Consider the following 57,671-nt stretch of genomic DNA (forward strand, 5'->3'; position numbering starts at 1 on the left):
AATACAGACTGCATGAGAGACGCAGCATGAGCAATATCTGGTTCCGCCCAGACACTGCCTTTGGGGTAAGCTCCATAATCTTCAGTTGTTGTCACCAGTTCATATTTAACCGGAAAACTATTGCCAACATTCATAAATTCCATATTAGATGAATAGGCTGTGGCGATTACTGGTTTGCCGTAGTACATGGCTTCCGACATTGTTAAACCGAATCCTTCAGCCCGATGCAGAGACACATAACAGTCACAACTATTAACCAAGCCGTGAATCTCTTCTTTTTGCAAATGTCCGTCTATAAACTGAAGAGATGACCAACCCTCAGCTAAATCAATCAGTTCCTGTCGCCGTTGCGGAAAAAGATGAGCATTAGCAAACTTGAGAACGAGTAAAACATCTTGATTAGATTTACCAAAAGCTCGTTTAAATGCCTCAACAGTGGCAAAGGGATTTTTCCGTTCAAAGGAACTGCCAAAGTCAAACATGAATAGAAAAATAAACTTATCTTTGGGTAAGTTGAGGTTTTCTCTTGTTAATAATGGTTGCGGGAAGGCGAGGCTAACAGGAATTTTGAGTACAGGAACTTGGGAGACGGCAGAAAACGCTTCTGCACAAAAGTTACTGGTAGTCCAAATTTCATCAAATAAATCAAATGCCCACTGCCACTCAGAGGGAAATACTGGCAGTTCCCATAACCAGACACCTATATTGTATTTCCCTTTGAAATATTCAGAACCAATGCCGGGAAAGTATCCTGCTAAAATCTGCTCAACCCAATTGGGGTTGGTTTGGATAATGTTGATTGGATATGGGTTGTCATCGGAAAAATTTTTGTAGCTGGTATCGGAGTTTGGTAGCCAATCTATTTTTAGATCCTTAACTGCAAAGGGAATTCTGGCTGCTTCTAAGGCTCTGAGATTCCCTCTAGCGGCTTCCGCTAGCCCAAAATCACCGGTTATATGACCGGTTAAATTAACACCCAAAGAATTATTTAGTTGATGATTTAACATTGGTCTTGTTTTTTGCTGGGTAGAAATGTCTCAATAGGATTGAAAAACGATTTAATCTATGAAGCCTTTTGAATGAGCAGCCCCAAGGATGTTGTGACATATTGTTCTAACTGAAGCTTTAAGTGTATTCCCGACCAGGGCGGTACGTCTATGTGACGATCGAATGGCCCGCTTCCAGTGTTGTAGTTGAGGACTATTTCGTGTCCTTGGCTTGTCAAATCTGCTGCGAGTCTGTCGATGTCCTGCCGTCGAAACAGTACAGTCTGTTGGTTGTCGATCGTTGCGTCATTAGAAAAAACGTTGAATTCGGTGGTATGTACTGCTATTCCGCCCGGACGCAGGCACTTGAGGCTGTTTTTGACGAATTGCAGCCCCAGTTCGATCGAGCCGAGGTGCTCGAAAGCGCAAGAGGAATAGACAAAATCGAAGCCGACCAAATCAGGATCTATCTTGTTCATATCTGCCACGCGGTAACTCACCTGGGATGCGAAGCGTTCGGGGGGGCAAATGCCGCGATCGTTCAGCGCTTCGAGCGTTGCTGCGTGTTGACCCGAACCAGTCCAGCCCTGCTTGGTCGCCTCTTCTAGATCAAGGTCTGTAGCGACTATCTCGCAGCCGCGCTGGGCCATTACCGCGACCAGGGGTTCCTTGCCGACACCAAAACCCAGCCCACGCCTGCCTGGTGACATCATTCCTGTCTCAGATAGGGCCTGGAGGATATAGCCGTACTCCCACAGCTTGCGGTGGAAGATAGGCGCGTGAGGCAGACGAGTCTCTTGACACCAGTAAACAAAGGCATCTGAGCGACACTGCGCCTCAGTAGCCATTTGCGAAACGGGATTAGTGAGGCTCGGCTCATCGTTGATAATAACTGGCTGCTGATTGATGCCAGTAGTTGCAGCGTTTTTTTTAATCATAAATAGCAGCGAGTCCTAACTTGAATGGAGTTCTGAGTTTTCTTTAGTTCTCTCTTTCCGCTTCTGTCTCAAATTCAATGCGGTTTGATAAAGTTCCATATCTTGGCTATTGATAGCTGCTAGCTTAGCTAGCAGATTCTTATCACTCAAGACATTGTTAACATAACCGTGATACCCGGGGTATCTATTTTTGTTATGCCAACCAATTTCTACCTCTGGCAAACCTAGCATCTCTCTCAGGTCACTTAGGTCATCGCGGAAAAATTCTTGGATGCCGACAAAGTAAAAATCACTTAGCTTCATTCCCAGAACGCACCTCGACATCAAGTTCTGGGTTGCTGGTAGCTCAGCAAATTCCAGCAGACTCGGCTTGGTTTGACTGACATATTTCTGAAATTCGTCCTCAGCAACGTCACTCCGCATACTAATAGAATCACAATACCAGGAAATTAAGCGAGTAATGGGATGCCTTAACCAAATTATCGAGGGAACGGAATGCAAAAAACATCCTTTGTACTTTACAGCAGGAAAATAGCCGTGAATTATTCTAGTTTCTCTATTAATCCCACCTTGTTGCACGATAGTAGCTAAAGACCTATTTTTGTATTCTTTAACTAATTTATCGCTACCATAAACTTGTTCTAAAATCTTGCCAAACGTTACGCCTGCTGTTTTTGGTATGTGTACGGAAATCAATTTTACTTCCGAAGCTAAGGGCAAAAGTCCTTCCTCCACAAGCTTCCACAAAGCCTCAAATTCCGGTGAATCCCGCATTTCACAGAGGAATTGCTGACGTGTGAAGGTGCCATCATCTAAAACTTGGATGTAGGTTTCTTTCCCTTCGCGGTCGGGATCGCGTTTTAGATAGGCGTGATAAGCTACTTCCAGAAAATCTCCATCATTGAGGTTCTCAGTTTCTTGCAAAAATTCTGCATCGTTGATTAGGGGGAGTTGAAATTGAGATTGCTCTAATTGCCTGCGAATCCCAATTTTCATAATATGTTGCAGGCGACTTCTAATTGTGCTGCCAACAGTCTGCGGACTCAGTATAGACTTAATCTCCCGAGCTGCTCTGGCTCCTACTTGCTCAGCTTCTTGATAATTGTGAAAAACATACTGCATTAAGGAGGCCGCATGGTCAATATCAGGCTCGGCCCAGACACTACCTTTTGGGTAAGGCCCATAATCTTCCGTAGTTGTAACTAGGTCATATTTCACCAAAAAACTATTCCCTACATTCATAAATTCAACATTTGAGGAGTATGCAGTAGCGATGGTAGGTTTTCCGTAAAACATCGCTTCCGCCATGGTCAAGCCAAAACCCTCTGAACGATGCAGCGACACATAACAATCACAACAGTTAACTAAGGAATGAATTTCTTCTTTCTTTAAATCTCCCTCTATAAACTTAATAGATGACCATTCTTTTGCCGAACTCAAAAGTTGCTCTTGTTGCTCTTTAAACTGTGGATGCGGTCGGAACTTAATCACCAATAGCACATCATTATTTAGTTTATCAAAAGCTCGTTGAAATGCCTCTACTGTAGCTATTGGATTTTTTCTTTCAAATATGCTTCCCAAGTCGAACATGAACAAAAAAATAAATTTATTTTTAGGTAATCCTAAAGCTTCTCTCCCCAATGATGATTCTGGCAGATAAATGCTAGGTGCTACTTTTAGAACTGGAATAGACGATACCTTAGCAATGCCTTCAGCCGTGTAATGGCTATAAGTCCATATTTCATCAAATAAATCAAAAGCACCTTGCCAAAAATAGGGAAATGTTGGCAGTTCCCAAGCCCAAAATCCTATATTGTATCTACCCTGAAAGTATTCAGAACCAATTTGCTCCATATGGACTGGATTAGGATTGGCATGAACGATGTTGATTGGATAGGGATTACTTTCAGAAAAATCTGTGTATGTATAATCTAAGTTGCGCTGCGAACTTTCTTTAATATCCTTGAGTGCGAAGGGAATCCCTGCTGCTTCTATTGCTCTAATGGTACCTCTCATGCCTTCGCCAAGACCAAATTCACCTGTCACGTGACCTACAAGATTGACACCAAAAGTATAACTTACTGTTTGATTGAACATAGTCAATTTGATCCTCCTGATAATTGTGAATAGATACAATTTAAGTTTGAAATTGAAAACCTACTGTTTTTATCCTCACCTTCAGGCACGAACGATTGATCGCTCTGTGAGGATAGTGTTCTAAGTTGATCGACGAACGTCAGATTGCGATGTGCGATCGCAGGTTGCTAGCAATCTCAGTCTAGTGCATCGGAATTACACTCTTGCCATTATGAAGACCGCGACGCATCAATTCCTTCCATTCCGCTGAGTTAATCAGGGAGTTGGTATCAAGATGATACCCCTTTTCTGAACTGAACTGGGCAAAACTCTCTAACCATTTTAATACTGTTTCTGTTGCGGAGAAAGGAGTACACTTTAATGATTCCTTTAGAAAGTGAGCCATAGCTTTCATATCACCATTGTGATGAGCGTGCCAAGCCTCCCACACCAACAGTTTGTAATCCAACTGGAGTCGTAAGTCAGAATCTCCAACCCTAGCTCCCTGAAACTTTAGTCTTTCCCCTTCAGCCTGATTCTGGTGTAGTAGAGACTGAGATTGCTGCAATTCAGCCTGAGTCTGGTGCAGTTGAGACTGAAATTGCTGCAATTCAGCCTGAGCCTGGTGCAGTTGAGACTGAAATAGTTGCCCTTCAACCTGAGCCTGGTGCAGTTGAGACTGAAATAGTTGCCCTTCAACCTGAGTCTGGTGCAGTTGAGATTGGGATTGCTCCAATTCTTCCTGAGTCTGGTGCAGTTGAGATTGGGATTGCTCCAATTCTTCCTGAGTCTGGTGCAGTTGAGATTGGGATTGCTCCAATTCAACCTGAGTCTGGTGCAGTTGAGCCTGAGATTGTTCCCATTCAGCCTGAGTCTGGTGCAGTTGAGACTGAGCTTGCTCCAATTCTTCCTGAGTCTGGTGCAGTTGAGACTGAGCTTGCTCCAACTCTTCCTGAGTCTGGTGCAGTTGAGACTGAGCTTGCTCCAACTCTTCCTGAGTCTGGTGCAGTTGAGACTGGGATAGTTCTAATTCCGCCTGAGTCTGGTGTAGTTGAGACTGGGATAGTTCCAACTCTTCCTGAGTCTGGTGTAGTTGAGACTGAGATAGTTCCAACTCTTCCTGAGTCTGGTGTAGTTGAGACTGAGATAGTTCCAACTCTTCCTGAGTCTGGTGTAGTTGAGACTGAGATAGTTCCAATTCCGCCTGAGTCTGGTGTTGTTGAGACTGAGATAGTTCCAATTCCGCCTGAGTCTGGTGCAGCTCCAACTGAGAGTGTACCAAGACTGCTTGAGTCTGGTGGTGTTGAGACTGAGATTGTGCCAATTCCGTCTGAGTCTGGTGTAGTTGAGACTGAGATTGCTCCAATTCCGTCTGAGTCTGGTGGTGTTGAGACTGAGATTGTGCCAATTCCGTCTGAGTCTGGTGTAGTTGAGACTGAGATTGCTCCAATTCCGTCTGAGTCTGGTGGTGTTGAGACTGAGATTGTGCCAATTCCGTCTGAGTCTGGTGCAGTTGCAACTGCGATTGTGCCAATTGACTCTGTGCATGATGCAATTGCGACTGAGATTGCTCCAATTCCGTCTGAGTCTGGTGCAGTTGCAACTGCGATTGTGCCAATTGACTCTGTTCTTGATGCAATTGCGACTGACACTGTTCACTAAGTTGCAGAAGCTGGTGGAACCCACCTACTTCATTCCTACGCTTTGCTCGCAAGTTCAGAGCCTGTTGATACAGTTCCATATCGAGACTATTGCTCTGTGCTAACTTCTTGACAATTTCGTTATCATCTAATATTTTTCGTACTTGAATATCATAATCAGGAAATGTATTAGCATTAGTAAAAAAAACGCTAAGATCACTCCACCCCATCATCGTTTTTAAGTCTTCTAAGTCTGACTGGAAAAACTCCTGAATTCCGACAAAGTAAAAATTACTCAACTGATTTTTCCCAATATAGTTAGCTACTATATTTCGCACCGCAGGAAGATTGGCAAACTCTACGATTCCCAAGACATCCATATTGCGTGGAATACCAACCTTTTCCATCCGCCAAAAAAAGTAATTTGATATTAATCGAATTACAGGGTTTCTCAACCAGATTACTTTTTTAGCATTATGAAAATAGCCTTTGTACTTGTCTAAGGCAAAGTGACCATGAATAACTTTAATGTTTGCGGGTAAAGCAGATGGTTTAATTTGACTTTCGGGAACATTCTCATTATCCCTGAAAACAGCTTCACTACCATAAACATGACTTAAAACTTGATAAAATGTTGTTCCTGCTGTTTTTGGTACATGAACCGATATTATTTCCACCTTCGCCTGAGTTTGATACTCTGGCTGGTTGTATTGCTCTAAATCTGTCTGAGTAGGGTGTAATTGCGCCTTGTATTGATCCAATTCCACCCGATTTTCATAGGGCCTATTGTAAAACAGAGGGGTAGGATCGATATTTAAGTCTAAATGAAAATCGTTGGAAACCTTACAAAGCTCTATAACAGCGATCGCATTGGCAAAGGGGAAAGGATGGTTATACTCTACATTACTAAGTTCTACCTCTTCTATTTCTTCCCAAAGCATTTTGACGCTATCCTTTGTTGGATCTCTATTAATTAATCTTAAGAAACTTGTACGGATGGCCTCTTGAGGAATTGCATATTTTTTTAATAGTGCCAGATACTGCGCGCTGAACTGAATGTACCATCCTCCATCCGTAAGGAGTCCAAAGGGAACTGTAATCAATGCTTTTCCCTCAATAGCCAGCAAATCGTATATCTTCGCGATTGCCTTCAGTGGAGCTTCCCGATCGCCAATTTCTGTAGACTCACCGTAAGCACCGCACGGATCAAGTCCCTGACCTATATGTTCTACGGTAGAGATTGAAACTATAGCATCATATTTTTCCTCGGATTCAAGTGTCATTAAATCTTCGTTATCCACACCTATATCTATTTCAAATTTGTCTATAATTCTTCTTTTAATAACCCCCATCTTTTCGCCGAGTGAGCTTTCATAGCGTGAAAGTACGTTCCCCACTTCTAGAACACGGTCTGAATTTGGGAGATCAATCAGAAAGTTAAACCCAATCGAAACTTCAACCGCTCTTTCCGACGGATTGTTATACGGTATGCGATTGTAATATAACTCTTTTCCTTTAAACAAAAATGTTTTTTTCCAGATGGTCATTTTAGTCCCTCCTTAACGGCAATTAGTTCAACGACAATAATACCTATATACCTCTATAAATTTTGTTGAAACAAATGTTTTTATGTAACATATTTCATCTACTATCATCTGCACGACTTGGTGCATTTTGTACTTCGTCTCCTCTCCTAATTTTTCCTTGTTATTGGCTAGATTGCTTCGACCGAAGGCAAGTTGCGTCAGTGTGGACAGACTGGTAGCGGTCGCAAAATGTTCCCCATGTCAAACGTAAATCCTCAATTCAGTATTTTACTGTGTTTGACTAGGGTCAGCTCAGTCCAGTGAGTTCTTGTCTTGCTCGCACACTTCAGTTACAATCAACTACGTTGCAAGTTTATCACAAGTGGCAGTTATTCAAAATGAATGCGGAAAAAACGGCTGTAACCCATATCCACGAAGGGGATCATTTTCTAGAGTCAGGCAATTTAGATGAAGCGATCGCGGCTTACCGCCATGCGATTGAGTTAAATCCTGACATTTCTTGGTCTTACCACCACTTAGGGGAAGCCCTGACTCAGCAAGGCAAGCTGGAGGAAGCGATTGCAGCTTACCGTCGCGCTATAGAACTCAACCCGGATTTCTCTTGGTCTTACCACCATTTAGGAGATGCTCTAGCTCAGCAACTGCAACCAGAGGAGGCCGCAGCCGCTTTCCGTAAAGCCATTGAACTCAATCCGCAACATTTTGGTTCTTACTGCGGGTTAGGCGAGAGCTTAGCTAAACTGGGTCAGCTAGATGAAGCGATCGCGAGTTACCGGCAAGCGAGCAATCTGAACCCAGAGGCGGACTGGGTTCACAATAAGTTGGGGGAGGTCCTGCAGCAGCGAACTAAATTGGACTTGGAGGGGGCGATCGCATCGTACTTTAGAGCCATTGAGCTAAATCCAGATCATACGGAATCTTACTATAAATTATTGGAACTTAAACCCGAGAGCTTTGAAGTTTACTGGCAGCTAGGAAAGACATTAGTAAAACTTGAGATGTGGGAAAAGGCGATTGACTGCTATCGTCTTGCTTGTGAACTAAATCCAAATTCTTATGAGTCTTATCAACAGTTAGGACAAACTTTATATCGTTGGACGCAGATCAATTTAGAACTTTTACGCTCCCATCCAGATACGGGAAAAATCCTGCTCCAAAAACGCCAGAAAGATGCGTGTGAAATGGCTCTGCCTCAAATCAACGATGAAGCTTTTTTACAAGCTGCTGACTCCCTCACCGAGTCAAATTTTGTGCAAGAAGTTTACCGCGCCTATTTGAAGCGCGAACCCCAGGCGAATGAGAAAGAAACATATTCCAAAAATCTCCAGGATGGTGCGATATCCCGCCAGATTATCCTCAGTTCATTCCGAAGTTCACAGGAGTTTGGGTACGTTTTAACTAAGTATCCGTATATCGAAAACGAGATAGCTTGTCGCTGGCGCGAGTTAGAAATTAGCCATGAATACTTAGCAGAGGAAATTGCTTGCTATCAGCGAGCTATCTCCCTGAATCCAGAGTCATATATACTTTACTACTACTTAGGTGAAGCGCTAACAAGGCAAGGCAAATCTACTGATGCAATCGCTGCTTACCAAAAAGCTGTACAAGTTGGGATGTTTTTTGCTAAAAACAATAGGCTAGAAGAAGCCCTTTCTTGCTACCGAAAAACTATAGAAATTATCCCTGAAAAAACGAATCTTTACTCTGAGTTAGTAATAAGTTTGTTAAAACAGGGACTACTAGATGAGGTACTTGCTTGCTCCTCTGAGGCGCTCAACACATCAATTAATAGTGCTGTGACTTATCATCATAACTTATCGATACTCATGGCACAACAAGGTCTGATAGACGAGGCTATAGTTTGTCTTCAAAAAACACCACAGATTCCAGTCGATAGTGATGGGAATGTTTGCGATCAGATATGGAATGAATTGAATCAACTCAACCCACTCAATGAAACTAATATTGATTGCCACGTAGAAATCAAACCAAAAGCAGCCGAGGAATATTTCAGGTTAACAAGCAGATACAAAATTATTACACATACATTAGAAAATTCTAATGATAGGAAATATCTGGAAAAAATGGGGTTGTCGCTAGCGAATGTGCAACTAATAGCACAAGACAACTTTCTCTTGCAAGAAATTTACATCAAGAGTTTTGCCGATCATCCAAAACATCTGCATCAGCCAATGAGACTAACTTTGCCGTATCAGCAAGTTCTCGTAGAAACTGGTTACGTTTATGCAGTTTGTCCTTTCAGTGGCAAGATTATTAGGTCTAATCAATCATTCGTTATCAATCATCAAGAAGTGGGACACCACGATTTGCAAGGTTTTCTTTATCGCTTTGTAGGAAGGGAAATATTTTATTTGATGACAGGCTGCCCGAACGGTGAAAAATTGTTAATTTATATACCAAGATTAGAGCTAATTATTCATCTAAATCCAGTGTTAGTTGGTTTCGCACGCTCTGTAGAAAGTATCAATAAGTTCAAGAGTTATATGGTGAGCTGTTGGCAGCAAGTTCTACAATATATATCAACAGAAGCTAAACAAGTAGTCGATGTTATAGGTTTAGGCTTCAATATAGGACATTATTTGTGGCAAGACTTAGCGGGTATTCATGTTCTCATAGAGAATGAAATCCAGCATAAACTTGATAAAATCCTGACTGGACCTGGGGACTACTTCAATTGTCGAGAAGTTTTCCCGGAAATTCCTGCTAACAAGTTCATTGAAGTTGAAAATGTTTGGGATCTTTTTAAAACTATATTAGATAATAATTATGTTGCTTTCAGGGCAAATGGTATATTTATTAAGGAGCAATTAGTAAAGAGAGTATGCCATGTTTCCCTCAAAAATTGTTCTCAAGATTTTTTGACAGAAGTGAAACAAGCTAAGAAACATTTTCCACTTCTGGGTGTCCAAATTCGCACCAGTAGTAGGGTATGGTTAGGTCAAGCAGAAGGAATAGCAAATATCATCAAAAGCCTATCTTCAGATTTTCCAAATTTGGGAGTTGTGTTTGATGGGTGGTCTCTAACAGGAAAAGAGAACTCTCTAAGTACGAGTTGGTCTATAATTGAAAAGGAGAAAGCCATAATGGAAGAAATACTTGCTCTTATCCCTCCTACTATCAATACATACAGTGCAATCGGTGCTACCACTTTTGAAACAGTTGTTTGGTGGACTCAAGCTATAGAGGTAGGTATAACTAGCTTGGGCGCTGGTATGACTTTTTCATCATGGATAGCCAATCATCCGAATATTGTCGTTCACGCATCTACCTTTATGATGAATACCTTTGGCAATCACCTAAGCCATGCGACTTTTAGAGAAAACTTAAAAGCGCAAGTATTAGTTCCTAACGAAAATATTACTGATGGTATTAATAACAACTATGATTGCGATTGGCGGTTTATTTATAATCAGATAGTTAAATTCTTAAATCAGATGGAAATTCGTTGATGTGTTTTTTTCACAACTTAGTGTGAGCAAGGTACTCACACTATGAATAGACCAGATTTAAGTACGCTTTAACCATGCTCCAGGCCAGTGAGTTACATTGTCTGTCAAATCGCTCTCGCTAAACGGCCATTTAGGTTGCTCCAGCACAAACTCAGGATGCAGCTCCGCAAACTCAGCCGCGGCGGCAGTAGGATGATCCCAAGTCCATTCAGGATTTCCCCTCGGCACATCATACAAATCCTTCATAATCCCATCGGTGGCAACTATATAGGAGCCTGGTGTTACAAAACTACAATAAGCCTCTAACTCGTCAGCAACGTGCTGTTTTGTGTGACACGAGTCAAGAATCACCAAGACAGTCTCCCCTAGAGTTACCAGTTTTTTCACCTGCTCTAGAATACTGATATCTGTAGAACTGCCTTCCACTAAAGTAATGAACGATGACAGTTCATGTTCCTCTATAGCCTTGCGATTGTGGGGGCGAATTTCAATATCAACTCCTACAACCCTACCCTTGCCTATTGCTTTAAAAAGGCTAGCATAATAAATCAGCGAGCCACCGTGAGCCACCCCGGTTTCAATAATTACATCCGGTTTAACCTGATAGATAACTTCCTGAATGCGAATCAAATCTTCAGGGAGTTGCAGCAAAGGGCGACCAAACCAACTAAATGTGTAAGAATATTTCTGATTCCATCCAACTTTAACCCACTGAAGCGATATCAGTTCAAAAGCCTCTTTTGTGTAAAGGTCTAATACCTGCTTCTGGTGATCAATCTCACAAGTGAGTGTTTTTTCAGCTGTATCAATTGTCAATTTCATAACTTATTCCACTAATAGGTCAATGTTTAAATTGGATGCCTTTAATAATACTAGGTTTTCTTGATAATAATTCGGGTTCATCAAGATAGCAGTTGTAATTCCTCGAACGGCTATATCCTGATAGCTGACAATCGGGTGAGCAGTGCCAGGGATATATTTACCTTGTTTATTAGGGTTCAGGTCAATAATGCAGTCAATCCATTTACGATCGGGATCGATCGTATTAGCAAAAGTTACACCTTTAGCTCCAGCCCCCCAAAGAGCCACTTTTCCATGGCTAGCTAATTCTTGAATCTTAATTTCCCACTTGCCGATCAGTTCGCGTTCTGATCTAGCAAACTGGTTAGCTAAAATTGAAATGAATGCTGGTTTTTTAGTAACCGCAGGTTTTTGGTCCGGAATCGTAGCTTCTAACCATAAATATTGCCCTTCAAATATATGCTCTACGCTCTCAACCTGAAAACCCGATACTTCAAAAGCCGTCGCTAGAGACTGTGCCGTAAAGTAGGAACAGTGTTCGTAGAAAAAATCCCATATTACTTGATTGCGCAGTATCCACTCGACGCAAGGCGTTTCAAAGAAAACGCGAGCTTGAGGAGAATGAACCAAAGCTTGTCGGACAGAAAAGAGTAAGCTCAAAGGATCGGGAATATGTTCGATCGCGTGACGACAAACAACTACATCAGCATGAATATTAGCACACTCTGAGTCATAGTAACGCTTCTCAAACTTCAGGCGACCGTCAAAAATAGTTTCTGCCCCGACATAACTTGGGTCAAATCCATAACCAGTATTTCCCCATTCCTCTGATTCTACTAGCTTCCTTAAAAATGAACCCTTGCCACAGCCAACTTCTACAACCGAGCAGTTTTGAACATTTTTATCATAGATGAGAGAGCGCGCAAGTTCGCAAATATAACTCTCAAAAGATGGCGAATAAGTCTGGGTATTATCATACTCCTTTCCATAGCTTAACTTGGAACCATCAAACTCCTGATTAAAAATAAATCCACAGTCTTCACAAACTGCTAGAGTTAGATTGCCGCGATTTATTTGTCTAGCAGATATTATATCTGCCATCACTAAGTTTTGGTGGACGGGTACGCTACCTCGAACCAAAAAGGGGGCTATTAAGTTAGAATTGCAAACAGGGCATCTCTGCATACTTAAGATCCATTTACGGCGAAATATTTATAGTTTTTTGTATCTGGTAGCATCACTTTTTACTCAATTTTTAATCCTGTATAATTTGAATTATTCCACCAGATTATAGCTTGCCTTAATCCCATTTCCAAATTAAATTTGGGCAGCCAGCCTACCTCATTCGATAAACGAGTCACATCAGCCACTAACAAAGGCGCTTCTTTCGCGGCAGACGCAATAGCACCTAACTGCACTAAATCCGATCGCCCGATTATATCTGCTATTTTATAAACAACATCTTTAATCGCGATCGGCTGTCCCGATCCAATATTAACAGCACCCGTCACCTCACTCTCTAACAGAGCCACAAAAGCATCAGCAACATCCTGTACATACAGAAAATCCCGGATTTGATTACCGTGAGAGCAGCGAGCAGCCTCTCCCTTTAACAGAGAAAGAATCACTGAAGAAACCAGCCGATTTGGGTACTCGTAATCACCGTAGGGAAAGAAAATACGTCCCCAAGCACTGCTGAGACTTGTCGTCTCGGAATAGGAGTTCACTATCTCCTGCAAAGCTTTTTTACAGATACCGTAGGGAGTATCTGGATTTCTCGGCGTTACAACTTCCGAGCAATAACCATACTTCCAATCATACTCGGCGCAGGTTCCACCCATCACTACTCGCTCGCCACCTTGCTCTCGAAATTGCCTCAATAATTCCAAACTTGCCTGCACCCACAAAAAGTTATCTTCAGATTTCCAATATTGACCGGGTACAGTATAACACCAGGCAAAGTGCAACAAATGTGTTGGCTTTACTTGACAAACTACCTCTTTAATGAATGTATGATCTAACAAATTTGCCAGATGCCACGTACAGTCAGAACTTAAAGTCGGCAAAGTCTTAGAAGCGACAGCATGAACCTCGAACCCGTGTTCCACCAGCGTGTTGATCGAGTGTCTGCCAACAAAACCCCCTGCCCCCGTAACCAGGACTTTTTTCATAGCACAAAATCGGGGAAATTGCGATCTTTTTCCGAAATTACGCGCTGAGATATCTCCGGCCAATCAATACTAAAAGTTGGATCATCCCACCGCACTCCCCTTGCTAATTCAGAATAATAAAATTCCGACATCTGGTAAAAAACCTCAGTATCATCTGCCAAAGTTTGACAGCCATGAGCCATACCTTCAGGAATATATATCATCTTGCGATTTTCGGAGTTTAGCTCTATCGCAAACCACTCTTTAAAAGTAGGCGAATTTGGACGCAAATCTATGATTACATCATAAATTCCGCCTTTTACACATCTAACTAACTTTGCTTCTTCGCGCGGTTTGGCCTGATAGTGCATCCCCCGCAAAGTACCTTTTTTCAGGTTAAAAGAAATATTGCATTGCACTAAATTAGGATTCAATCTATGTTCTGCAAACTCCTTTTGACACCAACTGCGGGCAAAAAAACCCCTGTCATCTGCTAGGGGATCTACCTCAATAACATAAGCTCCCTTAAGCTTCGTTTCAGTAAACTTCATCCTATTACCTCGACTTGAGGAATCAACACCACAAACTTACCTCCCCACTCGCGGATATAATCCATCTGACTTACTATCTCATCCTTGATGTTCCAAGGCAAGATAGCCAAATAATCCGGTTTAGTCTCCCGAATTTTATCTGGATGATATATCGGAATCTGAGTTCCCGGCAAAAACAAACCCTGCTTGTGCGGGCTTAAATCCACCGTATAATCAATCAAATCCGTGCGGATACCGCAATAGTTCAACAGCGTATTAGCCTTCGCCGGCGCACCGTAGCCCGCAATTGATTTGCCCTGGTTTTTGACATCAATTAGGAAACTGAGCATTTGGCGCTTCGTAGACTTAACCTGTTCGCAAAATCCTACATAAATTTCAATCTGATTTAGCCCTGCTTGCACTTCCTTAGCTTTCAGTTGGGAAATGCGATCGCCAACTGCTATACTCTCAAAATCCTCATGCCTCCCGTAAATCCGCAGAGAACCGCCGTGCGTCGGTAATTCCTCCACATCAAACAAAGTTAAACCGTGACTTGCAAAAACTTTCTCAACCGTCAACAGCGAAAAATAAGAGAAATGCTCGTGGTAAATCGTGTCAAACAGATTGTCTTGAATTAATTGCAATACATGAGGAAACTCCATTGTCAATATGCCCTTGGGTTTCAGGAGAATTTTCATCCCCGCCACAAAATCATTCAAGTCAGGCACATGAGCCAACACATTATTTCCCAGCAACAAATCTGCCTTTTTGCCTTGTGAAACCAACTCTTTAGCCGTTTGCACACCAAAAAACTTGACTAAAGTGGGAATCCCTTTTTCCTCAGCAACCTTAGCTACATTTGCAGCAGGTTCAATCCCCAATACTGGAATTCCTTTTTCCTGAAAATACTGGAGTAAGTAGCCATCATTGCTAGCAAGTTCAACTACCTGACTGTTTGCGTCAAATCCAAAGCGCTCCACCATCAAATCAGTGTAATTCTTGGCGTGCCGCAGCCAAGAGTCTGAATAAGAAGAAAAATAAGCATAGTCACTGAAGATGCTATCTGGTGATTCAAACTCTTCTAACTGCACTAAAAAACAATTAGCACAGACATAAGTATGAAGCGGATAAAATTTCTCTGCACAATTCAGATGCTCTTGAGATAGAAAAGCATTCGCCAGCGGCGACATCCCCAGATTTACAAAAGTATGATCCAATAGGTGACTGCAAAAACGACATTTAGATGGCACCGAATTAGCCCCCTTGAGTATCAAATAAGAGAAAGAAAATTAAAACCCGAGTCACAGAAATTATCAATCACACGCTGATGACACAGGTGTTTTCCTCCATCAAAAAGTTTTGATACCACTCAATTGTTTCTTTCAACCCTTCTTCGAGAGGATACTTAGACTCCCAACCGAGCATTTTTCTCGCCTTATCTGCCGAGAGATACTGATGTTTGATTTCATTCTTCGCCCGGTTCAATACGACAGGCTCTAAATGAGTCTTGTCCATCAATTTCAAAACCTTATCTACCATGCCCCGCACAGAAATTTGCAACTCGTTGCTAAAATTAAACGCCTCTCCCAAAACTTCTTCCCTGTCCATTTGCTCAGCCAAATGGAGATAAGCTAAAACCCCATCCTTCGCATAGAAATAGTCCCGAATAAAAGTGCCATCACTGCGGATAACTACCGGCTTGTCTCGTAATGCCGATCGAATTGTAGACGGAACAATGCGATTAAAATTTAAGTCTCCGCCGCCGTAAAAGTTGCCGCAGCGAGTAATGCACACGGGCAAACCGTAACTGACGTAATAAGCCCGACTGATTAAATCAGCACAGCTTTTAGAAACATCGTAAGGGTGTTCTCCTTGCAGCGGAGTTGTTTCGCTGTAAGGCAGCACTAACTGGTCTCCATAGGCTTTATCGCTGGATGCTATGACAATTCGGCTCACACCTCCAACGCGGCGACAAGCTTCTAGAATATTCCAAGTGCCTTTAATATTCGTTTCAAAAGTTGCCAACGGCTCTCTATTTGCAACTCCCACAATTGTCTGAGCTGCTAAATGAAACACCGTATCTACTTCATACTCATTAATCGCTCGTTCTACCGTTGACAAATCTTCTACACAACCGCGAACGATATTAATTTGCCGATACCACTCTCCAGCATAAAGTCGGGATTGCGGCACCAAGTCACGGACTAATCCCGTTACCAAGGCTCCTCTTTCCAGCAACTCAGCCACTAACCAGTTACCCAAAAGACCTGTGCAACCTGTGACTAATACCGATCGATCGCGCCAAAACTCACTCATTCCCACACCCTCCAAGGAGCCTCTCCATTATCCCAAAGTTCGTTCAAATATTTATACTCGCGGTAAGTATCCATCGCAAAAAAGAAACCTTCGTGGCGGTACGCCATCAATTGTCCCTGGCTCGCTAACCGCTCTAGTGGCTCTCGCTCAAAAAAACAATCATCCCCGCTCAAAGCCTCAAATATGCTGCGGTGAAGTACCAAAAATCCCGCACTAGCCCAGCCATCTATTTGAGGTTTTTCCGTAAATTCCAGAACTTTGCCTTGGTTGTCCACATCTAAAATACCATATCTCGATATCGGACGAACTGTACTAACAGTTGCCAGCTTACCATGAGCCTTATGAAAATTCACCAAAGCTCCTATATCGATATCAGCAACTCCATCACCGTATGTCACCATAAAGGTATCATCAGTAATGTATTTCTCCACACGTTTCACCCGCCCCCCAGTCATAGTGTCCGAGCCAGTTTCTGCCAGTGTCACCTTAAAATCTTGTTCTTTGTGATCCTCGTGATAAGTAATGCAATTCTGGCGGCCCAAGCAAATAGTAAAGTCATTATTCATGGCTTCATAATTCAGGAAATACTCCTTAATCATGTTGCCGCGATAGCCCAAACATACAATAAAGTCCCGGAAACCGTAATGGGCATATGTCTTCATAATGTGCCATAGAATCGGATGCCCGCCCACATCAACTAAGGGCTTGGGACGAAATTCTGTTTCTTCTCGGAGACGTGTCCCCAAACCGCCGGCTAATATAACTACTTGCATTGTTTCACATCTTGAAAAGGGTACACAACCGCTGATAATTCACAACAGGTATTTATTGCAAACAAAGAGCTATATTTTCTGAAAAAATCCTCAAACCTTACCAATCCTCGCCTCTACCATCATCCGCACCACATCGGGCATTTTATATTTTGCCTCCCAGCCCAATTTTTCTTTTGCCTTACCCGGATTTCCCCTCCCAACAGCAATCTCCGTCGGTCTGTAGAGACTCGCATCCGTTACTAAATGTTCCTGCCAATCCAAACCCGCAGAAACAAACGCTGTCTGCACAAACTCCTCCAAAGGATAACTTACACCTGTGGCAATTACATAATCGTCCGGTTCTTCCTGCTGCAACATCAAATACATCGCCTCCACATATTCCGGCGCCCAACCCCAGTCCCGCTGCACTGAAATATTTCCCAAATGCAGTTTTTCGGAACTGCCCGCAGCAATTCGGCACACAACAGATACAATCTTTTGGGTAACAAACCTCTCCGGCCGCAGCGAGGACTCGTGATTGAACAGGATACCAGAACATGCAAACAAATTGTAAGCTTCCCGATAATTCGCTACTTCCCAAAATGCCGTTGCTTTCGCTACCGCGTAAGGACTCCTGGGGCGAAAAGGCGTATTTTCATCCGCTGCACTGCCTCCGGTATCCCCAAAACATTCGCTGGAACTGGCATTGTAAAGTTTAATTTTTCCGCCTGTAAACCGAATTGCTTCTAACAGATTCAATGTGCCTGTGGCAATGCTTTCGAGGGTTTCTACGGGTTGTTCAAAAGACAGACCGACGGAACTTTGACCTGCTAGATTGTACACTTCGTCGGGCTGAATTTTCGCTAGTACCTGCAAGACGCTGCGAAAATCGTTGAGAGACATGGATTCTAGTTTAACTCTGTCTCGGATGCCCAAACGGGCCAGGTTTCCAAAACTAGAAATTTGGGCGTCCCTGGAGGTGCCGCAAACTTCATAACCTCGATCGAGCAACAGTTTAGCTAAATAAGCTCCATCCTGACCTGATATACCGCTAATTAACGCTTTTTTCATATCACATTTTGTTTTCAACACTGTACCGTAGCTGTTGCTATTTTTTCAGGTTTTTAACTTTTATAGTCGGAATTTTTATTTTTTTAATATTTGGGATTTTCCGAGAACTTAACCAAAGCAATTTTAAGCGCTTACTACAAACAAACAACAAATTTATCATCAAGCAGACCCGAAAGCGCGATCGAAGTATTATTGCAAAAAGTTCGATCGATAGCTGGGAGTAGCAGCATACAGATATCGGCCGCAGGACACGGCACTGCCGTGTCCCTACGATATTGCATCTTCTACTCGCCAACTATCAACTACCAAAAGTCTCTACCGCTCGAAAACAGAAATAACCAGTCAGCTAGAAATCGACTCAAAAGTACAAAATATCAGCATTTTTACCTTCTGCCGAATGACTGATCCCTTCTGCCTTCGGGTACTAGGCTTCCCACCTTTGGGCGACCAATTCAGCCAAGTCAACCACCCGCTGACTGTATCCCCACTCATTGTCGTACCAAGACAACAGCTTCACCATGTCGCCATCCATAACTAGCGTCAAGCTGGCATCCAGGATCGAAGAAGCATCGTTTCCGCGATAATCGCAAGAAACAAGAGGCAAATCGTTGTACTCCAAAATCCCTTTCATGGGGCCTTCGGCCGCTTCTTTGAAAACTTGATTTACCTGCTCGGTAAAAGTCTTTTTCTCTACCTGAGCCACAAAATCAACAACCGACACATTAGGAGTCGGCACGCGCATGGCGATGCCATTTAACTTACCCTTTAATTCTGGAATCACCAAAGCCACAGCTTGGGCCGCTCCGGTAGAAGTCGGCACAATATTCATCGCAGCAGCCCGGGCCCGCCGCAAATCTCGGTGGCTGGCATCCAGCAAGCGCTGGTCCCCAGTATAGCTGTGGGTAGTCGTCATCATGCCTTTGACGATGCCAAAATTTTCGTGAAGCACCTTCAGCACGGGAGCTAGACAGTTAGTGGTACAGCTAGCATTGCTGATGACAGTGTAGTCACTGTGCTTGTAGTTGTGGTGGTTGACTCCCATCACGTAAGTACCGACCTCAGGCCCCTTACCGGGAGCTGTAATCAGCACCTTTTTAGCACCGGCCGTGATATGCTTCGATGCACCAGCCTGGTCAACGAAGACGCCGGTTGCTTCAATAATCAGATCAATACCCCAATCTTTCCAAGGCAGGTTGAGCGGATTGCGATCGCTCACGCATTTAACTGTCTTGCCGTTGAGAATAATCGAATTTTCATCCGTACTGATGTCCACATCCTTCAACGTTCCCATCATGGAATCGTATCTCAGCAAGTGGGCATTAGTTTTCGGATCGGAAGTGTCATTAATAGCTACCAGTTCGAGCTGGCTATCTTTTCTGCCCAACCAGCAGCGTGCAAAACTGCGGCCGATACGTCCAAAACCATTGATCGCGACTCTAATCACCTTGTACCTCCTAATGATGGCAGCCCCTTGCTCAGGCTTAAATTTTGGAAAAATTTAAGAATTGACTTATGAGACAAGATCATATCGCAAAGGTCGATCCTTTCTAACTTTTTGTGTTTATCAAAAAAGCTGGAACTTTTTTAGAAGGCAGAAATCGCAAGCCAGAAGGCATTCGGCATTCGGCATTCGGCCGCTGGTTACTGGTAAAGCTGATGGGCCGCAATATAAGCCCGGACAACTTCCGGGACTAAGTAGCGGAGGTCGCGACTTTCGGCGCAGCAACGGCGGATTTGGCTCGACGAAATCTCGATCGCAGGCATGGACAGCACCTCCCAGCGAATATCCACGTCCAAAAGAGCCATTTGTTCGGCAACTCGCCGGCCAACAGCATTTGCCTGAACCAGCATCATGTCCCCCCCGGAATCGAGGGGTTTTCCACCCGGACAATCTCCCCACTCGGACACTCCCCCAATCTCCCCGCTTTCTCCTGTTTTCCCATCTCCCTGACTCGGACGCGGGGCCACCAACCAGTCGCACAACCCGCCAATTTCGCCGCACCGGTGCCATTTGGGGAGAGTAAGGAGTGCGTCGCTACCAATAATCCAGTACCAGCGATCGCCTGGATACAATTTTTGCAAATACAGCAGGGTGTCAATCGCAAAAGAACTCTTGGAGGCATTTGCCTCCGGCGGCGAAAGTAGGAAGTCTGGGCGATCGCCGATCGCGAGAGCGAGCATTTCCCGCCGTCGCTCAAAACTTGCCAAATCCGGGCGCCACTTGTGAGGAGGAGAGCGATCGGGTACCCAAATGACTCGATCGAGACCAAATTGACTTGCAGCCGTCTCCGCAACCAACACGTGGCCCCAGTGAACCGGGTCAAAAGTCCCCCCCAAAATCGCTATTTTCCCCATATTTCCCAAAAATCAGGATTAATACAGACATCGCGCAAATTTTATGTTTGTGCGCTTTTAAACATAAGCTCGTTTATTACAAAACCCTCGCTTCACATCGGAGACCAACCCCTGGAGGATCGGAGTTTTGGCGATCGTCCTGGACTCGTCCTAGACGCTAAAACCGATTTTGTTAACCCCCTTAGTTCTTCAAACCTTCAATCAGAGTTAAAAAACCGGTTTCCGAGCGTCGGAGTGCTTCTCGGACTGGATGATTAACCTTACCAATATTAATGCCAACTTGTTTAGAGTGGGTTATCGACCGCCCGAGCATTAGTTTGTTGGCGGGCGAAAAAGTTTTGACAGTAGATATACTTAGCGGATTGGTAAAAATTTTAATGACTGCCAAGAGCCTCCATCGGCTTCTCGATCAAACCCAATCATTGGTTTGATTAATGGCTTTTCGACTATTTCGAGTAACTGCATAACTTGTATACATACAATCAAGTAAAAATATATACTATAGCTGCGATCGTGTCAATCTCTGACTTTCAGGAGAAAATGGCCGTAAAAGTAGATTTATGACTATAAAATGAGCGAAATTTTGTCATACGTGGTAGTGTTTGTAAATCCTTATGGGTTTTCCCTCAATCTTGGTAAAAAAGTTGTGGGGCTCTTGCTGCCGTATCCCAGCACAGCAGGCGGATAGAAATAGAAAGAATGCAGGAGTATGCAACTACCCAAAATTAGTCTATTGATCCAGACCCCAGACCCCGTTTTCTGTTATCTGCAATTTTCGAGCTGTGACTGTTCCGGAAAACTACTCGGTAGTAAGTCATATAGGATACAAGACAAATATCTCTACAAGTCCCGCAAATCAAGGGACGCGCAGAGAATTTTGTACAAAATCTCTAGCGAACTGTATCCTGAAAAAACAATTCTTGATATGATATCGCGTGTTATTGGCGTGGTGTGGTGTGTGAGGAGCAAAGATGCCGAGTTCTGTTGATTTCAGCGGTAGACCATTTCATTTTATCGGCATTGGCGGGATTGGGATGTCAGCCCTTGCCTACATTCTAGCTAAACGCAAGTTGCCTGTGTACGGCTCCGACATTAAATCGAGTCACATAACCGAGCGCTTGCAAGGAATGGGAGCTCATATTTTTTGGCGTCAAGACGCCAGCAATTTTGAATTATTTCAAACGGCCCTTAACGGTAGCAGTCCCGACCGCGGGCCCCACGAAAGGGCCGTATCCTCGGCAGTCGCTGGTACGGTAGGGACTTCTGTCGCGACAGCCGAAGCTCTCCAATTGAACGGCAACGGTTCAAACGCCCAAGCAATTCCGGGATTGCCTCAAGTAGTATGTTCGACGGCAATTCACCCGGAAAATGCCGAATATCGAGCTGCTTTAGATTTGGGCTGTCCGATTTTTCATCGATCGGATGTGTTGGCAGCGTTAATTCAAGATTACCAAAGCATAGCGGTAGCGGGGACTCACGGCAAAACTACTACTAGCAGCTTAATCGGCTTCATGTTGATGGCGGCGGGTTTAGACCCGACGATCGTGGTAGGAGGCGAGGTAAATGCTTGGGAAGGTAATGCCCGTTTGGGGGCAGGCCCCTACTTAGTTGCCGAGGCTGATGAATCCGACGGTTCTCTCGTCAAGCTGGTAGCCAAAATTGGCATAGTGACGAATGTGGAACTGGATCATCCAGACCATTACGATACCCTCGACCAGGTAATAGACACATTTAAGGTGTTTGCCCAAAACTGTCAAACCTTGGTGGGCTGCATTGACGACAAAATCGTCAAAGACTGCCTTCAGCCTCATGTCAGTTATAGCTTGCAGCCGGACAGCGGTGCTGACTACACGGCTTCGGGTGTGGAGTACGGAGCCGAAAGCACCAAGGCCCACATTTGGGAGCGAGGAGCTTTCCTAGGGGAAATGGAGTTGAAGTTGCTAGGCACACACAATCTCAGCAATGCACTAGCTGCGGTAGCAGTGGGTCGATTGTTGGGGTTAGAGTTTTCGGCGATTGCCACAGCGATTGCTGGCTTTGAAGGAGCTCGCCGCCGTTTTGAGGTGCGGGGTTTTCACAATGACATCCTGTTTGTGGACGACTACGCCCACCATCCTAGCGAAATTCGTGTCACCTTGGCGGCGGCTCGCTTGCGCATCGAAGGTAGCGAAAAAAATCCCAAATCCCGAAGAGTGGTTGCGATTTTTCAACCCCACCGTTACAGCCGGACTCTGACATTTTTGCCAGAATTTGCTCAATCTTTTGGGGATGCTGATTTGGTTGTGGCTTGCGATATTTATAGTGCTGGGGAAACGAATTTAGGAGAGATTAGCGGGCAGCAAGTTGCTGATTTGATTGCTAAAGAAGGCCGAGAGGTTGAGTTTCGGTCTTCCCTGGAGTCGGTAAGTAAGTTTTTAACCGAAAATCTGCAACCGGGGGATTTGGCTCTGTTTTTGGGTGCTGGCAATCTGAATCAGATTATTCCAGATGTTATGGCTTTTTATCAAAAAGCCGATCGCCCGGATTAGCTCAATCGCCCACTCAGAAGGTCGATCGACAGCCAGGGCGGTGCAGGTTGTACCGACACTGCTATCTGGCGGGCCGCTCAAAGAGGCGGCATAAGTTAGGTAAATGAATTTTCAACCACGTCTTCGAGCGCAGGTATTTTTAAGGATTTTCAAGATGGTGACTATCTCGAATGACTCCTCTGTTAAGGACAATCGACGAGTGTATTCTCCTATTTCTTTGCGGGGAACTGATTGCAAGATTAACTCCCAAGTTTCGCTGGCAAGCCTGACTTCCTTCCGAGTCGGCGGCCCTGCCGAGTGGTACATTGCTCCCCGCAGTATGGAGGCTTTGCAAGCGAGTTTTGCCTGGGCTGACTCTGAAGGGGTGCCTGTGACTCTGCTGGGTGCGGGTTCTAATTTGTTGGTGAGCGATCGGGGTTTGTCCGGTTTGGTCGTCGGCACTCGCTACCTCAAACAGGTGAATTTTAATCCAGAAACAGGTCAAGTTACAGCCGGGGCGGGGGAGTCAATTCCCCGCCTCGCTTGGTTGGCGGCTAAACGGGGCTGGAAAGGCCTAGAATGGGCAGTTGGCATACCCGGCACTGTGGGAGGGGCTGTGGTGATGAATGCAGGTGCTCACAGAGGCTGTACTGCTGATATTCTGGTCAGCGCTCGCGTCCTATCCCCTGATGGCAAGGTGGAAATTCTGACTCCCCAAGAGTTGGAGTACCGCTACCGGACTTCGGTGCTGCAAGGGGGCGATCGGCTAGTAACAGAAGCGACTTTCCAGTTGCAGCCGGGATTCGACCGATCGCAAGTAATGGCAGAAACTAATGACCATTTCAGCCAGCGGCGGACAACTCAACCTTACCACTTACCGAGCTGTGGCTCAGTCTTCCGCAACCCCGGCCCCAAGACAGCAGGTTGGTTCATCGAACAAGCGGGACTGAAGGGATATCAGATCGGCGGCGCACAAGTAGCTCAGCGCCATGCTAATTTTATTCTTAACTGCGGGTCGGCAACGGCCAATGATATTTTTCAAGTGATCCGCCACGTTCAACAGCAAGTCGAGCAGCGGTGGTCGCTGTTGTTGGAGCCAGAAGTTAGAATACTGGGAGAGTTTCCCTTCTAAGGCATCATTGAAGTAATACGGAAACGGCAGACTGCCAGCCCACACACCATCACAAAGTAGTTATGACAAAATCAGGACAAGGATTTGGCTTCGGCCTGGGAAAAATGAAAGAACTGACTGAAGCTTTCAAAAAAGCTCAGCAGGTTCAAGAAGGAGCTAAAAAGCTCCAAGAAGAGTTGGATGTAATGGAAATTGAGGGAACTGCCGGCGGCGGCTTGGTCAAGGTTTTTCTCAGCGGCAACCAAGAACCCCGCCGCGTGGAAATCTCGCCGGATGCCCTCGGTGAAGGTGCTGATGTGGTTTCTGAACTCGTCACGGTGGCGATGCAGGATGCTTACGCTAAGTCTACGATGACGATGCGGGAGAAAATGGAAGAACTCACCGGCGGACTGAATCTCCCCGGTTTCGGTTAGTCATTAGTCATCAGTCATTAGTCATCAGTCATTAGTCATTAGTCACTGGTGATGGATGTTTAATAACGGCTTGATAGCTAATGACTGGTTGATTTGTATGAAGCAGGAAACATCGGTAATTGGAAGGAAAAATTTTCTTTCCTATTCCTTCCAATTACCAATTACTAATTAATAATTACCAATTACTAATTTAATGTCTTATAAATTATTGTTTGTCTGTCTCGGAAATATCTGCAGATCGCCCTCAGCAGAAAATATTATGAATCACTTAATAGAACAAGCTGGTTTGAGCGATCGTATCACCTGCGATTCGGCCGGAACTGCTAGCTATCACATTGGCAGCCCCCCTGACAGTCGGATGGCATTGGCGGCGCGGAAGCGAGACATTGAATTGTTAGGGGAAGCCCGCCAATTTACCAGGAAAGATTTTGAAAATTTTGATTTGATTCTGGCGATGGATCGGGACAATTATCGCAATATTCTTGCTCTGGATGCTACAGGAAAGTATAAAGATAAAGTGCGACTGATGTGCGATTTTTGCCAGAAATACGACCTTAAAGAAGTGCCAGATCCTTACTACGGCGGCCCGGAGGGATTCGATCGAGTAATTGATTTGCTGCACGATGCTTCCGAGGGTTTGTTGGAGTACGCGATTGCTGAAGAAAAATTAACACTTGGCCGCCAGCAATCAATTTAAAAAAGTGCCTTTTTTCGCCCGAATATTAGCAATGCTGTAGGGGGGACAACGCTAACAAAACTCGTAACTAGCGATATCAAAGTTGTTCCAGCTCCCCCTCCCAAGATGATACTGGGTGACAAAGAAAAAGTTAAACTTGTTAATACAAATTTGGGAGAATTGATACTCAAAGCAGCAATTGGCAGCAAAATAGATGGATACCAAGGCATTAACCAAGGTGTAGCAAACAAAAACAAAGTGAGAGTCGTCCATCCAATATCTGATACCAAATTAATTTCCGAGTCATTTTTGCGGAGGAAGGATTTAATCAACGTCCCTGCATAGTAAACTATCCAACTTAAATACGCAAAATATTTGAAGAATGATAGAATAATTTCCGTGGTTTCAACACTTACATTGGGCAGAAAATTTAGAAATAAATTGAGAGCATGGTGAAACGATCGAGCTGTCGCCCCGGCGGCTCCGGGATTTAACAGACTTCTCCAAGCTGAAACTGTTGGCAGAAACGTATAAGTTATCACGGCAACAATTAATAAAGAAAGCAAGACTGATGCTACTAAATCTTTCCACCGACGCTCCTTGCATAGGAAAGCAAAAACTAAAGGCAACCAAATTATAGGTAAGGTTTTTACTAGAAAACCCACCCAAATTGCTAAAATTGCAAAAACATAACGTTGATAATAAATACATCCTATTAAAACAATCAATGTATTAGCAACTAAAACGTCAAGGTGAGCGTTAGTTATTTGCTCGTTCAATAGCATGGGATTGACTAAATAGGCCATTGTTATGAGGTTACGATTTTCATAACTTGTTAGCAACCGCCAAATTAAATAAGCATTGAGCGCGTGTACCAAGACGCAGATGATTTTAAAAATATAAACTGCTAGTAAAGGGCTAATTGGTACAGCCAATGCTGATACCGAAAAAAAGAATAGAGAAACTGGGCCGTAGGTAGAAGTTTGCAACCAGTGGAGAAAGGGAGATAAGTTAGAAACGAAGGTATCGGAACTATTAAGATAAGGATTGATGTTATGTAAGCTCATCGCTCCGTAATGCAAGTACAAATAAATGTCACTGCTTTGGGGATAAGCTATGAGCGCAAGTGCCAGAAAGGGGATTGCATACTTGCAAATTTCTAGAAAGCTGGAACTTGTATGTTTTTTTTTATCCAAATAATATATGTAACTGTTGCTATCAAGTAGGAACCGTTAATTAGAAGTCGGATGAGACTGAAACCGTTGGTAGGGAAATCGTTATAGTTTTCTCCACCCTGTAAAACGCTGTAAAATTTGGTAATTCCCATTGATGTCGTGGCTATACAGAAAATTATGGAAGCTGCTAATGCGGTACCATATAGAATTTTCGGATTTTTTAAGTAATTGTTAATCATGCTGTTATTCGTGTTTGTATGACAATTGCAGGTGATTTTATTGGGCGAGCGAGCGTTGGCGGTTATCTGACTAAATGGTGTTCCATCGCAAAGCGAACGAGTTCTGCTCTGTTGTTGCTGTCAGTTTTTCTGAACAAGCTGCTGACGTGCTTTTCGACAGTTCGAGGGCTGAGGTTGAGTCGGGAGCCTATTTGAATATTAGAAAGACCTTCTGTCAGCAAATCTAGCACTTGTCGCTCTCGCTGCGTCAAACTCGGGGCATTTTGGCTGGGAGATGCCCGTGAAGCGGAGCTATCCCGTAGGGAATCGCCCGTGTTTGACTTTTGAGTTAAAAAATCCGCTTCTGTCTTGCCATTGGCTCTGTTGCGCGCCTCTGTTGGCGTCGTTTCGGGTTCCGGCGAACGAGAGGGGGCCTGAGCGATTAGAGCGTAGCGATCGAGCAAAGAGCGAATTACCGCCCCCAATTCTTGGAGTTCAAAAGGCTTAGCCAGATAATTGTCGCACCCCATCTGATAGCCGCGAATCCGTTCCTGCGTGCTCGTGCGTTCCGTCAAAAAAATCACCGGCAGCAAGCGGAAAGCGGGACGAGTCCGAACTCGCCGCACGAATTCGTAGCCATCCATCTCGGGCATTGTAATGTCCGTAACAATCAAGTGGGGCTGAAATTCATCTACCAAACCTAAAGCTTCTTTGCCATTCTCAGCAGGGATTACAGAGTATCCGGTAATTTCCAGATAATCGATAATCGACAAGCGAGTCGCGAAATCGTCGTCAGCAACCAGAATCGTCAAGGGCATGAGGGGAATTTAAAAATTAAACCTTAAAAATTAAAAGTGACTAATTTCACTTTTAATTTTTAATTCTACTGTTTAATTCTGTTTATAACTTGCTGTTAAAGTAGCAGGTTGCGCTAATGTTCCCTCCAAAGCTACGCCGCGCCCGTTGGCTGCCAAATGCCGCAGAGTTTTGTAAATTGTCTCGATTTGCTCTGGCTTTCCTGCTTTTTTGGCTATTTCTGCGACAGACAGAGGTTTTTCAGCCTCTTTGAGCACTTGCAGTACCCGTTGCTGCAAGTCCAATACAGCAGCGGCTGCTTTTTTGCCTGCTTCGACGCCCGGTTGGTGATAGGCATTGACATTTACCAAGGAACCGTAAAAACCTACGGCTCTTTCGTAGAGGGCGATTAATGCTCCTACTGTCCGAGGGTTGACTTGGGGAATTGTGACCGTAATGGAATCTCGGTGATTTTCGTACAAGGCTTGTCTAGTTCCCTGCAACAAACCAGACAAATAATCTCCGGAAGTAACGCCAGTTTCTACTTCAGGGGAAATGCCTTGCCTGTCTTCCAACACTTCGATAAATGTTAGGAAGAAATTCGGCACCCCGTCTCGCAGTTGCTGGACGTAGGCGTGTTGGTCGGTGCTGCCTTTGTTGCCGTAAACTGCGATTCCTTGATGAACTGTGTTGCCGTCTAAATCTTCCTGTTTGCCGATCGATTCCATGACTAATTGCTGCAAGTAGCGGCTGAACAATAGTAGTGAATCTTTATACGGCAAAACTACCATATCTTTTTCGCCCCGTCCGTTGCAGGCAAAATACCAACTCATGGCTAAAAGGGCGGCGGGATTATGTTTGATTTCGGTGGTTCTGGTAGCTTCGTCCATGACTTTAGCGCCGTCGAGCATCGCCCGAATGTCGATCCCTTGCAAAGCTGCTGGCAAAAGTCCAACTGCTGACAATTCGGAAGTGCGTCCTCCCACCCAATCTGCCATTGGAAAAGTGGTAATCCAGCCTTCGGATTTGGCTAATTTGTCTAATTGGCTATCAACTCCGGTGATGGCAATTGCTTGTTTGGCAAAATCGAGTTTTTCGGCTGCAAAGGCTTTTTGAACTTCGATCATCCCGTTGCGGGGTTCGGGGGTGCCGCCGGATTTGGAGATAGTAATTACTAGGGTGCTGGCGAGTTTGTCTTTGATTTTGTTAAGGATGCGATCGATCCCCGCCGGATCTGTGTTGTCGATAAAATGAATTGCTAGGGGCGGAATGTCTGGGGATAAAGCTTCGGCGACAAATTGGGGGCCGAGGGCGGAACCACCGATGCCGATCGAAATTATGTCGGTAAATTGCGGAGCAAAGGGCGGTTTAATATCGCGGTTTTGAACTTTCTTGACAAATGTTTCGACTTGTGTTATCCCTTCGACTATTTCTTGTTTTAATTCTGGAGTGGGAGCTAAATCAGGGTTTCGCAGCCAGTAGTGGCCCACCATGCGGTTTTCGTCGGGATTGGCGATCGCACCTGCTTCCAAAGCTGCCATGTCTTTGAAAGCTTTGTCAAATTTGGGCTTCAGTGCTGCTGCGAAAGCGTCGTCGAATCCCATGCGGCTGATATCGAGGTAAAGTCCCAATCCCTCGTGATAGTAAAGCCAGTCTTGATAGCGTTGCCAGAGTGCTGCGGCATCCATAGGAATTCTCTACAATTTTTTTAATGTTCGATCGGCGTCGTCAGGAATCAACCAATTGTAGTTTAAAACGATCTGATGTACGGCTTTTGCAGAATCCCAATAAATTTAAGCATTAGTCGTCTGAAGGCAGCCGCAGCCGAAGGCAGCCAGAGCATTCGGCACAATTAAACTAGAAAAATATGACTTGGGCAACACTCTTAGTAGGTAGATCCCCCATTAATGGCCACACCCCATAGATAGATCGAAGTGGCACAGAGATTTAACTGTGGTCGGCGTTGGCGTTTGGGCCCTGGTTTAACAATATTCAAATTCGGGCGATCGGGATGTGTAAAATAGGGATTGCGGTCAGGTTAAATATACTTTTAGCTGTCACTCAATAATCGGCTAAAAATATAGTTAACAACCAATAATCGGAAGTGTAGTATAATATACAGATATTAGAATTAAAGTGCGATCGACTATGCTTGCTCTATCTCCAGAATTAAAAGAAAGGTTAGCAACTCCGCTCAAAATCGGCGATTTTGAAGTTAAAAGCCGCGTCCTGCAATCGCCCTTATCCGGCGTTACCGATTTGGTATTTCGCCGCCTGGTGCGCCGCTACGCGCCGGATTCGATGATGTACACGGAAATGGTGAACGCTACGGGTTTGCACTACGTGAAGCAACTGCCGAGAATTATGGAAGTTGACCCGAACGAGCGCCCGATTAGCATTCAATTGTTTGACTGCCGGCCGGATTTCTTGGCAGAAGCGGCCCAGAAAGCTGTGGCAGAAGGAGCGGATACAGTTGATATTAATATGGGCTGTCCGGTTAACAAAATTACTAAAAACGGCGGCGGTTCTTCCCTGCTGCGAGACCCGGAAACGGCCGAAGCAATTGTGCGGGCTGTTGTGGAAGCGGTAGATGTTCCTGTCACTGTTAAAACTAGAATCGGTTGGACGGACAAAGAAATTAATATTTTGGAATTTGCCAAGCGGATGGAAGATGCGGGAGCAAAAATGATTACCGTCCACGGCCGCACTCGATCGCAAGGTTACACCGGCCCGGCAAAATGGGAGTGGATTCGCCGAGTGAAAGAAGTTTTATCGATTCCAGTTATTGCTAACGGGGATATTTTTTCAGTGGAAGCAGCGATGCGATGTCTGGAAGAAACCGGCGCTGATGGAGTGATGTGTTCGCGGGGAACTTTAGGCTATCCTTTTTTGGTGGGAGAGGTTGATTATTTCTTGAAAACTGGTCAAGAAAAGATACCTCCGACACCAATTGAACGTCTCGAATGTGCTAAAGAACATTTGCGGGCTTTGTGGGAATATAAAGGTGAAAGCGGTGTCTGCCAAGCGCGCAAGCACTTAACCTGGTATGCTAAGGGTTTCCCCGGCGCTGGGGAATTGCGGGGCGTGTTGGCTGTGGTAGAAACGGTTGAACAAGGTTGCGATTCGATCGATCGCGCGATCGAGCAATTGCCCGCATAAACCTTACCCGCAGATGTCAACTAGGGGTTACAGAAACAAAATTCACCTCTGCGGGCTAAGATTTAAGACACAGTTAAAAATTTGTGTGTGGGGGAAAGCATGGATTCCTTAAAAGGCCGAGATTTATTAAGTCTGGCAGATTTAAGCATTGACGAATTAAATTATTTGCTGGATCTAGCAGCCAGTTTAAAATCGGGAATGGTCAAGCTGAAACGCAATAAAGTTCTCGGCTTGTTATTTTCCAAAGCTTCAACGCGAACGCGGGTAAGTTTTACGGTGGCAATGTATAAATTGGGAGGGCAAGTGATTGACCTCAATCCCAACGTTACACAAGTCAGCCGCGGCGAACCTTTGGTAGATACAGCCAGGGTTTTAGACAGATATTTAGACATTTTGGCGATTAGGACTTTCGAGCAAAAAGATTTAGCAACTTTTGCTAACTATGCGAAAATTCCTGTGATAAATGCACTGACAGATGACGAACACCCATGCCAAGTGCTGGCGGATTTACTGACAGTAAAAGAGTGTTTTGGCAAGTTGGAAGGGGTGACTTTGACTTATTTTGGCGACGGTAACAACATGGCAAATTCGCTGATGTTGGGCTGTGCAATGACCGGGATAAATGTCAGAATTGCTTGTCCTGAAGATTTCTCCCCGAATATTGAGATTGTGGAAAAAGCTAAGGGAATTGCTCAGGGAAAAACAGAAGTTACTGTGACTGCTGATGCAGAAGCTGCTGCTAAAAATGCTCAAGTGATTTATACTGATGTTTGGGCGAGTATGGGACAGGAAGAGGAAGCAAAAATCAGGATTCCTTTGTTTGAACCCTATCAGGTAAATGAACAATTGCTGAAGTTAGCAGATAAGAATGCAATTGTATTGCACTGTTTGCCCGCACACCGAGATGAAGAGATTACCGATGCAGTGATTGAAGGCAGTCAATCGCGCGTTTGGGATCAGGCAGAAAATCGGATGCACGCTCAGCAAGCTTTGCTCGCAAGCATTCTGGAAAGCGATTAGGAATTAGCTAAAAATTAGTCTGTCGGGGGATCAAATCGACCTGCTCGCTACTTTTTGCAGACCGCTTCCGTTATCATTTCATTTGAACCAGGATTATTTGCAAGCAGCCTGTAATTATCCGTTTCAACCATGATTAATAGCAATCTCTTAAGTAAAAGAAATGAATCACATTACTACGACAGACTTACTCGAAAATCTCAAATGGCGATATGCCACCAAACAGTTCGATCCAGCCAAAACAATTGCTCCAGAAATCTGGACAGCTTTAGAAGATGCGTTAGTGTTAACACCATCTTCTTATGGGCTTCAACCTTGGAAATTTCTGATTATTACCAGCTCGGAACTTAAAGAACAGCTCAAGCCCGTCTCCTGGAATCAGTCACAGGTTACTGATTGCTCTCATTATGTCGTGTTCGCGATTAAAAAGAATCTCACTGCCGAGGATGTCGATCGCTTTATGGCTCGCACTGTCGAGCTGCGGGGCGGGACTGTAGAGGCAATGGCAGGATATCGGAGTCTAATCGTCAGTGACTTGGTTGATGGTGGCCGCAGTTTTAATATCAATGACTGGTCAACGCGCCAAACTTATATTGCACTGGGCAACTTTATGACCAGTGCTGCATTGCTTGGTGTTGACACCTGTCCAATGGAAGGAATTGAACCTGTCAATTACGATCGCCTGTTGGGTCTTTCTGCAAAAGGCTTTACTACCGTCGTAGCTTGTGCGGCTGGCTATCGCTCTGAAGCAGATAAGTATGCTTCACTCGCAAAAGTAAGATTCCCTAAGTCAGAAATCTTAGAAACTTTATAGAACCCATTTGGTATCTTCTTGAGCGAACTATATGGTTTTGAGGGGATCGTTTTACCAGAGGATTTAATACCAGAGTCAGGACTTTAAGCTAACAGGCATCAAACCAGATACAACCTAGATACCTCAAAGGCTTGTGAGACAACAAAAAGATCCTAAATGGGTTCTATAAACCCGGGATACGCTGTAATATTATGTCCGGTCTATTACCCCTAATACGGTAGGGGCGGGTTCACGAAAAATATCTGCTAATAATTGACAATCTCAAAAACCCGCCCTTTTAATCGCTCGATCGGACATGATATAAGTCGATCGCAATAGCGCACCTCAGCGCACCCTAAAAAGATATTAAGAGGCTCCGAAATTCACTTTTGTGACTTCACCTGCGACAACATTAACAGTTTGTTGAATTTGACTTCCATCAACTTTCAACTGATAAGTTCCCGGAGAAAGCTCGATCGCCCCAAACCATCCTTTACCATCCGCGCGCAGTTGGCGCACTTTGCCCACAGCATCGATCGACTGCAATGTCAAGTTCGCACCATCGCAAGTTTGATCGCAGCGGTGCAAATTTCCGGCGATCGCACCTGTAGTCGGCCGCGACTTCCAAGGCATATCGGGAACCGCTGCTGTTGTCGCCCACACAGGCTGAGTTTCATAGGTTTTGCCCGTCGCAGCATCAACGTATTGACTCGGCTGCGAAAGCGCGGTGTAAAACAAATCGTTGCTTTGGGGAACGTATTTCCAAGGCTGGCGGGGCAAATCACCGCTACCGCCCGATCGCAGTTCCACATTCGTGTAGACGTTGCTGCTAGCGTAGGAATAGAGCACCGTACCTGCGACGTGATTTCCTTTCGCAGAGGGCTGTTCAGCGCGACGAATCTGGCCTAGAGTGTCTTCGATGTAGTTGAGGTAATTGCCGGGGCCGATCGCAATTTGGCGGTTGTACTGGTGGTCTTTGGCGAACTCGATCCAGTGGTCATAAGCGAGTTTTTGCGATCGTTTGTACTCGCGCTGGTAAGTCATCGGCATCGCCATGTCTACGATCCCTTCTTCCAGCCAAGCGCGCCAATCTTGCAATACTTCTTTGTAAGGCTGCGTTTGATACCACCCTGCATCGTTTGTTGGGCCGTCTCCCCAGGCGATCGTGGCGGCGGTAATTTTAACGCGCGGTTTAATCGCAAGGCTTTCTACATAAAGCTTCCGCACTAAATTTGTCACCTGATCGCGCCGCCACTGCATCCACGCGGGATCGGTTGGTGCGGGTTTTCCCGATCGACCTGTTTGCTGATTGAAACGGGCGATCGCAGTCGGATTGTAGCCCCAAGTCGGCCCGCCGTAGCGCACGTAATCCAACTGTACGCCGTCCACATCGTAGCGCTTAAGCAAGTCCAAATAGACGGAAACAGTATAATCTACGGCGTCTGGATGGCCGGGATCTAGGAAACCGGGTGATTCCCCCCCGTAAGTCAGCATTGCCCAATTGTCGCGGCCCGGGGCCGAAGGCCCGTGTTGTTGCCAAACGTGACCGGCGGGAAGTTTGCTGCCCGAAACCACTGGCAGCGTCACCATCCAAGCGTATACTTCAATGCCTGCGGCGTGGGCTTTGTCAATCACATCTTGCAGTGGATCGAAACCCGCCGGAACGTTGGGATCGAGGGTGCGGGGTTCGATCGCACTCGTGTAAAAAGCATCGCCGCGGCGGCGGACTTGGGCGACGATGGCGTTGGCATTTGCCCGCTGCGCGTCTGCGATCAATTTTGTGACTTCTTGAGGCGTTTTGAAGCCGGGGTTGAAAGCGTCCACCCAGAATGCGCGAAATTCGGCGGTTTGGGTTTGCGGAGGCATAAGTGCGATCGCCCGGTTCGGGAACCAGTTTGAGAACCAACCAGGAGTCAGCAGAAAACTAATTGTTAAGCCAATCAGGAACAAGCTTGACAAAAAGAATGTTTTGGTATTTCGCATCAGAAATGTGTGAGAGAGCGTTTAACAGTCCTTTACGGACTTTTGGTTTGAGCGTCCGCTTGATATTTTCGCACAATGGTACATTAAGTGGGCAAATAAGTAAATAGTTGAGTAATACCGCTGGGAGAGTCGAGAATGAGATTAAAATTGACCTCGGCAAAATAAGCGATATTTTCCGATATTTCAATATAGCGATTGAGCCAGTAAATTGAATCCGCTACACCACTTAACATAGTTTTACAGGCTAAATAGGGTTTTAATGATTTTCATTTTGGCTGTATCAATGCCGCATTCAAGTTTGGAAATTGGACTGAGGGTTTTCCACTTGCCTTTATTCGCGGTGAAGATAGCATCGGCTGTTTTTTCGGCATCAATATTTTCAAAGCCGCCTATTTTATTAGTTGATAAGTAATTGAGGCGGTCAAAAATTTCATCTCTAGATGCACGTTTCACGCTGACTGCTTGAGGAGGAGGAGGCGGCGGTGGCGGCGGGGATATAGAAAATACTTTCGCAATAAAATCTAATCTGGCCTTAGTCAAACCACATTGTAACTTAGTCAGAGGGGTGAAATCTGACCATTGATCGCGGTTAGAATCTACAATTTTATTGGCTGTTTCAACTGGTTTTACATTGTTCCAATTATGCTCTTTAACTAAGTATTTAAGTACAGCTATAATAGTATCTTTTGATGCTGTACTCAGATTGACTTGGGGATTTGCTTCTCGCGCTAGAATCTTCGCTTGTTCAATATTTGATGGTTTTGGGTCAATGACAATACACCATACTAAATCTAATTTGGCTTGTTGAGCTACAGCATAGACAAAGTGATTGCTCACAACTTGATACTGATAGTCGCCTGTTTCTTTAACGATAATCGGAATCCAATTGCGATTACCTGCTTGCAAGACGGCTTCGGCGGCTCCGGCAATGATAAACTCTGACTCAGAGCAGGCTTCTGCTGACTCAATTTTAGATAAATTCAAGTGCATTAACTTACCGATGTTCTCAGAATTACTCATACAAAAAATACTCCTTCGCTAATTTTAAGTAATATTCAGCGGCTTTTTTGTGTTGGAAAACCGCTGGTTTTCGAGAAAAAGCGGCAGTTGAAACAACTTCATATTCTGGAACTGTAAATATACTTTTATCGCTCACAGCTTTTGTATATTTAGGCCAATAATAGGGTAACAAATTAGGATCTTTAATATAAGTGTCTCCTTTCTTAACTGTAATAATTGCTTCAATTTCTGCATTGGCTCTTTTGATTGAAGCCTCTGTTTCTTTATGTCTATTGAAAAAAATCGGCAAGGCAATAGGGCCACCGTCCTGCCTAAGCTTCTTAACTTCAGGTAAGAATTCTTTAATAACTTTAGCAGCATTTTTCAAAGATGAAAAGTTATTGTGTTCTGTTGGCATGAGGATTACATCGGAAGCTCTCACACAGCTTTTACTAAAAAAAGTCCAGTTCGTAGGTGCATCAATTAAGATGTAATCATAATTACCAACAAAAATCTCAAGCAAATCTCGCAGCCTTGCTGAACCTTTCTCAATTTTTGATTCATAATCATGAGTCATGAACTTCGATAACCCTGAATCAGATGGGATGACATCAAACACCTTAACTAATAGACCTGCTTTATTCTTCACATTAAATGCTTGAAGAGTTTCTTTAACATTAAGTGCTGTCTTAATCAGGCAATCAGATAGTTTGACTTTTCCCTCCTGTAAGCCTAATGAATCTGTTAAATCTCCTTGTTGTGGATCGAAGTCAACAACAAGCACTTTTTTATGATGTTGTCGAAGAATCGCAGCCAAGTTGATTGTCGTTGTAGTTTTTCCCACGCCTCCCTTATCATTATAGATGCAAATTGTTAAAGCTTGGGGTGGATTTTCCAGCAATTTCTTAATTCTAGTAATAATCTCAATGATATTATCTTTAGTTATCCTCATGCAGTTAGTAGCAGGCAGTACGATTTTACCATGTCTGCGGAATAGCTGGATATCTGTTGAGTTAGTAATTATACCCCATTGAGATGTTTTGCATTTAGGAGCAAGAAGATAACCTGTTATCTGTTCTTTAGCTTTTTTGTACAGGGGAGTACCTTCTGCTAAGTTAATGATGGCATTTCCTGATACTCTCCCTTTAACTTCAATGATTAAGTATGGGTGAATCTTAGCCACGGAAAATTTATCATCATCGTGATTCTTGCGAGCAGCAAAATCAGCAGTGCCCTTCCCTGTTTTAAACTGTTGTACCCACTCATCAGATGTGAATCCAAGTGCATTTAGAAGGCGTTTGACAAATCTATCTTCGACTTCAGGCTCTTCTGCATTCTCTGAAATACTATCTAAAACTTCATTCCAGTTGATAGTTGTCATAACTTAGACCTAGATACTTAAGTAAAATCATAACGCTTGGTTTCAGTTTGTGTCATCGTTAGCTACCTCCCGCTCTAGCTATATGAACAGTCAACATACTTTTGGATAAGTTATATATTTTCTAGTGCGCTTGACATTTTTGCACATCGGTGCAATTTTGGGCGAAAATACACTGAACTGGCGATCGCACTTTTTGAACAAATGATAGCACCGCAATTTCAAACCCTAGCCCCTCCGGGTAACAGCTACTCAAATGCAAGCAATTTACTCGATCGAGTAGATGGCTGGCGCCAAGAAGCAACCCGAAAGTTGCAGCAAAGCCAGAGAGGAGAAAAAGGACAATTTTTAACACCTTCCTCAGTCGCAAGTTTGATGGCGGGAATGTTTGAATTTAACTGTCCCGATATATCCCTGTTAGATGCCGGGGCTGGTATTGGTTCGCTGTTAGCAGCAGTTGTTTGCGAGCTTTGTCAGCGCCCAAACAAACCGCTTAGCCTGCACGTTACAGCTTATGAAATTGACCTTATTTTGATTAAATACCTCAAGCAAACTTTAGAATTATGCAGTATTGAATGTCAGGGTTTTGGGATATCTTTTACCTGTGAGGTTCGCGAAATTGATTTTATTCAAGACAGCGCCGATATGTTGCAGCCCAATCTATTTACACAACCAGTAAAACGGGAATTTACCCATGCAATTATCAATCCTCCCTATGCCAAGATAGACGCTAAATCCCAAGCCCGAACCTTGCTGCGTTCTATAGGACTAGAAACCAGCAATCTCTACGCTGGCTTTACAGTTGCTGCCGCTCACCTGCTCAAACCAAACGGTGAATTAGTATCGATTACTCCCCGCAGCTTTTGCAACGGTTTATACTTTCGAGATTTCCGCAAAGTATTCCTTCAAATGATGGCTTTACGCCAAGTACACATCTTTGAATCCCGACAGTTGCCATTTCGCGATGATGCAGTGCTGCAAGAAACTATTATTGTGCGCGCCACCAAACAAATAGAACAGCCAGATACTGTACTAATTACCTCAAGCAGCAGCGTGGGCGACGACCTGGTTTTATCTCACCAACTGCCCTATACCGCCCTAATTAATCCCAAAGACTCCGAGCAATTTATTCGGATTTTACCAGATTCTGTCAGCCAGCAAGTAGTCGAGCAAATAGCTCAATTTACTTGCACCCTAGAGGAATTAGGCTTAACAGTTTCTACCGGAAAAGTTGTAGATTTTCGTGTTCGCTCTGACTTGCGGCTAAAACCGGAGAACGGTACAGTTCCGCTGATTTATCCCGCACACTTCTGGGCTGGCGGTGTTGAATATCCCACCGCCACCAGAAAGCATCAAGCTTTAGCTGTCACGGAAAAAACTGCTGCACTCCTCGTACCTAACGAACATTATGTTTTGAGCAAGCGCTTCTCGTCAAAGGAAGAGAAAAAGCGAATTGTTGCAGTTGTCTGGGATGCCAATAAAATTAATAGTTCTAGCGTGGGTTTTGAGAACCATTTGAATTACTTTCACAAACAGGGACGCGGATTAGACCTCACCCTAGCGCGGGGATTGGCAGTTTATCTAAATTCGAGCTTGGTAGATGCGTTTTTCCGACTGTTCAACGGACACACTCAAGTTAATGCTACGGATTTACGCAATTTGAAGTATCCTAATCTAGAGCAATTACTTTTACTTGGTAGTGAAATTGGAGACATATTTCCTACACAGCGGGAACTAGATCAACTTGTCGAAAGAAAAGTGCTGAACACGACGAATCCGTTAGAAAATAGTCCGATGACAATTAAGAACCGTATTGATGAATCTCTAGAAATACTTGCAGCGCTGGGTTTTCCAAAAGGTCAGCTTAACGAACGTTCCGCCTTAACCCTTCTGGCTTTGCTTGACCTCAAGCCAAAGGATGCTTGGGAATTGGCAAAATCTCCACTTCTGGGAATTACACCAATTATGGAATTTATGGAGCAGGAGTACAGTAAAAAATATGCACCAAATACGCGGGAAACTGTGCGTCGCCAGACTGTGCATCAGTTTCTAGATGCAGGTTTAATTGTTGTTAATCCTGACAAGCCAGAACGTCCGGTGAACAGTCCAAAAACCGCATATCAGATAGAAGAAAATGCTTTAGAACTGCTGCGAACTTATGACACTTCTGACTGGGAAAAGAATGTTCGCGCTTACGTCGTTCATTTTAACGGAGAAAAATTATTGCAGGCTTCTTCCAAAAATGAAAATATTTGTGAGTCTGAATGATGCTAAAATACGCTATTTATATGGCTGCCGCTGGCATCGGAATGACATATACTGTGATGCAAGCGGTTTAATTGACCGGAATTGTCGATCGCACTCCGTAAATCAAATAAGTAACTAGGTAAAATATCTCTGCAATGGAAAAAAAGCATAACGCTGGATTGTGGGTATCAGTATTGTATTTCGCTCAAGGTCTCCCTTACACCGTCGTTAATTTAATGTCGGTGATTTTTTTGAAAGGTATGGGAACTAGCAACGAACTCATCGGATTGACAAGTCTTTTGTCTTTTCCCTGGGTATTAAAAGGTTTGTGGGGGCCAGTTGTTGATTTGTATTCCACCAAACGCAAGTGGATTTTAACAACCGAAATCATTTGTGCTTTCCTGTTTGCTTTTCTAGCTTTTGGCGTATTAACGCCGGCACCGATTATTATATCGCTTGTTATCTTTACGGCGATCGCCTTTGTGTCAGCTACTCACGACATCGCCATTGACGGATTTTATTTAAACACTCTCAATAAAGACCAGCAAGCCTTGTTTGTCGGGGTTCGCAACACGGCTTATAGAGGTGCTGTCATTGCCGGTAGCGGTGTATTGGTGTTCTTAGCCGGGAAACTGGCCGAACAGCATTTAGTCACCGGAAATACAGGCGACACCAAAATATATCAAGACATTCCGCTGTCACTTTTCGGTTCCGATTTTAGCGTGTCTGCGCTTAACTACGGATGGGCGACAGCCTTTGGCATCTGTGCGATTATGTTTGTACTGATATATCTCTTTCAGCGGTGGTATCTTCCCTATCCTAGAAATTACGCTCTGGAAGCCGACACCCCCCAACAAACAACAAGCTTTATCGAAGCCTTTAAAACATATTTTCAGCAAGATAAAATTGGTTGGATTGTTACTTATGTCTTAATTTTTAGGTTAGGCGATGCCTTGACGTTTAAAATGGCTCCGCCATTTTTAATGGATAAAGTGGAGAAAGGAGGATTAGCAGTTTCTACATCGGACATGGGTCTGTTATCGGGTACGATCGGGGTAATATTTCTGTTAATAGGAGGGTTGCTGGGCGGCTATTTGATTGCAAAACAAGGATTGAAAAAATGGATGTGGCCGACGGCAATTCTGCAAAATTCAACTAACGTGCTGTATTGGCTGTTAGCAATCAATCAACCGGGGATTGAATGGGCTTATGCTGTAAACTCGATCGAGCAATTTACTTACGGACTTGGCGTAGCTGCCTATACAGTGTTCTTGATGCGGACTGTCCGCCCTGAATACGAAGCATCTCACTATGCAATTACAACGGCTTTTATGGCCGCAGGAGTGCTGATTCCGGGGGTTTTTAGCGGCTACTTGCAGGCGAATCTCGGCTATCAAAATTATTTCTTGATGAGTGCGCTGGCTGTGATTCCCGGTATGCTGACGATTTTCTTTCTGCCCCTAGAAGATGAGAAAAAATTAGCAGCTATGCCCCGGCCTGGACTGGACGATTTCGATTAATATCAAGTCCGATCGCTATAATTATCAGAACCGGGCGGGGCGGGTTTACTAATGTCTGCACTACTTTTTTGAGATGTCGGTGAACCCGCCCCTGCAGGAATATTGATGTTTTTAATCGTCGAATTAGTATAAATTCTGTGTGCTTGCGTTCAGAAGATAAAATAAGGACACAACATTGTTGTGTCCCTACCGAATATCTTTATTGCCAGCCGCCAACTAAATCGCAATAAAATCACTAGCTGTTAGCGGACTACTTGGAATGCCAGTAATACTGGCAAGAACTTCGCCGTTACTGGCCACTTCAATCGTCGTTATAAAATCGCCTGGAGTAACTTTCAGTTGGTTGAAGGTCAAACCTCCGCTCAAACCGATTAAATCTTCACCCTTTTGAAAGTCTATAAATGTATCTGTACCGGCGCCTACTCCTAACACCAATACGTCGCGTCCAGCGCCACTAATTAAGAGATCCGCACCCTTTCCTCCAATCAGCGTATCGTTTCCTTCTCCACCGCTCAAATTGTCATCCCCTTTGCCACCGAATAGCTGGTCGTTGCCGACGCCACCGCTGATAATATCGTTGTCTTTGCTGCCCGTGAGAGTGTCGTTTCCCCCATTGCCAATGATAATATCGTCCCCTGCAAAACCTGAGGCTGTATTGTTGGCATCGTCGCCTACTAAATTATTAATTGCGGACGGATCGAGAGCAGTTTTCATTGCCACAACGTTTGCTAAAAAGGAGCTTCCCGGAGCGGTTCTTAATTGTTCTAAACTGCTGCGCGATTCCAGCGATGTTGCCAAGGCGGGCAGTGCAAAGTCTAAGCCAGCTAACAGCTCTAAATAATCGGAATCTGTGAAAGTGAAATCAGGGCGGTTCAACTGGTCTACAGAGATTTCGGCCTGAGTTAAGCCGGGAGGAGGAGCAGTTAACAAACCGTTTTGGGTGTGCTTGTCCAAGACAAGTAGCGGGTTGATAATCGGGTTAGTAAATGTTTGAAGAATTACTTTTCCGGGGAGAAAAGCTTCTCCTCCCAAACTAACAAAATCGCCGCTAACTATGTAGTGAGTTACATTTTTTCCTGCCCCGGCTTTCTGCTTAAATGTATTGACGGTGTTCTGATCGACTCCGGGAGAATTGAAGGTGACAACATCTCCGATAGTAGAGGTAAATTCGGTGGCGGCTAGTTGCGTTATGGCGCCGCCTAAGCTGTGTCCGAGAAGGTCTGGTGGCAAGCGGCTGGGGTTTTTGGCTGTATCTTGACTGATTTCTGTCAACCAATTTCCTAATGCTTGTTTGTTGGCTTCAAATTGGTTGAAACCGGTGCCGCGCGGGTCTGCGTTGGCAATATCGTCTATGAGCGAGTCGGTGCCACGAAATACCAAAACAGGCGGTTTGTCTGGGGTGGTGGAAATTAAGCCGATCGCGTGAAATCCAGTCGTGGGATCGTCAAACGTGCGATCGATTTGGTAGCCAGCACCGCTCAAACCAGTTTGAACTAAAGTTTGAAACTCGGAGCTGTTATCTATGTAAGCAAGTTGCTTGGCTATAGTTTCGTAAGTGGCGGGGGAGGAGGGCATATTTTTTTATTTCCTGTCGTTAGATTGGGAATTAGTGTTTAAGCTACTTAATTAAGTTTACTGTAAACTCCGTTTATTAACAATATTAATTAGTCATATTGCGTGGCTTTGTAGGAGAATATTTAGCAGAAATTTTTTGTTACAAAAAACAATAACTCGCTCCGCTTGCGTGCCACCAAAACTACAAATTTTTCTCGCACAAAAGCTATACAAAATCTACCCGCGTAAGATCGCTTGCCACTACGCCTCGGAGAGTAGCAAGAATTTCCCCAGTAACCGGGATAGTAATTAAAGCTCCGTCAACACCTTGGCTTACTCTAATTTGAGGAAAAGTTAGACCCCGCGACAGTGCAATTACATCTTGACTATCTTGAAAATCTACAATCACATCTGCTCCGCCGCCGGATTCCAATACAAAGCGATCGCGCCCCGCGCCGCCAATTAAAAAATCGTTGCCAAACTCGCCGGAAATCAAATCGTTTCCGTTGCCACCCTCGAAATAATCATTATCTCTGCCGCCGTACAAGAAGTCGTCGCCATCACCACCAGTGATGCTGTCATTACCTCGATTGCCTCTGAGAGTATCGTTACCGCGGTTGCCGATAATTGTATCCTCTCCAGCGCCGCCGGTAGCAGTATTGTTGCGATCGTCCCCTGATAAATAATTCGGTTGCAAGGGAGCTAAACCGTATTGCATTTGTCTGACTAACTGCACAAAAGAAAATTCTGGTGCTGTTCTCAAACTCTCTGCACCCGATCGGGTTCTGATGGCTACTGACACATTGGGCAGGGCCAAATTCATCGCAGCGATAAACTCGTTAAAATCTGAGTCGTTGTTATAAGCAAAATCGGGACTGTTTAATTGTTCTACGGAAATTTGCCTCTGCAAAAAACCCGCTGGCGGAGTAGTTAACAAATTTTCACTTCGATGTTTTGCCAAAACAGTTAAGGGATTAATACTCGGGTCTGTAAAACTTTGGATAAATACTTTCCCCGGGATAAATGCTTCGCCAAACAAGGTGACGAAATCTCCACTGACAATGTAGTGGGTGACATTTTTGTTGCCTGCCCTGCTGAGATTTCTCCGAAAAGCGTTGAATGTACTCGCTGACACTCCCGGAGAGTTAAAAGTAAAGATATCGCCCGTAATAGATGTGTATTCGGTCGCTACAATTTGAGCGACAGCTCCGCCCCAACTGTGACCGATGACATCTGGCAATAACTTGCTGGGGTTTTTAGCAGTATTTTGACCTATTTCTGTCAGCCAGTTTTTGATACTATCTTTGTTCTTTTCAAATTCAGGTAAACCAATGTCTCGGGAGTCGGAAAATATAGCGTCGCCGTCGATGAAATCTGTACCTTTAAATACCAGGGCGGGCGGGTTTTCGGGATTGGATGAACCGAAGCCGATCGCATAAAAGCCAGTTTCTCGGTCGTCGAATATGCGATCGATATAGTAGCCATTAGTATCTAGGAAACGCGAAACTTCATTTTGTGCGTTAGGTTTTTGATTCAAAAAAACAATAGACTTAGCAAGAGCTTCATAAACAGCAGGCGAGGCACTCATAATATTATATTTTGCGTTTGTTGGTATTTGCGATCGCTCAAGCTTGAGCTAAGTGTCCAATGGCAGCCATTATAGCTGACAAGATTTGTATGGTACACTTGATAATATCAACTCAAGAATCAAGTTTTTACGGTTATGGCTATCATTCGTCAATACATTGCTCCATTTATAGCGATATTAGTATTTTTCGCGGCTCTGGTAGCAGTCAGCGCTCGCATCTTTTTGCCGGCTGACATGGCGGCCCCGGCACCAATTGAGGAAGCGATCCCCCAAAAGCAAGCGGCAGTAGTGAATCCAATTTTCTTGGGGGTAAATTATTCCGCTTTGCGTGTCCGGTGAGCTGATGTCTGCTCAACTAATACCGGGCTACGAGCTCCGCTCAGGATCTGGACTCGATCGGGCAAAACTGGTAAAGTTTATGCACCGGACTTACCGAGAGCTTTACCCGGATGGGGAATTGGGACATTTGGCTCAAACTGTCGAGCAGTATTTTTCTAACCAGACGCCGGTTTGGTGGGTAGAGTGCCAGAAAAACAGCCAGGAAGAGGCAGAAATTTTGCCGGCGCTTCCCTCCCAGTATCTCAATCCCCAATCTCAAGTCCAAAATCTGACATCAGTTATCGGATGTTTGTGGTTGGGAAATGCGATCGACCAAACCACCGGAGAACGTTACGCTCACATTTTTTTGCTGTACGTAGCACCGGAACATCGCCGTTTAGGAGTCGGTGCAGCTTTAGTTATTCATGCTGAAAATTGGGCGCGGGAAAGGGGCGATCGACAAATTGGTTTGCAAGTCTTTCTGAGCAATCAGCCTGCTCTGAATCTCTATCAAAAATTAGGCTATCAAAGTCATTCCCTCTCAATGCTCAAGTCTCTTTGAAAAATAAAAGGTACTGTTTGTAGTAAGGAGGAAGAGTCCTAATACATAAAGAAGCTGAAAACTTCGTGAGTTTATGGGCACTTAACTCTTGACTACGAACTTTATGAAGGACTGAAGTCCTCACTATGAACCACATGAAGACTTCAGTCCTCCCTCGGAATACTTTTATTGGTATTATCCTAATTGCTGTTGACCGTTGTCTGAGTTGCTGAGGAGCATCCTCAGTGCGGTAAAGTTTTTTTATGCACAATAACGACTACTCCAACGCCCTTGATACTGACACGGAACTGGAAAGCCCTTTGGATCAATTTGACGAATCCGAACCCCCGCTGCCAGATCCCGAGGAAATGCTGCCTTTGCTGGAATCCCCGCAACCTCAGCACCGGATGATGGCGGCGCGGGCTTTTTGCGAACTGCAGGACGATCGAGCAATTTCGCATTTAATTAATTTGTTGAGAGACGGTTGCCCCTTGGTGCGGGTAAGCGCGGCTTATGCGTTGGGGCGAAATCCGAGTCCCGATGCTGTGGAACCGCTGATTCTGCAGCTCAACCGCGACTGGAACGGTTACGTTCGCAAAGGGGTAGTTTGGGCCTTGGGAAATTGCAGCGACCACCGCGCTTTGCCATCTTTAATTGATGCTCTGAAAACTGATATTTCGGCGGTGCGTTTGTGGGCGGCGAGTTCTCTGGGTCAAATGGCAAAAGTTGGTTACTATGTGGTGATTGCTGCGATTCCGCCGTTGATTGAAGCGCTGCGGGGAGATTCTGTATCTGCTGTGCGGAGCAACTGCGCTTGGGCGATCGGGCAACTGGCTCGCGAATTGCCGAATAATATAGTGTACGCTGGGGCGATCGATGGTTTGATAGAAGCTTTAGAAGAAGATGAAGATATGGGCGTGCGGGAAGATGCTAAATCTTCACTTTTGCGAGTTGGCGATCCGCGCGGATTGCAGATTATAGAAGATTTAGAAATGGAAGGACTTTTGTGATTTAAACGCCCCCATTACCAATTACCCATTACTCATTATGCCTTTCATTAGTGCTAAAACAGATTTTGGTTTCAAAAAAATATTTGGTTCCCCCCAGAGCAAAGACATTTTGATTAGCTTCCTCAATGCTATGCTCTATGACGCACAGCCAACCATTGAAGACTTAGAAATTATTGACCCTTACGCCGCGCCGAGCGTTACTGGATTAAAAGACACTTACCTGGATGTTAAAGCCAAAATTACAGGCAACAAAACTGTGATTATTGAAATGCAGGTAATAAATGTAGAAGCTTTTACTAAACGGGTAGTGTATAATGCCGCCAAAACCTACGCAACTCAACTCAGGCCCCGGGAAGGATACTCTAAATTAAATCCTCTGATTGCTTTAACAATTACAGATTTTATTCTGTTTGAAAATACAGAAAAATTTCTCACCCATTTTGTATTTAAAGAACTCCAAGAAAACTTCGAGTATTATAACAGAGAAATCGAATTAGTATTTGTCGAACTGCCCAAGTTTAACCAAGAACTGGAACAAATCGAAAACCTAATTCAAAGCTGGATTTATTTTATCAAAAATGCTCCCCTATTCGATGAAATTCCGGAAAAATTTGCATCAATGCCAGAAATTCAAACAGCTTTTTCCATCGCCAGCCGAAGTAATTTAACCCTTAACGAATTAGAGGAATTAGAAAAGCGGGAAATGTTTTTTGAAGACCAGCGCGGTGCTATTATTAAAAGTCGCAAAGAAGGCATAATTGAGGGGGAAACAGCATTAATCCTGCGTCTACTCGCGCGGCGCACTGGCGAAATCCCACCAAAAATTAAAACTCGCATCCAGCAGTTATCTCTTGAACAATTAGAGGATTTAGGTGAAATCTTGTTAGATTTTACCAGTCAAGAGGATTTAATAGCTTGGTTGGAATCGGCTTCAGCATGAATTTATAGCTTTTGCACTCCTGATACTAAATCCGGCTTTAATACCCCCTTCATTCTTTATTAGCCACAGGCGGGCTGTGTTTGTATAGTAGCGGTTTCAACCGCCGAGTTTCTAATCTAATAAGTCTGGTTCCCGGCGAACAATCATGTCATAAAGCGGTTGAAAGCTAAACCATCCCATGCGGTGAGACCCTACTTGCTGCTGTGTCAAACTCGCACATTCTGGCTTGATGAGAATTGGTTTTCCCGCTGCTTCTGCCATTAACTGCGCTTGACAAGAACGTTCCATTGAAATAAACCACCAAGCGGCTTCATCTACTGTTTGACCTACTGTTAACAGTCCGTGATTTTGTAAAATAATAGCTTTTTTCTCACCTAAAGTTTTGGCGATGCGTTTAGCTTCTTCGATTTCCAAAACAACTCCGGTGTAATCGTCAAATAAAGCTTGGTCTTCATAAAAAGAACAAGCATCTTGCGTCAGCGGGTCAAGCAGGCGGCCCAAACTCGACCAACTTTTGCCGTAGGGAGAATGAGCGTGCGCTGCTGCGATTACGTCGGGGCGGGCGCTGTGCACTTGGGAATGAATGGCAAAAGCTGCTTCGTTTACGGGTTTATTTCCTTCAACAACTTCGCCTTTGTGGTTGACTAAAATTAGGTCGCTAACTCGAATTAAACTAAAGTGCATTCCAAAAGAATTGACCCAGAAATGGTCGAGGTGTTCGGGGTCGCGGACGGTGATGTGTCCGGCAATTCCTTCGCTGAATCCGAAGCGGGCAAATAATCGAAATGCGGCCACTAAACGCTGTTTGCGGTGGCGGCGTTCTTCTTCAATTGAGTTGAATGCCGGGGGTTGAAGTGTAACTTTGGGGATTTTTAATGCGACCATATATTTTATTTTGTCATGGGAAATGGGTAATTGTTAATTGTGGCGCAGGCATCTTGCCTGTCCTACTGACTGGCGACTTCACTGAGGCGCAAACCTGATATATTTTGGCAGTCGAAAGTGGCGTTGTTCCCGGGGTGGCGCTCGATTAATTCGATAATTTGTCCGGCGGGGTTTTGCAGAAACCACTGGGTTAATGAGCCGTAATCTAAGGGTCGATCGGACAGGGGTTTGAAGTTTTTATTTTGCCATATTGTAGCAGCATTCTGCACGTTTTCGACTCGAATCGCAACGTGGTGAACTGCTGCTAATCCTCTTTCTTGCTGAAAGCGGTTTTTTTGGTCGCCGGCTGCGTGGGGCGCATCTAATACTACTAAGCCGCCCGCTGGCATTAATAAGGTCATTAAATGCAGCCACAAATCGGAGGGAACGTTAATGTTTTCCGAACAAAAGTTGATCGGGAATAAGTCGGGGCCTTCAACTGTTTTGGCGCCGAAGGGGCGAAAAGATTTGGCGTATTTTTCGAGTTCGGTTCGGGTGGGAAATGTGATGACAAAGTGGTCGATCGCAACTTGTTCGCCGTACAGGTGCGTTTCAAATGTCCAGGCTGTTAAAAATTCGGGAGTGATAAATTTGGGGTTGAATTCCAGCAAGCCATTTTTTTCGATGAAAGGTGAGTCAAGATGGCTGTCAAGGTTGCGATCGAACTTTAGGGTTTGTAGATTCAAGTTTTTCATCTGTCTTCCCCGATGTTAACTCCGCAAAACTGCGAATTTTGTCTGCAAGCCGAAGTCAATGCACATTTAGTGCGCCTTAATTCAAAAATAACACAAAATTTAATACAGGCAAACCGATCGCGCGATCGCAACTCCTAAACCTTTACACAGCAAATATTCCCCAATCTAAAATCTAAAATCTAAAATCGGATGGTTTGCCGATCGCGTTCCCGGCCAACCACGCCGTAGTCCAAGCACTTTGGAAGTTGAAACCGCCCGTCACGCCGTCGATATCCAAGATTTCGCCAGCAAAGAAAAGTCCGGGACAGCGGCGGCTTTCCATTGTCTTAAAATCGACTTCTTTGAGGTTGACACCGCCGCAGGTGACGAATTCTTCTTTAAATGCGCCTTTTCCGGCAATTTGATATTCGCCTTGAACGAGTTCTTGCAGGAGGCGATCGAGGGTTTTGTTAGATAAGTCTGCCCAGCGTTTTTGCTCATCAATGCCGATCGAACTTGTCAAGCGTTCCCAGAGGCGGCGCGGCATCGGAAACGGACAGCTAGAAACTATCAATCGGTGCGACAACTGCGACTTAACCGCTAGCAGTTGCTGCCGCAAAACTTCCGCATTGTACTGGGGAAGCCAATTAATCAGCACAGATGTTTTATAATGGCGATCGTGCAAAAATCTCGCACCCCAAGCCGAAAGTTTGAGTACAGCAGGCCCGCTTAAACCCCAGTGAGTAATTAGCAAAGGCCCGCTTTGTTCTAATTTAGCTCCCGGCAATTTCACCTTAGCATTAGGAACAGAAATTCCGGCTAAATCTTTGATTCTGTTGTCGCAAATATTAAAAGTAAATAGAGAAGGAACGGGCAGTTCTACAGTATTACCTAACTCTTTTGCCCACTTAAAACCCGAAGGATTGCTGCCTGTAGCGAGAAGAATGCGATCGCACTTAAAACTCTCCCCCGACTTCAACTCAATTTCAAACATAGGGGCGGTGTCCTCCTGTTCGCCCTCTGCGGTGTTGCCCGTTAATTTCTTTACTGAAACTACTGCATCGCCGGTGCGAATTTTTACGCCTGCATCCTCAGCAGCCCGGATCAAACAGTTAACAATTGTCTCCGAATCGTCGGTGATCGGAAACATTCGCCCGTCTTCTTCTGTTTTCAACTTCACACCGTGACCGGCAAACCATTCTACAGTATCGCGCGGTTGAAATCGAGTAAAAGCACCGCGCAGAGCTTTCCCACCTCTGGGGTAATTCTGCACTAAAACACCGGGGTCAAAACAAGCGTGAGTGACGTTGCAGCGCCCGCCGCCAGAGATGCGAACTTTTGCCAGGAGTTGCCGGCCAGCTTCTAATAAAGTGACGCGGGCCTGCGGGTAGGTTTTGGCACAGGTAATTGCACTAAAAAAACCAGCAGCACCGCCGCCGATGACTGTAATTTTGAGCATTCGATCGGACAAATTTTTTCTCGCTTATTCTGGTTCAAAATCGGATTTTGCCGCCCCGCAAGTCGGACAAACCCAATCGTCGGGGATATCTTCAAAGGGTGTACCGGGAGCTATGCCTCCGTCGGGGTCGCCTTCTGCTGGGTCGTAGACGTAATTGCAAACTGTACAAACGTATTTTTGCATTTGCTTAACTCAATTTGATATTGTAAGCCTATAGATTGTACTTGACAACGCAACCTAGTGCAATACCCATTTCCAAACGTAATGCGACTTTCGGCCATTCCCAAATTATTAAAAATTTACTTTGTCAAAATTATAAAATCTAAAATTTAATTAAGTGTTGCACAAATCTAAAATTTAAAATCTAAAATCTAAAATCTAAAATCGTCAAAGCCTCCAGAACCGAAGTTCGAGAGGCTTGATTGTATTTTTTATTAATTTACTGCGATTGGAAGACTAGACTTTTGCTAAAGGCTTAGTCCAAACGCCGTTTTCATCTTCTTCATACTGCTGGTGAATGGCGTTCCAAGCCGTGTGTTCAGCTTGTATCGAGTCGTTGCTTTCGTCAAATGCGGCGTTGTAGGATTCCATAAAGGTTTTTTGAGCAGCTTCCGACAGGTGCGATCGCACTTCTGGAGACAAATCTGCCGCACTATTGCAGCGACCTTTAACGGCGCGCGGCAGGGTCATTTCGCTAACTGAAACTTCTTCGCCACCTGCACTTTCTAGCAAGAGTTGAAATTCGCCCGATTTATCTGCGGGAACTTCTGCCATCACCAGAAATTCACCTGCTTCAACGCGGGTTTGATAGATAGTTGCTTTGTCTTCGGGCATTCCCAAAGCGACCAAAGCGGAAACTAGACCCGCACCGGCAGAACCTGCGATCGCGCCGCTAGCTGCACCCAACAGTACAGCACCCAGCGGGCCCGCCGAGACTACTGCACCGACAAAGGGAATAAACAGCACGCCGACGCCAGTTAGCAAACCCAAAAAAGAACCGAATAAGGAACCAAAAATCGCCCCGCTTCGCAGACCGCCTAATATCACATCTTTTTTAGTAATAAAGCCGGCAATTTTAGTTTTAGATTGAAAGTTTTTTCCCATTACTGAGATGTGGTCGCGGGAAACTCCGCGATCGAGCAACCGCCGAATTACACCGTCTAATTGTTCTTCTTCCTTAAATACGGCTGAAACTGTTCGTTCGGCTAAATATTCCTCGGTCATTGTTCCTCCTTGATCGTTTATCGATTAGTTATGCTGGTTTTCAGTATAGGAGAACGCTGTAGGGCGATCGCATCGACCGTGAGATAGAGGTAGATGAATGGGAGATAGTTTGAGGCTCTATCAAAAGAGTTAAGGGATTTTTTAAGGGCGGATTACTCATCTATTACAGATAGTTATTTAGCACTCATATAACATTACAAATATTCTCATTATATTTTATTGTAACGGTTTAACTTTTATTGTTTGTTCAGATTGATCGGACTCACACTCAGCCTTTTCTGCTGCTATATCCGCGTCAATTTTGTCTTGATTCGCCTAAGAGTAGGCTAGTAAACCATAAATTTGTATTGGCGATAAAGTCAAGTGCAGTTTTTCATCCATGATTTGTTCTGGAGTGAGCGCAGCATTAAAATCAATAGCAATATTTTTTACGGTAATTCCGGTTTTGGCGAGGCGCTGGTGGCTGCCGCAAGTTCCCGGCGTGCTGACAATTAGCGTTCCAATATCAACGGCAGTTGTCATATTTACCTCGATTGAGTTAACTTTATTTTATTGTAACGCAGCTTCATTTCTACCCGATCGCATTTATCAAGGTTAATCAATGCCACTAGCACCCCTGTTTCCTGTCGTTCATCCCATCCTCAAATCTGCTTTTCCCAGATGTCTGTGGACGGGAGATATCAACAGCCGAGAAATTGCCCTCACATTTGACGACGGCCCGCACCGCCAGCACACACCTCAAGTGTTAAAAGTTTTAGATAAATACGACATCAAAGCTAGTTTTTTCTGGCTGGGATTTTGCGTTGACAGGCATCCAGAAACGGCTAAGGAAGTTTGCGATCGCGGACACTGGATCGGCCTCCACGGCTACCAGCATATATCGTTTGCCAAACTCAAAACTCACGAACTAAAACAAAGTTTAGAAGACACGCAAAAGGCAATTGCCAAAGCTTGCAATTTGGAGCCAGAATTGATCCGGGATGTGCGGCCGCCCAACGGCATTTTTACACCGCGAACATTAGAGTTATTGCAACAGTGGGAATATCGCCCCGTAATGTGGAGTGTCGTCCCAGAAGATTGGGTACGGCCGGGGGTTAGGAAAGTTATTAGTCGGGTCGTGCAGCAAACTGAAAACGGCTCAATTATTGTACTTCACGACGGCTATTGCGGTGGCGAAGATGTTGCAGCTTCGGCTGATAAAATAATTCCATTACTTTTGTATAAAGGTTACAAATTTGTGACAGTCGATCGACTGTGGCAACAGGCAAACATTCAAATAACAGGAAATTAAATTAATGAAAAAAACACTGTTTATTACGTCTCTTTGTTTAGCGAGTGCCGGATGGGCGATCGAGCTTTCTCCTGTTTCCCTCAGTGCTGAAGCTCCACTTGTAGTGGAGCAGCCAGCCCCTGGCGTATCCGCGCCTGCTCCCAACTCGAAAACCCCGCAAGTGGAACTGCTAAATCCGGGAGTGGAACCACGACAGGAACTGCGTTTGAAGCCAGCTATCGATGTCAAAGAAACAAGTGTTATGACCGTAAAAATGGATGTGGAAATATCCGCATCCGGTCGGTCTTCGCCTGAGGGTAAAATTCCAATATCGGTGATGACTTTCGAGACAAAAGTCACTAAAATTGATCCCAACGGCGATATTCACTACGAGTTTGCTTATACTAACTCAGATATCACCGGTGATACTGGAAATATGCCGCCAGCCGCGCGAGATGCCATACGTTCCGCACTCAAAAGCATAGTCGGAGTGAAAGGCTCTTTCATCATGGACAATCGCGGTTTTCATAAAGGAGGTGACATTATTTTGCCCGAAGGAGCTGACAACAGCCTTAAACAAATGGTTGGACAAATGTCTAAATCTCTAGAACAACTTGCCTCGCCGCTGCCTGCAGAAGCAGTCGGAAAAGGAGCCAAATGGCGCGTTTCTTCTTCCTCTGATTTCAGTGGCATGAATGTGAATGACATTGCTACCTATGAATTGGATAGCTGGCAAGATGGAGTTGTCTCTATGAATGTAAGTATAGAGCAGCAAGCAAACCCCCAAAATATTACCTCTCCCCTACTGCCTGCTGGAACTACCTTAACCCTCAAATCTTTTAGTTCTCAGGGTCGGGGAAAAGTTACAGGGCGCTTGGATAGATTAATTCCTTTTCGCTCTACTGTGTCTATTAGTTCAAATAGCGAAATGAGTGCTAAAAATGCTGGCAGCGCAGAAGAATCAACAATCACAACAAAAATGGCGATGGAGATGACTTTAGAGTCGAAGTAAGCTTTATTATACCAACTCTAAAAAGTAGGGGCACGGCAGTGCTGTGTCCTTAGTCGCCGGTAAAATTTTAATAAATGGTATTAAATCGGGCTAAGATACTGGATATTATATAAAATTTCCAAAAGTTTCGATCGCCAATTTGTAAGTAGAGGAGTCTGTTCTATGATTCGATCGCACAGATGGCAAGCTATCATCGCTTTAGTGGTAGCCCTGGGAATAATCATCGGGAATTTAGTGTTTCCTGGCCTGAATGTAGCGCCGGCATTTGCTCAAGCCAAATTTAAGGATGTTAACGACCATTGGGCGCAAGCTTGCATTGAAGAGTTAGCAGAGAAAAAAATTATCAGCGGCTACTACGAAGACGGCAGTTTTCGCCCGAATCGCCCTGTCAGCCGCGCTGAGTTTGCGGCGATGGTTCGGAGGGCTTTTCCCGATGCGAAAACCGTCCGCAATCCGATCGACTTTGCAGATATTCCTACAAATTACTGGGGTTTTAAAGCAATTCGAGAAGCTTATCAAACAGGTTTTATGTCTGGATACAGCGGGAGTATTTTTAACCCGACTTTGAATATTCCCCGCTGGCAGGTTTTGGTAGCTTTAAGCAGCGGGTTGAAATATACACCTGCGGGGTCGGCGGCTGAGATTTTGGATGCGACGTTTGAAGATGCGCGGGATATTCCCGAACTCGCAAGAAATGCGATCGCCGCCGCCGCAGAAAAACAACTTGTGGTCAATTATCCCGCCGTCAAACAGCTAGAACCTACACGCAATGCTACTCGCGCCGAAGTAGCAACTTTTCTCTGTCAGGCGATCGCCAAACCCGGTCAAACTGCCTTAGTTCCTGCCCAATATATCGCCCAAGTTCCGGCGAATATCGGTCCCCCGAGAACAACAGAAATCTCGGAAGCGGGGAAAGTTCGGGCGGAAGTTTCTTTCGTAAAAGAAGCAGAAAATGCTAAAAATCTCCGCATCAAAATTATCCGCGACGGTAAAACTTTATTGGAAGAACCAGTGCTGATTTCGACTCGTTCTCTAGTAGATAATCCCGATCGAAGAGCCAGCGAAGAAGTATCAGAAGGACGTTTTTTATCGCTGCTAATTCGCGATTTGGACGGCGACAAGGAACCGGAAGTGCTAGCAGATTTAGTGTCAATCAAAAGCGGCGTCCGCTGCTGCAATTATTCGTTTATTTACCGCTACGATTCCGGCGCTAACAAATACACTCATATCAAGCATTTCTGGGGCAATGTGAGTTACGAAATTGTCGATTTTGGCAAAAATGATATTCCAGAGTTTAAGAGTCAGGACGGGCGATTTGCGGAGGCTTTTACAAATTATGCTGATTCTCGCTTCCCGCTGCAAGTTTGGCAGTACAGCGCCGGAAAAATGCAAGATGTTAGCAAACAGTATCCGGTGGAAGTATACACGAATTCTGCTGAGCTTTGGCTGGAATCTAACAAGCGTCTGAGTGAAAATGGGGAGGTGAAGGGGGTTTTGGCGGCCTTCATGGCGAGCAAGTATGTCATGGGTCAGGAGGCGGAAGGTTGGCAATTGTTGGAGAGGGTTTATCAAGGGCGCGATCGCACTCAATTCTTTGGGAAGTTGCGGGAGTTTTTGGTAAGTACGGGTTATGCTAGTAAGTAGATTTGCAGGTTTTTTACCGCAGATGAACTCGGATAAACGCTGATAATATCTGTAGGGGCGGGTTTCGCCAAAAAGTTTGTATTCCCGCAGATAAGATTGAAGTCAAAACCAAACCTTTAGAGACTATCTATCACTCCTTATCTTTGTCTGCCGCCTTCCTTCTAGCGCCATCCATAACATTATGCCCCGCCAACCCCGTCAACTCCAAGCTGGATATTGTTATCACGTCACGACTCGTTGCAATAATCGGGAATTTCGTCTGACTTCAACCGAGTGCCGCAATGTATTTCTCTACGCTATTCGTAAGGCGATTGGCAAGTTCAAGTTCAAGCTGTATGCACTTTGCATTATGTCTAACCACGTCCACTACCTTTTGGAACCCGTGGAACCTGAAGATTTACCCAAAATTATGCATTGGTTGAACTGGTACACAGCCATGTGCTTCAACCGGATGCTCAACCGCACAGGGCATTTTTGGGAAAAGCGATACTACAGCAGTGGGTTTGATCAAAAAGACCACAACAGGGCGTTAAATACTCTACGGTATATCCACGCTAACCCGAAGTCGGCTGGGATGAGGCAGGGGTTTTTCTACAATTTCAGTAATTATGGCAGCTACGACCGTCTCACTAATGATGGACTGACCGAGTGGCATCCTTCGTTCTTAGCATTGGGGCGCACTCTGGATGAATGCGCCCACAAGTACCGAGGGTTTTGTCGGAGGTACAAACCCCAACCCAAGTCTCAAAAGCGAAAGCGCAGCCACTGGGGAAGTAAACTGCTGCCCGTTGTGAGTCAGCCCAAGGGGAAGAAATCTGCAATCGGACAGATGACACTACCTTGGGCTTTTTGGGAGCCACCCCCAGAAGCAATTTCTCTCGTTGCCGAAAAGTTTGTGCTGGCTAACGGCTACCCCAACCCCACAGTGCCAGATATCGGAAAAGCTCCAGGGGGAGGGGGAATTTGAGAGCTGAACAGGGGACGGGGGAACAGGTCGAGAATCTCTTCCTTGACTTTTCTAACTTTTTTGGTTACGGTTAACGCAACGTTTCTGCTGTTACGACGTAACGTGTATACGATCTCGATCTATTTCTTTTTTTGGCGCTTCCATTCGTCTGGATCTCTGTTTCTCTCTTCTCTACATCCGGTAAACTTCCCCCCACACCCCCCCCCACATAAGATCCTCCCATCTTACCTCGTACCCCACTACCCCCATCTTCTCCCCCATCTATCTCCGCCACTACCCCCATCTTCTCCCCCATCTATCTCCGCCCGATTTCCCTCCCTTAATCGATTTTTAATCGGACTAACAACATCCCCAACTTCTTCACCAACTTTTGTGGCTAGTTGTTGCACATCGTCAAGTTCCACCAGTTCTTCCTTGGCTTGGGACGCTTCGGGTTGGCTGTTTTCCTCATTCATGGGTTTTTTCCTCATAAAATAATAATACCATGGATGTGATTATCTTATAGCACACAATTTTTTTTTTTTGTAAACATTTTTTTTTTATTTTTTTTGTTGTTGTTGTTTCGTTTAGGGATTGGGCTTTTTGCCTGTAAGAGGGATTGGGCTTTTTGGGAGCCAACCTCCCAAGAAATTTCGCTCGATTGCCCAGAAGTTTGTGCTGGCTAACGGCCCTTTGCTCGACCACTGGCAGATTTCACCAAATTACATCGAGAGAGCTTGATTGAGCTGTTAGATCGGGATGATCCAATCGAGTTGGCATCTTACTCAACTTTCCCAGGTAAAATAAATATAAAATATCAGACATTACATCACTTAAAATGGTATACCCACCTGCACCTTGGAATCTGCAAGGTTATGCTGTTCAGACTTTACAATTGGTAGATGTGGCACGAGTGCGCCCCTTGGTTCCCTCTGAGTTAGAAATTGTCTCTTTATTGCCCGGAAAAACCCTAGCTGGCATTTATATATCCTCCTACGGGTTGGGTTCGGTAATGGAGTACAATGAGTTAATTGTAGTTAGCGCGATCGCCAATTATGCCGGAAAATGGGGCGCTTGGATTTCCCACATCTACGTAGACAATCCTAACTCGGTAGCAGGCGGGCGCGAAATTTGGGGGCTTCCTAAAGAATTAGCTACATTTAGTTGGGAAGGCAGCGATTCGGTAAAGGCCGCACCCCTAGGCTACCGCGTCACAGTTCGCCAAGAAAACCGTCAACTGTGCTGTCTTAATTACAGCAAGCAAACTTTAGCCTTACCCCTGCCTTTCAGCGGAAAGGTTTTCAGCGCGAACCGCAGCAATTTGCTGTTGTTTAAAGGAGAACTTAAATCTAGAATCGGCTTGATTAGAGGCCAGTTAGAAGTGGCAGAAGAAAGTCCTTTTGCCAGTGTAAACTTAGGTCAGCCTTTGCTAACTTTTGGCTGCGAAGATATGCGTTTTACCGCAGGTGTGCCGCAAATAGTGGGGAACAGAGCTGCTGAATTCAGCTATTAGCGGTAAAATTTGCGTACATTATAGGAGGAAACTTCAAATGAGCGATATTGGTTTTACCCACATTGCACTTTCTGTTAGCGATGTAGACAAAAGCATCTCGTTTTACGCGAAGTACGCTGGCCTCAAAGTGGTTCACCGCCGTGTAGATCCAATTAAATTATTAGATGTTGTTTGGATTTGTGATTTAATTCGACCGTTCGTCATTGTGCTAATTAAAGCACCATTAGTGGATGGCAAACTTTTACCACATTCCCATCTCGGCGTCGCCTGCGAAACTCGTGAAAAAGTCGATCGCCTTTGCAGTGAAGCTGAGTCAGAAGGGCTTTTATTGAACGGCCCTAATGACTCGGAACCTCCTGTCGGTTACTGGGCTTATCTCCGAGACCCGGACGGTCATACGCTGGAAATTT

At 44.7% G+C, this 57,671-nt stretch carries 50 protein-coding genes and 1 pseudogene (2 of these 51 cut by a window edge); 21 read left to right on the plus strand and 30 right to left on the minus strand.

From position 1 onward, the window contains the following. From QUA13_RS00255 to QUA13_RS00270, 4 genes are all read right to left on the minus strand, one after another. A protein-coding gene (locus QUA13_RS00255) for a glycosyltransferase (protein WP_333195722.1) crosses the window boundary here: on the minus strand, window positions 1-1,007 show its 5' portion. Its footprint begins 250 nt before the window's first position; the window shows 1,007 of its 1,257 coding nt (coding positions 1-1,007); it begins with the start codon at window positions 1,005-1,007; its stop codon lies beyond the left edge, outside the window. Window positions 1,008-1,063: 56 nt separating this feature from the next. After that, window positions 1,064-1,924: a methyltransferase domain-containing protein gene (locus QUA13_RS00260; RefSeq protein WP_333195724.1), complete on the minus strand. Its 861-nt coding sequence runs from the start codon at window positions 1,922-1,924 to the stop codon at window positions 1,064-1,066. Between the two features lie 15 nt (window positions 1,925-1,939). Next, on the minus strand, window positions 1,940-4,021 hold the full coding sequence (locus tag QUA13_RS00265; protein ID WP_333195726.1) for a glycosyltransferase: 2,082 nt from the start codon (window positions 4,019-4,021) through the stop codon (window positions 1,940-1,942). 181 nt (window positions 4,022-4,202) lie between these two features. Beyond that, window positions 4,203-7,187 (minus strand): hypothetical protein, encoded by a 2,985-nt coding sequence (locus tag QUA13_RS00270; RefSeq protein WP_333195728.1) that lies wholly within the window; start codon window positions 7,185-7,187, stop codon window positions 4,203-4,205. Between the two features lie 377 nt (window positions 7,188-7,564). Here QUA13_RS00270 and QUA13_RS00275 point away from each other — a divergent pair, with 377 nt between their 5' ends. Then, window positions 7,565-10,657: a tetratricopeptide repeat protein gene (locus QUA13_RS00275; RefSeq protein WP_333195729.1), complete on the plus strand. Its 3,093-nt coding sequence runs from the start codon at window positions 7,565-7,567 to the stop codon at window positions 10,655-10,657. A 57-nt stretch (window positions 10,658-10,714) separates the two neighbouring features. Here the strand turns inward: QUA13_RS00275 and QUA13_RS00280 are convergent, their stop codons facing one another. From QUA13_RS00280 to nadD, 10 genes are all read right to left on the minus strand, one after another. Further along, window positions 10,715-11,479: a CmcI family methyltransferase gene (locus QUA13_RS00280; protein WP_333195731.1), complete on the minus strand. Its 765-nt coding sequence runs from the start codon at window positions 11,477-11,479 to the stop codon at window positions 10,715-10,717. A gap of 3 nt (window positions 11,480-11,482) precedes the next feature. Beyond that, the gene (locus tag QUA13_RS00285; protein WP_333195845.1) at window positions 11,483-12,559 is read right to left on the minus strand and encodes a class I SAM-dependent methyltransferase; all 1,077 of its coding nucleotides are present in this window, start codon (window positions 12,557-12,559) and stop codon (window positions 11,483-11,485) included. Window positions 12,560-12,702: 143 nt separating this feature from the next. Beyond that, window positions 12,703-13,629, minus strand: a complete 927-nt coding sequence (locus QUA13_RS00290; protein WP_333195733.1) for an NAD(P)-dependent oxidoreductase — start codon at window positions 13,627-13,629, stop codon at window positions 12,703-12,705. Continuing rightward, the gene (gene rfbC / locus QUA13_RS00295) at window positions 13,626-14,159 is read right to left on the minus strand and encodes a dTDP-4-dehydrorhamnose 3,5-epimerase (protein WP_333195735.1); all 534 of its coding nucleotides are present in this window, start codon (window positions 14,157-14,159) and stop codon (window positions 13,626-13,628) included. The genes QUA13_RS00290 and rfbC overlap by 4 nt, the downstream gene beginning before the upstream one ends. Continuing rightward, the gene (locus QUA13_RS00300; RefSeq protein WP_333195737.1) at window positions 14,156-15,388 is read right to left on the minus strand and encodes a class I SAM-dependent methyltransferase; all 1,233 of its coding nucleotides are present in this window, start codon (window positions 15,386-15,388) and stop codon (window positions 14,156-14,158) included. The genes rfbC and QUA13_RS00300 overlap by 4 nt, the downstream gene beginning before the upstream one ends. Window positions 15,389-15,455: 67 nt before the next feature. Then, entirely contained in the window at window positions 15,456-16,454 is a 999-nt protein-coding gene (locus tag QUA13_RS00305; RefSeq protein WP_333195739.1) for a GDP-mannose 4,6-dehydratase, read from the minus strand. Then, complete coding sequence (gene rfbF / locus QUA13_RS00310; RefSeq protein ID WP_333195741.1) at window positions 16,451-17,227, minus strand: glucose-1-phosphate cytidylyltransferase; 777 nt, start codon at window positions 17,225-17,227, stop codon at window positions 16,451-16,453. Before rfbF ends, QUA13_RS00305 begins: the two co-directional genes overlap by 4 nt. A 90-nt stretch (window positions 17,228-17,317) precedes the next feature. After that, on the minus strand, window positions 17,318-18,277 hold the full coding sequence (locus QUA13_RS00315) for a GDP-mannose 4,6-dehydratase (protein ID WP_333195743.1): 960 nt from the start codon (window positions 18,275-18,277) through the stop codon (window positions 17,318-17,320). 424 nt (window positions 18,278-18,701) lie between these two features. Then, window positions 18,702-19,721 (minus strand): type I glyceraldehyde-3-phosphate dehydrogenase, encoded by a 1,020-nt coding sequence (locus QUA13_RS00320; protein WP_172185783.1) that lies wholly within the window; start codon window positions 19,719-19,721, stop codon window positions 18,702-18,704. A gap of 197 nt (window positions 19,722-19,918) precedes the next feature. After that, window positions 19,919-20,632 carry a nicotinate (nicotinamide) nucleotide adenylyltransferase gene (nadD, locus tag QUA13_RS00325; RefSeq protein WP_333195745.1) on the minus strand — a complete coding sequence of 238 codons (714 nt, stop codon included), beginning with the start codon at window positions 20,630-20,632 and terminating at the stop codon, window positions 19,919-19,921. A 971-nt stretch (window positions 20,633-21,603) separates the two neighbouring features. Between nadD and murC the strand changes: the two genes are divergently transcribed. The 5 genes from murC (at window position 21,604) to QUA13_RS00350 (ending at window position 25,381) form a co-directional block, all read left to right on the plus strand. After that, a complete protein-coding gene (murC, locus tag QUA13_RS00330; protein ID WP_333195747.1) occupies window positions 21,604-23,160 on the plus strand; it encodes a UDP-N-acetylmuramate--L-alanine ligase in 1,557 nt (518 codons plus the stop codon). Further along, window positions 23,120-23,254: a hypothetical protein gene (locus QUA13_RS00335; RefSeq protein WP_333195749.1), complete on the plus strand. Its 135-nt coding sequence runs from the start codon at window positions 23,120-23,122 to the stop codon at window positions 23,252-23,254. Before murC ends, QUA13_RS00335 begins: the two co-directional genes overlap by 41 nt. A 60-nt stretch (window positions 23,255-23,314) precedes the next feature. Further along, window positions 23,315-24,271, plus strand: a complete 957-nt coding sequence (murB, locus tag QUA13_RS00340; RefSeq protein WP_172185842.1) for a UDP-N-acetylmuramate dehydrogenase — start codon at window positions 23,315-23,317, stop codon at window positions 24,269-24,271. Window positions 24,272-24,333: 62 nt separating this feature from the next. Beyond that, entirely contained in the window at window positions 24,334-24,684 is a 351-nt protein-coding gene (locus QUA13_RS00345; RefSeq protein ID WP_006634273.1) for a YbaB/EbfC family nucleoid-associated protein, read from the plus strand. Window positions 24,685-24,877: 193 nt separating this feature from the next. Further along, window positions 24,878-25,381 (plus strand): low molecular weight protein-tyrosine-phosphatase, encoded by a 504-nt coding sequence (locus tag QUA13_RS00350; protein WP_333195750.1) that lies wholly within the window; start codon window positions 24,878-24,880, stop codon window positions 25,379-25,381. Here QUA13_RS00350 and QUA13_RS00355 read toward each other — a convergent pair. From QUA13_RS00355 to QUA13_RS00365, 3 genes are all read right to left on the minus strand, one after another. After that, a complete protein-coding gene (locus QUA13_RS00355; RefSeq protein WP_333195752.1) occupies window positions 25,378-26,427 on the minus strand; it encodes a hypothetical protein in 1,050 nt (349 codons plus the stop codon). The genes QUA13_RS00350 and QUA13_RS00355 overlap by 4 nt on opposite strands. A gap of 409 nt (window positions 26,428-26,836) precedes the next feature. Next, window positions 26,837-27,571: a response regulator transcription factor gene (locus tag QUA13_RS00360; RefSeq protein WP_333195754.1), complete on the minus strand. Its 735-nt coding sequence runs from the start codon at window positions 27,569-27,571 to the stop codon at window positions 26,837-26,839. A 72-nt stretch (window positions 27,572-27,643) separates the two neighbouring features. After that, window positions 27,644-29,236 carry a glucose-6-phosphate isomerase gene (locus QUA13_RS00365; protein ID WP_333195755.1) on the minus strand — a complete coding sequence of 531 codons (1,593 nt, stop codon included), beginning with the start codon at window positions 29,234-29,236 and terminating at the stop codon, window positions 27,644-27,646. Between the two features lie 460 nt (window positions 29,237-29,696). Between QUA13_RS00365 and dusB the strand changes: the two genes are divergently transcribed. From dusB to QUA13_RS00380, 3 genes are all read left to right on the plus strand, one after another. After that, on the plus strand, window positions 29,697-30,707 hold the full coding sequence (dusB, locus tag QUA13_RS00370; RefSeq protein WP_333195757.1) for a tRNA dihydrouridine synthase DusB: 1,011 nt from the start codon (window positions 29,697-29,699) through the stop codon (window positions 30,705-30,707). 99 nt (window positions 30,708-30,806) lie between these two features. Further along, window positions 30,807-31,727 (plus strand): ornithine carbamoyltransferase, encoded by a 921-nt coding sequence (gene argF / locus QUA13_RS00375; RefSeq protein ID WP_333195759.1) that lies wholly within the window; start codon window positions 30,807-30,809, stop codon window positions 31,725-31,727. A gap of 160 nt (window positions 31,728-31,887) precedes the next feature. Further along, a complete protein-coding gene (locus QUA13_RS00380) occupies window positions 31,888-32,538 on the plus strand; it encodes an NAD(P)H-dependent oxidoreductase (RefSeq protein WP_333195760.1) in 651 nt (216 codons plus the stop codon). Between the two features lie 345 nt (window positions 32,539-32,883). Here QUA13_RS00380 and QUA13_RS00385 read toward each other — a convergent pair whose 3' ends face one another. From QUA13_RS00385 to QUA13_RS00400, 4 genes and pseudogenes are all read right to left on the minus strand, one after another. Then, window positions 32,884-34,500: a family 10 glycosylhydrolase gene (locus QUA13_RS00385; RefSeq protein WP_333195761.1), complete on the minus strand. Its 1,617-nt coding sequence runs from the start codon at window positions 34,498-34,500 to the stop codon at window positions 32,884-32,886. Between the two features lie 107 nt (window positions 34,501-34,607). Continuing rightward, window positions 34,608-34,733: pseudogene (locus QUA13_RS00390) on the minus strand (alpha-E domain-containing protein); the annotation flags it as partial. Window positions 34,734-34,737: 4 nt separating this feature from the next. Further along, complete coding sequence (locus tag QUA13_RS00395; RefSeq protein WP_333195762.1) at window positions 34,738-35,520, minus strand: hypothetical protein; 783 nt, start codon at window positions 35,518-35,520, stop codon at window positions 34,738-34,740. Next, window positions 35,513-36,880, minus strand: coding sequence for an AAA family ATPase (locus QUA13_RS00400; protein ID WP_333195764.1), 1,368 nt, complete (start codon window positions 36,878-36,880; stop codon window positions 35,513-35,515). The genes QUA13_RS00395 and QUA13_RS00400 overlap by 8 nt, the downstream gene beginning before the upstream one ends. Before the next feature lie 201 nt (window positions 36,881-37,081). Between QUA13_RS00400 and QUA13_RS00405 the strand changes: the two genes are divergently transcribed. Continuing rightward, on the plus strand, window positions 37,082-39,145 hold the full coding sequence (locus QUA13_RS00405; protein WP_333195765.1) for an Eco57I restriction-modification methylase domain-containing protein: 2,064 nt from the start codon (window positions 37,082-37,084) through the stop codon (window positions 39,143-39,145). Window positions 39,146-39,279: 134 nt separating this feature from the next. Next, a complete protein-coding gene (locus tag QUA13_RS00410) occupies window positions 39,280-40,644 on the plus strand; it encodes an MFS transporter (protein WP_333195767.1) in 1,365 nt (454 codons plus the stop codon). Between the two features lie 216 nt (window positions 40,645-40,860). Here the strand turns inward: QUA13_RS00410 and QUA13_RS00415 are convergent, their stop codons facing one another. Both QUA13_RS00415 and QUA13_RS00420 read right to left on the minus strand, forming a co-directional pair. Further along, complete coding sequence (locus QUA13_RS00415; RefSeq protein WP_333195769.1) at window positions 40,861-42,219, minus strand: calcium-binding protein; 1,359 nt, start codon at window positions 42,217-42,219, stop codon at window positions 40,861-40,863. Window positions 42,220-42,424: 205 nt separating this feature from the next. Continuing rightward, entirely contained in the window at window positions 42,425-43,786 is a 1,362-nt protein-coding gene (locus QUA13_RS00420) for a calcium-binding protein (protein ID WP_333195770.1), read from the minus strand. Between the two features lie 135 nt (window positions 43,787-43,921). Between QUA13_RS00420 and QUA13_RS00425 the strand changes: the two genes are divergently transcribed. The 4 genes from QUA13_RS00425 (at window position 43,922) to QUA13_RS00440 (ending at window position 46,595) form a co-directional block, all read left to right on the plus strand. Further along, window positions 43,922-44,125 (plus strand): hypothetical protein, encoded by a 204-nt coding sequence (locus QUA13_RS00425; RefSeq protein ID WP_333195771.1) that lies wholly within the window; start codon window positions 43,922-43,924, stop codon window positions 44,123-44,125. A 4-nt stretch (window positions 44,126-44,129) separates the two neighbouring features. Continuing rightward, the gene (locus QUA13_RS00430; protein WP_333195772.1) at window positions 44,130-44,666 is read left to right on the plus strand and encodes a GNAT family N-acetyltransferase; all 537 of its coding nucleotides are present in this window, start codon (window positions 44,130-44,132) and stop codon (window positions 44,664-44,666) included. A 242-nt stretch (window positions 44,667-44,908) separates the two neighbouring features. Beyond that, window positions 44,909-45,655, plus strand: a complete 747-nt coding sequence (locus QUA13_RS00435) for a HEAT repeat domain-containing protein (protein ID WP_172185752.1) — start codon at window positions 44,909-44,911, stop codon at window positions 45,653-45,655. Between the two features lie 37 nt (window positions 45,656-45,692). Continuing rightward, window positions 45,693-46,595 carry an Rpn family recombination-promoting nuclease/putative transposase gene (locus QUA13_RS00440; protein WP_333195773.1) on the plus strand — a complete coding sequence of 301 codons (903 nt, stop codon included), beginning with the start codon at window positions 45,693-45,695 and terminating at the stop codon, window positions 46,593-46,595. Between the two features lie 111 nt (window positions 46,596-46,706). Here QUA13_RS00440 and QUA13_RS00445 read toward each other — a convergent pair whose 3' ends face one another. The 6 genes from QUA13_RS00445 to QUA13_RS00470 form a co-directional block, all read right to left on the minus strand. Further along, window positions 46,707-47,480 carry a class II aldolase/adducin family protein gene (locus QUA13_RS00445; RefSeq protein WP_333195774.1) on the minus strand — a complete coding sequence of 258 codons (774 nt, stop codon included), beginning with the start codon at window positions 47,478-47,480 and terminating at the stop codon, window positions 46,707-46,709. 62 nt (window positions 47,481-47,542) lie between these two features. Then, on the minus strand, window positions 47,543-48,214 hold the full coding sequence (locus QUA13_RS00450; protein WP_333195776.1) for a hypothetical protein: 672 nt from the start codon (window positions 48,212-48,214) through the stop codon (window positions 47,543-47,545). A gap of 172 nt (window positions 48,215-48,386) precedes the next feature. Beyond that, the gene (locus tag QUA13_RS00455; protein WP_333195778.1) at window positions 48,387-49,652 is read right to left on the minus strand and encodes an NAD(P)/FAD-dependent oxidoreductase; all 1,266 of its coding nucleotides are present in this window, start codon (window positions 49,650-49,652) and stop codon (window positions 48,387-48,389) included. Window positions 49,653-49,676: 24 nt separating this feature from the next. Further along, window positions 49,677-49,835: a rubredoxin gene (rd, locus tag QUA13_RS00460; protein ID WP_333065750.1), complete on the minus strand. Its 159-nt coding sequence runs from the start codon at window positions 49,833-49,835 to the stop codon at window positions 49,677-49,679. A 273-nt stretch (window positions 49,836-50,108) separates the two neighbouring features. Then, on the minus strand, window positions 50,109-50,876 hold the full coding sequence (locus QUA13_RS00465; protein WP_333195779.1) for a ChaB family protein: 768 nt from the start codon (window positions 50,874-50,876) through the stop codon (window positions 50,109-50,111). Between the two features lie 315 nt (window positions 50,877-51,191). Continuing rightward, window positions 51,192-51,398, minus strand: coding sequence for a DUF433 domain-containing protein (locus QUA13_RS00470; protein ID WP_333195781.1), 207 nt, complete (start codon window positions 51,396-51,398; stop codon window positions 51,192-51,194). Window positions 51,399-51,477: 79 nt separating this feature from the next. On the opposite strand from QUA13_RS00470, the gene QUA13_RS00475 reads away from it, so the two are divergent. From QUA13_RS00475 to QUA13_RS00490, 4 genes are all read left to right on the plus strand, one after another. Next, complete coding sequence (locus QUA13_RS00475) at window positions 51,478-52,167, plus strand: polysaccharide deacetylase family protein (protein WP_333195782.1); 690 nt, start codon at window positions 51,478-51,480, stop codon at window positions 52,165-52,167. 4 nt (window positions 52,168-52,171) lie between these two features. After that, on the plus strand, window positions 52,172-53,158 hold the full coding sequence (locus tag QUA13_RS00480; RefSeq protein WP_333195783.1) for a DUF6263 family protein: 987 nt from the start codon (window positions 52,172-52,174) through the stop codon (window positions 53,156-53,158). A 162-nt stretch (window positions 53,159-53,320) separates the two neighbouring features. Further along, window positions 53,321-54,802, plus strand: a complete 1,482-nt coding sequence (locus tag QUA13_RS00485) for an S-layer homology domain-containing protein (protein WP_333195785.1) — start codon at window positions 53,321-53,323, stop codon at window positions 54,800-54,802. A 181-nt stretch (window positions 54,803-54,983) separates the two neighbouring features. Continuing rightward, complete coding sequence (locus tag QUA13_RS00490; protein WP_333195787.1) at window positions 54,984-55,769, plus strand: transposase; 786 nt, start codon at window positions 54,984-54,986, stop codon at window positions 55,767-55,769. Between the two features lie 239 nt (window positions 55,770-56,008). On the opposite strand, the gene QUA13_RS00495 is transcribed toward QUA13_RS00490, so the two are convergent. Next, window positions 56,009-56,224, minus strand: coding sequence for a hypothetical protein (locus tag QUA13_RS00495; RefSeq protein WP_333195789.1), 216 nt, complete (start codon window positions 56,222-56,224; stop codon window positions 56,009-56,011). Window positions 56,225-56,586: 362 nt separating this feature from the next. On the opposite strand from QUA13_RS00495, the gene QUA13_RS00500 reads away from it, so the two are divergent. Further along, complete coding sequence (locus tag QUA13_RS00500) at window positions 56,587-57,261, plus strand: acetoacetate decarboxylase family protein (RefSeq protein ID WP_333195791.1); 675 nt, start codon at window positions 56,587-56,589, stop codon at window positions 57,259-57,261. A 37-nt stretch (window positions 57,262-57,298) separates the two neighbouring features. Continuing rightward, window positions 57,299-57,671 carry the 5' portion of a VOC family protein gene (locus tag QUA13_RS00505; protein ID WP_333195793.1) on the plus strand. Its footprint extends 59 nt past the window's final position, so only the first 373 of its 432 coding nucleotides appear in the window; the start codon lies at window positions 57,299-57,301; its stop codon lies off the right edge, out of view.

Source organism: Microcoleus sp. S28C3 (assembly GCF_036700785.1).
Lineage (GTDB): Bacteria > Cyanobacteriota > Cyanobacteriia > Cyanobacteriales > Microcoleaceae > Microcoleus > Microcoleus asticus.

Excerpts from the sequence above, each read along its gene's own strand:
- QUA13_RS00260 (WP_333195724.1), bottom strand. The coding sequence starts at position 1,924 with ATGATTAAAAAAAACGCTGCAACTACTGGCATCAATCAGCAGCCAGTT.
- QUA13_RS00265 (WP_333195726.1), bottom strand. The coding sequence starts at position 4,021 with ATGTTCAATCAAACAGTAAGTTATACTTTTGGTGTCAATCTTGTAGGT.
- QUA13_RS00270 (WP_333195728.1), bottom strand. The coding sequence starts at position 7,187 with ATGACCATCTGGAAAAAAACATTTTTGTTTAAAGGAAAAGAGTTATAT.
- QUA13_RS00275 (WP_333195729.1), top strand. The coding sequence starts at position 7,565 with ATGAATGCGGAAAAAACGGCTGTAACCCATATCCACGAAGGGGATCAT.
- QUA13_RS00280 (WP_333195731.1), bottom strand. The coding sequence starts at position 11,479 with ATGAAATTGACAATTGATACAGCTGAAAAAACACTCACTTGTGAGATT.
- QUA13_RS00285 (WP_333195845.1), bottom strand. The coding sequence starts at position 12,559 with ATGGCAGATATAATATCTGCTAGACAAATAAATCGCGGCAATCTAACT.
- QUA13_RS00290 (WP_333195733.1), bottom strand. The coding sequence starts at position 13,629 with ATGAAAAAAGTCCTGGTTACGGGGGCAGGGGGTTTTGTTGGCAGACAC.
- rfbC (WP_333195735.1), bottom strand. The coding sequence starts at position 14,159 with ATGAAGTTTACTGAAACGAAGCTTAAGGGAGCTTATGTTATTGAGGTA.
- QUA13_RS00305 (WP_333195739.1), bottom strand. The coding sequence starts at position 16,454 with ATGAGTGAGTTTTGGCGCGATCGATCGGTATTAGTCACAGGTTGCACA.
- rfbF (WP_333195741.1), bottom strand. The coding sequence starts at position 17,227 with ATGCAAGTAGTTATATTAGCCGGCGGTTTGGGGACACGTCTCCGAGAA.
- QUA13_RS00315 (WP_333195743.1), bottom strand. The coding sequence starts at position 18,277 with ATGAAAAAAGCGTTAATTAGCGGTATATCAGGTCAGGATGGAGCTTAT.
- nadD (WP_333195745.1), bottom strand. The coding sequence starts at position 20,632 with ATGGGGAAAATAGCGATTTTGGGGGGGACTTTTGACCCGGTTCACTGG.
- murC (WP_333195747.1), top strand. The coding sequence starts at position 21,604 with ATGCCGAGTTCTGTTGATTTCAGCGGTAGACCATTTCATTTTATCGGC.
- QUA13_RS00335 (WP_333195749.1), top strand. The coding sequence starts at position 23,120 with ATGTTATGGCTTTTTATCAAAAAGCCGATCGCCCGGATTAGCTCAATC.
- murB (WP_172185842.1), top strand. The coding sequence starts at position 23,315 with ATGGTGACTATCTCGAATGACTCCTCTGTTAAGGACAATCGACGAGTG.
- QUA13_RS00345 (WP_006634273.1), top strand. The coding sequence starts at position 24,334 with ATGACAAAATCAGGACAAGGATTTGGCTTCGGCCTGGGAAAAATGAAA.
- QUA13_RS00350 (WP_333195750.1), top strand. The coding sequence starts at position 24,878 with ATGTCTTATAAATTATTGTTTGTCTGTCTCGGAAATATCTGCAGATCG.
- QUA13_RS00355 (WP_333195752.1), bottom strand. The coding sequence starts at position 26,427 with ATGAGCTTACATAACATCAATCCTTATCTTAATAGTTCCGATACCTTC.
- QUA13_RS00360 (WP_333195754.1), bottom strand. The coding sequence starts at position 27,571 with ATGCCCTTGACGATTCTGGTTGCTGACGACGATTTCGCGACTCGCTTG.
- QUA13_RS00365 (WP_333195755.1), bottom strand. The coding sequence starts at position 29,236 with ATGGATGCCGCAGCACTCTGGCAACGCTATCAAGACTGGCTTTACTAT.
- dusB (WP_333195757.1), top strand. The coding sequence starts at position 29,697 with ATGCTTGCTCTATCTCCAGAATTAAAAGAAAGGTTAGCAACTCCGCTC.
- argF (WP_333195759.1), top strand. The coding sequence starts at position 30,807 with ATGGATTCCTTAAAAGGCCGAGATTTATTAAGTCTGGCAGATTTAAGC.
- QUA13_RS00380 (WP_333195760.1), top strand. The coding sequence starts at position 31,888 with ATGAATCACATTACTACGACAGACTTACTCGAAAATCTCAAATGGCGA.
- QUA13_RS00385 (WP_333195761.1), bottom strand. The coding sequence starts at position 34,500 with ATGCGAAATACCAAAACATTCTTTTTGTCAAGCTTGTTCCTGATTGGC.
- QUA13_RS00395 (WP_333195762.1), bottom strand. The coding sequence starts at position 35,520 with ATGAGTAATTCTGAGAACATCGGTAAGTTAATGCACTTGAATTTATCT.
- QUA13_RS00400 (WP_333195764.1), bottom strand. The coding sequence starts at position 36,880 with ATGACAACTATCAACTGGAATGAAGTTTTAGATAGTATTTCAGAGAAT.
- QUA13_RS00405 (WP_333195765.1), top strand. The coding sequence starts at position 37,082 with ATGATAGCACCGCAATTTCAAACCCTAGCCCCTCCGGGTAACAGCTAC.
- QUA13_RS00410 (WP_333195767.1), top strand. The coding sequence starts at position 39,280 with ATGGAAAAAAAGCATAACGCTGGATTGTGGGTATCAGTATTGTATTTC.
- QUA13_RS00415 (WP_333195769.1), bottom strand. The coding sequence starts at position 42,219 with ATGCCCTCCTCCCCCGCCACTTACGAAACTATAGCCAAGCAACTTGCT.
- QUA13_RS00420 (WP_333195770.1), bottom strand. The coding sequence starts at position 43,786 with ATGAGTGCCTCGCCTGCTGTTTATGAAGCTCTTGCTAAGTCTATTGTT.
- QUA13_RS00425 (WP_333195771.1), top strand. The coding sequence starts at position 43,922 with ATGGCTATCATTCGTCAATACATTGCTCCATTTATAGCGATATTAGTA.
- QUA13_RS00430 (WP_333195772.1), top strand. The coding sequence starts at position 44,130 with ATGTCTGCTCAACTAATACCGGGCTACGAGCTCCGCTCAGGATCTGGA.
- QUA13_RS00435 (WP_172185752.1), top strand. The coding sequence starts at position 44,909 with ATGCACAATAACGACTACTCCAACGCCCTTGATACTGACACGGAACTG.
- QUA13_RS00440 (WP_333195773.1), top strand. The coding sequence starts at position 45,693 with ATGCCTTTCATTAGTGCTAAAACAGATTTTGGTTTCAAAAAAATATTT.
- QUA13_RS00445 (WP_333195774.1), bottom strand. The coding sequence starts at position 47,480 with ATGGTCGCATTAAAAATCCCCAAAGTTACACTTCAACCCCCGGCATTC.
- QUA13_RS00450 (WP_333195776.1), bottom strand. The coding sequence starts at position 48,214 with ATGAAAAACTTGAATCTACAAACCCTAAAGTTCGATCGCAACCTTGAC.
- QUA13_RS00455 (WP_333195778.1), bottom strand. The coding sequence starts at position 49,652 with ATGCTCAAAATTACAGTCATCGGCGGCGGTGCTGCTGGTTTTTTTAGT.
- rd (WP_333065750.1), bottom strand. The coding sequence starts at position 49,835 with ATGCAAAAATACGTTTGTACAGTTTGCAATTACGTCTACGACCCAGCA.
- QUA13_RS00465 (WP_333195779.1), bottom strand. The coding sequence starts at position 50,876 with ATGACCGAGGAATATTTAGCCGAACGAACAGTTTCAGCCGTATTTAAG.
- QUA13_RS00470 (WP_333195781.1), bottom strand. The coding sequence starts at position 51,398 with ATGACAACTGCCGTTGATATTGGAACGCTAATTGTCAGCACGCCGGGA.
- QUA13_RS00475 (WP_333195782.1), top strand. The coding sequence starts at position 51,478 with ATGCCACTAGCACCCCTGTTTCCTGTCGTTCATCCCATCCTCAAATCT.
- QUA13_RS00480 (WP_333195783.1), top strand. The coding sequence starts at position 52,172 with ATGAAAAAAACACTGTTTATTACGTCTCTTTGTTTAGCGAGTGCCGGA.
- QUA13_RS00485 (WP_333195785.1), top strand. The coding sequence starts at position 53,321 with ATGATTCGATCGCACAGATGGCAAGCTATCATCGCTTTAGTGGTAGCC.
- QUA13_RS00490 (WP_333195787.1), top strand. The coding sequence starts at position 54,984 with ATGCCCCGCCAACCCCGTCAACTCCAAGCTGGATATTGTTATCACGTC.
- QUA13_RS00495 (WP_333195789.1), bottom strand. The coding sequence starts at position 56,224 with ATGAATGAGGAAAACAGCCAACCCGAAGCGTCCCAAGCCAAGGAAGAA.
- QUA13_RS00500 (WP_333195791.1), top strand. The coding sequence starts at position 56,587 with ATGGTATACCCACCTGCACCTTGGAATCTGCAAGGTTATGCTGTTCAG.